Annotated in this window: 47 protein-coding genes (1 of these 47 running past the window's edge); 32 read left to right on the top strand and 15 right to left on the bottom strand. The window is 73.1% G+C overall.

Going from position 1 to position 57,671, the window contains the following annotated elements:
- The first annotated feature begins 248 nt into the window (after nt 1-248).
- From thiE to ACFYZY_RS09395, 3 genes are all read left to right on the top strand, one after another.
- On the top strand, nt 249-926 hold the full coding sequence (thiE, locus tag ACFYZY_RS09385) for a thiamine phosphate synthase (RefSeq protein WP_388691361.1): 678 nt from the start codon (nt 249-251) through the stop codon (nt 924-926).
- Between the two features lie 203 nt (nt 927-1,129).
- On the top strand, nt 1,130-2,047 hold the full coding sequence (gene metF / locus ACFYZY_RS09390) for a methylenetetrahydrofolate reductase [NAD(P)H] (protein ID WP_388691364.1): 918 nt from the start codon (nt 1,130-1,132) through the stop codon (nt 2,045-2,047).
- Nucleotides 2,048-2,101: 54 nt separating this feature from the next.
- Nucleotides 2,102-2,977 carry a hypothetical protein gene (locus ACFYZY_RS09395; RefSeq protein ID WP_388691367.1) on the top strand — a complete coding sequence of 292 codons (876 nt, stop codon included), beginning with the start codon at nt 2,102-2,104 and terminating at the stop codon, nt 2,975-2,977.
- Between the two features lie 22 nt (nt 2,978-2,999).
- Here ACFYZY_RS09395 and ACFYZY_RS09400 read toward each other — a convergent pair whose 3' ends face one another.
- The 4 genes from ACFYZY_RS09400 to ACFYZY_RS09415 all read right to left on the bottom strand — a co-directional run bounded on the left by ACFYZY_RS09400 (nt 3,000) and on the right by ACFYZY_RS09415 (nt 8,592).
- Nucleotides 3,000-4,436, bottom strand: coding sequence for a phytoene desaturase family protein (locus ACFYZY_RS09400; RefSeq protein WP_388691370.1), 1,437 nt, complete (start codon nt 4,434-4,436; stop codon nt 3,000-3,002).
- Nucleotides 4,437-4,846: 410 nt separating this feature from the next.
- Nucleotides 4,847-5,455 carry a TetR/AcrR family transcriptional regulator gene (locus ACFYZY_RS09405; RefSeq protein WP_388691373.1) on the bottom strand — a complete coding sequence of 203 codons (609 nt, stop codon included), beginning with the start codon at nt 5,453-5,455 and terminating at the stop codon, nt 4,847-4,849.
- Between the two features lie 43 nt (nt 5,456-5,498).
- Complete coding sequence (locus tag ACFYZY_RS09410) at nt 5,499-7,586, bottom strand: YhgE/Pip family protein (RefSeq protein ID WP_388691377.1); 2,088 nt, start codon at nt 7,584-7,586, stop codon at nt 5,499-5,501.
- Nucleotides 7,558-8,592: an ATP-binding cassette domain-containing protein gene (locus ACFYZY_RS09415; RefSeq protein ID WP_388691379.1), complete on the bottom strand. Its 1,035-nt coding sequence runs from the start codon at nt 8,590-8,592 to the stop codon at nt 7,558-7,560. Before ACFYZY_RS09415 ends, ACFYZY_RS09410 begins: the two co-directional genes overlap by 29 nt.
- Before the next feature lie 162 nt (nt 8,593-8,754).
- Here ACFYZY_RS09415 and ACFYZY_RS09420 point away from each other — a divergent pair, with 162 nt between their 5' ends.
- The 3 genes from ACFYZY_RS09420 (at nt 8,755) to ACFYZY_RS09430 (ending at nt 10,815) form a co-directional block, all read left to right on the top strand.
- The gene (locus ACFYZY_RS09420; RefSeq protein ID WP_388691382.1) at nt 8,755-9,273 is read left to right on the top strand and encodes an SAV_6107 family HEPN domain-containing protein; all 519 of its coding nucleotides are present in this window, start codon (nt 8,755-8,757) and stop codon (nt 9,271-9,273) included.
- A gap of 66 nt (nt 9,274-9,339) precedes the next feature.
- A complete protein-coding gene (locus ACFYZY_RS09425; RefSeq protein WP_388691384.1) occupies nt 9,340-10,128 on the top strand; it encodes a methyltransferase in 789 nt (262 codons plus the stop codon).
- Between the two features lie 282 nt (nt 10,129-10,410).
- Nucleotides 10,411-10,815, top strand: a complete 405-nt coding sequence (locus ACFYZY_RS09430; RefSeq protein WP_388691387.1) for a DUF3040 domain-containing protein — start codon at nt 10,411-10,413, stop codon at nt 10,813-10,815.
- A gap of 338 nt (nt 10,816-11,153) precedes the next feature.
- On the opposite strand, the gene ACFYZY_RS09435 is transcribed toward ACFYZY_RS09430, so the two are convergent.
- The 4 genes from ACFYZY_RS09435 to ACFYZY_RS09450 form a co-directional block, all read right to left on the bottom strand.
- On the bottom strand, nt 11,154-13,568 hold the full coding sequence (locus ACFYZY_RS09435; protein ID WP_388691390.1) for a transglutaminaseTgpA domain-containing protein: 2,415 nt from the start codon (nt 13,566-13,568) through the stop codon (nt 11,154-11,156).
- Entirely contained in the window at nt 13,565-14,917 is a 1,353-nt protein-coding gene (locus tag ACFYZY_RS09440; RefSeq protein WP_388691393.1) for a DUF58 domain-containing protein, read from the bottom strand. The genes ACFYZY_RS09435 and ACFYZY_RS09440 overlap by 4 nt, the downstream gene beginning before the upstream one ends.
- Nucleotides 14,917-15,936 carry an AAA family ATPase gene (locus ACFYZY_RS09445; protein ID WP_388691396.1) on the bottom strand — a complete coding sequence of 340 codons (1,020 nt, stop codon included), beginning with the start codon at nt 15,934-15,936 and terminating at the stop codon, nt 14,917-14,919. Before ACFYZY_RS09445 ends, ACFYZY_RS09440 begins: the two co-directional genes overlap by 1 nt.
- Before the next feature lie 147 nt (nt 15,937-16,083).
- Nucleotides 16,084-16,647 (bottom strand): beta-class carbonic anhydrase, encoded by a 564-nt coding sequence (locus ACFYZY_RS09450; protein ID WP_388691399.1) that lies wholly within the window; start codon nt 16,645-16,647, stop codon nt 16,084-16,086.
- Nucleotides 16,648-17,058: 411 nt separating this feature from the next.
- Between ACFYZY_RS09450 and rsmH the strand changes: the two genes are divergently transcribed.
- The 16 genes from rsmH to ACFYZY_RS09530 all read left to right on the top strand — a co-directional run bounded on the left by rsmH (nt 17,059) and on the right by ACFYZY_RS09530 (nt 34,720).
- Complete coding sequence (rsmH, locus tag ACFYZY_RS09455; protein ID WP_388691401.1) at nt 17,059-18,015, top strand: 16S rRNA (cytosine(1402)-N(4))-methyltransferase RsmH; 957 nt, start codon at nt 17,059-17,061, stop codon at nt 18,013-18,015.
- Nucleotides 18,012-18,476, top strand: a complete 465-nt coding sequence (locus tag ACFYZY_RS09460; RefSeq protein WP_388691404.1) for a septum formation initiator family protein — start codon at nt 18,012-18,014, stop codon at nt 18,474-18,476. The genes rsmH and ACFYZY_RS09460 overlap by 4 nt, the downstream gene beginning before the upstream one ends.
- 7 nt (nt 18,477-18,483) lie before the next feature.
- Nucleotides 18,484-20,472, top strand: coding sequence for a peptidoglycan D,D-transpeptidase FtsI family protein (locus tag ACFYZY_RS09465; RefSeq protein ID WP_388691407.1), 1,989 nt, complete (start codon nt 18,484-18,486; stop codon nt 20,470-20,472).
- 16 nt (nt 20,473-20,488) lie between these two features.
- Nucleotides 20,489-22,189, top strand: coding sequence for a UDP-N-acetylmuramoyl-L-alanyl-D-glutamate--2,6-diaminopimelate ligase (locus ACFYZY_RS09470; protein ID WP_388691410.1), 1,701 nt, complete (start codon nt 20,489-20,491; stop codon nt 22,187-22,189).
- 4 nt (nt 22,190-22,193) lie between these two features.
- Nucleotides 22,194-23,618, top strand: coding sequence for a UDP-N-acetylmuramoyl-tripeptide--D-alanyl-D-alanine ligase (gene murF, locus ACFYZY_RS09475; protein ID WP_388691412.1), 1,425 nt, complete (start codon nt 22,194-22,196; stop codon nt 23,616-23,618).
- On the top strand, nt 23,615-24,685 hold the full coding sequence (gene mraY, locus ACFYZY_RS09480; RefSeq protein ID WP_388691415.1) for a phospho-N-acetylmuramoyl-pentapeptide-transferase: 1,071 nt from the start codon (nt 23,615-23,617) through the stop codon (nt 24,683-24,685). The genes murF and mraY overlap by 4 nt, the downstream gene beginning before the upstream one ends.
- Nucleotides 24,667-26,106, top strand: coding sequence for a UDP-N-acetylmuramoyl-L-alanine--D-glutamate ligase (murD, locus tag ACFYZY_RS09485; RefSeq protein ID WP_388691417.1), 1,440 nt, complete (start codon nt 24,667-24,669; stop codon nt 26,104-26,106). The genes mraY and murD overlap by 19 nt, the downstream gene beginning before the upstream one ends.
- Before the next feature lie 55 nt (nt 26,107-26,161).
- The gene (gene ftsW, locus ACFYZY_RS09490) at nt 26,162-27,502 is read left to right on the top strand and encodes a putative lipid II flippase FtsW (RefSeq protein ID WP_388691420.1); all 1,341 of its coding nucleotides are present in this window, start codon (nt 26,162-26,164) and stop codon (nt 27,500-27,502) included.
- A 6-nt stretch (nt 27,503-27,508) separates the two neighbouring features.
- Complete coding sequence (gene murG / locus ACFYZY_RS09495; protein WP_388691422.1) at nt 27,509-28,603, top strand: undecaprenyldiphospho-muramoylpentapeptide beta-N-acetylglucosaminyltransferase; 1,095 nt, start codon at nt 27,509-27,511, stop codon at nt 28,601-28,603.
- A 40-nt stretch (nt 28,604-28,643) separates the two neighbouring features.
- Nucleotides 28,644-29,447 (top strand): cell division protein FtsQ/DivIB, encoded by an 804-nt coding sequence (locus tag ACFYZY_RS09500; protein WP_388691425.1) that lies wholly within the window; start codon nt 28,644-28,646, stop codon nt 29,445-29,447.
- A gap of 278 nt (nt 29,448-29,725) precedes the next feature.
- Nucleotides 29,726-30,943, top strand: a complete 1,218-nt coding sequence (ftsZ, locus tag ACFYZY_RS09505; RefSeq protein ID WP_388691427.1) for a cell division protein FtsZ — start codon at nt 29,726-29,728, stop codon at nt 30,941-30,943.
- Nucleotides 30,940-31,716, top strand: a complete 777-nt coding sequence (gene pgeF, locus ACFYZY_RS09510) for a peptidoglycan editing factor PgeF (RefSeq protein ID WP_388691430.1) — start codon at nt 30,940-30,942, stop codon at nt 31,714-31,716. Before ftsZ ends, pgeF begins: the two co-directional genes overlap by 4 nt.
- Nucleotides 31,716-32,435, top strand: coding sequence for a YggS family pyridoxal phosphate-dependent enzyme (locus ACFYZY_RS09515; RefSeq protein WP_388691433.1), 720 nt, complete (start codon nt 31,716-31,718; stop codon nt 32,433-32,435). Before pgeF ends, ACFYZY_RS09515 begins: the two co-directional genes overlap by 1 nt.
- A 122-nt stretch (nt 32,436-32,557) precedes the next feature.
- On the top strand, nt 32,558-33,178 hold the full coding sequence (locus ACFYZY_RS09520) for a cell division protein SepF (RefSeq protein ID WP_388691435.1): 621 nt from the start codon (nt 32,558-32,560) through the stop codon (nt 33,176-33,178).
- Between the two features lie 80 nt (nt 33,179-33,258).
- On the top strand, nt 33,259-33,549 hold the full coding sequence (locus tag ACFYZY_RS09525; protein ID WP_388691438.1) for a YggT family protein: 291 nt from the start codon (nt 33,259-33,261) through the stop codon (nt 33,547-33,549).
- A 55-nt stretch (nt 33,550-33,604) separates the two neighbouring features.
- A complete protein-coding gene (locus ACFYZY_RS09530; protein ID WP_388691440.1) occupies nt 33,605-34,720 on the top strand; it encodes a DivIVA domain-containing protein in 1,116 nt (371 codons plus the stop codon).
- Between the two features lie 216 nt (nt 34,721-34,936).
- Here the strand turns inward: ACFYZY_RS09530 and ileS are convergent, their stop codons facing one another.
- Nucleotides 34,937-38,080 (bottom strand): isoleucine--tRNA ligase, encoded by a 3,144-nt coding sequence (gene ileS, locus ACFYZY_RS09535; RefSeq protein WP_388691443.1) that lies wholly within the window; start codon nt 38,078-38,080, stop codon nt 34,937-34,939.
- Nucleotides 38,081-38,616: 536 nt separating this feature from the next.
- On the opposite strand from ileS, the gene ACFYZY_RS09540 reads away from it, so the two are divergent.
- The 6 genes from ACFYZY_RS09540 to ACFYZY_RS09565 all read left to right on the top strand — a co-directional run bounded on the left by ACFYZY_RS09540 (nt 38,617) and on the right by ACFYZY_RS09565 (nt 44,038).
- Nucleotides 38,617-39,516 (top strand): TraR/DksA family transcriptional regulator, encoded by a 900-nt coding sequence (locus tag ACFYZY_RS09540; RefSeq protein WP_388691446.1) that lies wholly within the window; start codon nt 38,617-38,619, stop codon nt 39,514-39,516.
- 113 nt (nt 39,517-39,629) lie between these two features.
- Entirely contained in the window at nt 39,630-40,259 is a 630-nt protein-coding gene (gene lspA, locus ACFYZY_RS09545) for a signal peptidase II (protein WP_388691449.1), read from the top strand.
- 40 nt (nt 40,260-40,299) lie between these two features.
- The gene (locus ACFYZY_RS09550) at nt 40,300-41,241 is read left to right on the top strand and encodes an RluA family pseudouridine synthase (protein ID WP_388691452.1); all 942 of its coding nucleotides are present in this window, start codon (nt 40,300-40,302) and stop codon (nt 41,239-41,241) included.
- Nucleotides 41,238-41,711 carry a GNAT family N-acetyltransferase gene (locus tag ACFYZY_RS09555; protein ID WP_388691455.1) on the top strand — a complete coding sequence of 158 codons (474 nt, stop codon included), beginning with the start codon at nt 41,238-41,240 and terminating at the stop codon, nt 41,709-41,711. The genes ACFYZY_RS09550 and ACFYZY_RS09555 overlap by 4 nt, the downstream gene beginning before the upstream one ends.
- 102 nt (nt 41,712-41,813) lie before the next feature.
- A complete protein-coding gene (locus ACFYZY_RS09560; RefSeq protein WP_388691459.1) occupies nt 41,814-43,400 on the top strand; it encodes a Na+/H+ antiporter in 1,587 nt (528 codons plus the stop codon).
- A 56-nt stretch (nt 43,401-43,456) separates the two neighbouring features.
- The gene (locus ACFYZY_RS09565; protein ID WP_388691462.1) at nt 43,457-44,038 is read left to right on the top strand and encodes a dienelactone hydrolase family protein; all 582 of its coding nucleotides are present in this window, start codon (nt 43,457-43,459) and stop codon (nt 44,036-44,038) included.
- Nucleotides 44,039-44,108: 70 nt separating this feature from the next.
- Here the strand turns inward: ACFYZY_RS09565 and ACFYZY_RS09570 are convergent, their stop codons facing one another.
- The 5 genes from ACFYZY_RS09570 to ACFYZY_RS09590 form a co-directional block, all read right to left on the bottom strand.
- Nucleotides 44,109-45,092, bottom strand: coding sequence for a zinc metalloprotease (locus ACFYZY_RS09570; protein WP_388691465.1), 984 nt, complete (start codon nt 45,090-45,092; stop codon nt 44,109-44,111).
- A 325-nt stretch (nt 45,093-45,417) separates the two neighbouring features.
- Complete coding sequence (locus tag ACFYZY_RS09575) at nt 45,418-47,067, bottom strand: alkaline phosphatase D family protein (protein WP_388691468.1); 1,650 nt, start codon at nt 47,065-47,067, stop codon at nt 45,418-45,420.
- 229 nt (nt 47,068-47,296) lie between these two features.
- Nucleotides 47,297-48,112 (bottom strand): DsbA family protein, encoded by an 816-nt coding sequence (locus ACFYZY_RS09580; protein ID WP_388691471.1) that lies wholly within the window; start codon nt 48,110-48,112, stop codon nt 47,297-47,299.
- A gap of 54 nt (nt 48,113-48,166) precedes the next feature.
- Nucleotides 48,167-48,853 carry a hypothetical protein gene (locus tag ACFYZY_RS09585; RefSeq protein WP_388691474.1) on the bottom strand — a complete coding sequence of 229 codons (687 nt, stop codon included), beginning with the start codon at nt 48,851-48,853 and terminating at the stop codon, nt 48,167-48,169.
- Nucleotides 48,854-48,890: 37 nt separating this feature from the next.
- A complete protein-coding gene (locus tag ACFYZY_RS09590; protein WP_388691477.1) occupies nt 48,891-50,249 on the bottom strand; it encodes a DUF2252 domain-containing protein in 1,359 nt (452 codons plus the stop codon).
- A gap of 239 nt (nt 50,250-50,488) precedes the next feature.
- On the opposite strand from ACFYZY_RS09590, the gene dnaE reads away from it, so the two are divergent.
- Nucleotides 50,489-54,028: a DNA polymerase III subunit alpha gene (gene dnaE, locus ACFYZY_RS09595; RefSeq protein WP_388691480.1), complete on the top strand. Its 3,540-nt coding sequence runs from the start codon at nt 50,489-50,491 to the stop codon at nt 54,026-54,028.
- A 93-nt stretch (nt 54,029-54,121) separates the two neighbouring features.
- Here the strand turns inward: dnaE and ACFYZY_RS09600 are convergent, their stop codons facing one another.
- Entirely contained in the window at nt 54,122-54,292 is a 171-nt protein-coding gene (locus tag ACFYZY_RS09600) for a hypothetical protein (RefSeq protein WP_388691483.1), read from the bottom strand.
- A gap of 226 nt (nt 54,293-54,518) precedes the next feature.
- Here ACFYZY_RS09600 and ACFYZY_RS09605 point away from each other — a divergent pair, with 226 nt between their 5' ends.
- From ACFYZY_RS09605 to ACFYZY_RS09615, 3 genes are all read left to right on the top strand, one after another.
- On the top strand, nt 54,519-55,838 hold the full coding sequence (locus ACFYZY_RS09605; RefSeq protein WP_388691486.1) for an NYN domain-containing protein: 1,320 nt from the start codon (nt 54,519-54,521) through the stop codon (nt 55,836-55,838).
- Nucleotides 55,839-55,858: 20 nt separating this feature from the next.
- On the top strand, nt 55,859-56,839 hold the full coding sequence (locus ACFYZY_RS09610) for an ABC transporter ATP-binding protein (protein ID WP_388691946.1): 981 nt from the start codon (nt 55,859-55,861) through the stop codon (nt 56,837-56,839).
- A 241-nt stretch (nt 56,840-57,080) separates the two neighbouring features.
- On the top strand, nt 57,081-57,671 hold the 5' portion of the coding sequence (locus ACFYZY_RS09615) for an ABC transporter permease (protein WP_388691489.1). Its footprint extends 234 nt past the window's final position; only the first 591 of its 825 coding nucleotides appear in the window; it begins with the start codon at nt 57,081-57,083; its stop codon lies off the right edge, out of view.

Genomic DNA, 57,671 nt, shown 5'->3' on the forward strand with positions numbered 1-57,671 from the left:
CGCTCCGACGACCTCCGGCAGGTGACCGAGCAGTGCCCCCCAAGGAGCCCCCGCGCCGCCGTGTCCCCGGCCCCCCCCCGCCCCCCCCGCCACCGCCCCCCCCGGCCGCCCGCGGGCCCCCGGCCCCCCCCCCCCCCCCCCGCCCCCCCCCCCCCCCCACCCCCCCCCCGGGGGGCCGGGGGCGCGCCCCCCCCCCCCCCCCCCCCCCCCCCCCCCCCCCCCCGGCGACAACGACGGGGGACCCCCGCATGACCGCGCCCGCGCCCGCGCCTACGCCCACGCTCCGTGAGCGGCTCGCCGACGCCCGGCTCTACCTGTGCACCGACGCCCGCAGACGCCAGGGCGACCTGCCGGACTTCCTCGACGCCGTGCTCTCCTCCGGCGTGGACGTCGTGCAGCTGCGCGACAAGGGCATGGAGGCCGCCGAGGAGCTGGACCACCTCGCCGTTTTCGCCGACGCCGCCCGCCGGCACGGCGTGCTCCTCGCCGTGAACGACCGGGCCGACGTCGCCCACGCCACCGGCTCCGACGTCCTCCACCTCGGCCAGGGCGACCTGCCCGTCCCCGCCGCCCGCGCCGTCCTCGGCGACGGGGTCCTGATCGGCCGTTCCTGCCACGCCGAGGCCGAGGTCGCCGCGGCGGCCGCCGAACCGGGCGTGGACTACTTCTGCACCGGGCCCTGCTGGCCCACCCCCACCAAGCCCGGACGGCACGCTCCGGGGCTCGGTCTCGTGCGGTACGCGGCCGGCCTGGCCCAGGACCGGCCCTGGTTCGCGATCGGCGGCATCGACGAGTCGAATCTGGACGAGGTCCTGGACGCCGGCGCCCGCCGGATCGTCGTCGTCCGGGCGATCACCGAGGCCGACGACCCGGCCGCCGCGACCGCCGCCCTCGCCGAGCGGGTCCGCGAGCGCGCGGACGCCTGAGACCGGCCGGGCACGGAAGGCCCGGGTCCGGCCGGAGGAGCGGGACACCCGGGACCGGTCGGAACCGGACGCGCCCGGACCGGGGGCCGGAGCGCCCCGGCGGTCTCCGGGAGCGGTCCCGGGCCTCCGCCACGTGTCCGAAAAGCTGTCCAGTACGCGGACGCCGGGTACGCGGCCCGTCGCCCCCCGTCTAACCTGCCCGTATGGCCCTTGGTACCGCTTCCGTCCGTTCGGACCGCGCGCGCACGGTCCGCGAGATCCTCGCCTCCGGCGGCACGTCGTACTCCTTCGAGTTCTACGCGCCCCGGACCGAGAAGGGCGAACGGGCCCTCTGGAACACCATGCGCCGCGTCGAGGCGGTCGGTCCCAGCTTCGTCTCCGTGACCTACGGCGCCGGCGGCTCCACCCGGGGCGGCACCGTCAAGGCCACCCAGAAGATCGCCTCCGACACCACCCTCACCCCCGTCGCGCACCTCACCGCCGTCGACCACTCCGTCGCCGAACTGCGCAACGTCCTCGGCCAGTACGCCGACGCCGGCATCCGCAACATGCTCGCCGTCCGCGGCGACCCGCCCGGCGACCCGCTGGGCGAGTGGGTCGAGCACCCGGAGGGGGTCCGGTACGCCGCCGACCTGGTCCGGCTGATCAAGGAGTCGGGAGACTTCTGCGTCGGCGTCGCCGCCTTCCCGGAGATGCACCCCCGCTCCACCGACTGGGACACCGACGTCCGGCACTTCGTGGACAAGTGCCGCGCGGGCGCCGACTACGCCATCACCCAGATGTTCTTCGACCCGGAGAACTACCTGCGGCTGCGCGACAGCGTGGCGAAGACGGGCTGCGAAACCCCGATCATCCCCGAGGTCATGCCCGTCGTGAACGTCAAGACCCTCGGCCGGCTGCCCCAGTTGAGCAACGCCGCCTTCCCGGCGCGCGTGAAAGACCGCATCCACGCCGTCAAGGACGATCCCGCCGCTGTACGCTCCATCGGTATCGAGTTCGCGACGGAGTTCTGCGCGCGTCTGTTGTCCGAGGGAGTCCCCGGACTGCACTTCATCACGCTCAACAACTCCACCGCGACGCTCGAGATCTACGAGAATCTCGGACTGCACCAGCAGTCGTGACCGGTCGTACCCGCCCCGACCCGCGGCGGTGACCGTGGAGAGGGGCGGCGGGGCATGGGGTGGACGGTCCTCTACATCGCGTTCGGCGTGGTCGCGCTGTGGTTGCTGGGGGAGGTGCTCCTCCAGTACAAGGCGCGGCTGCGCTGGCGCCTGCTCGCCTTCTGCGGCTTCCTCGGCGTGGTCCTCGGCGTCCTGGCCCCCTCGGTCCCGGTGATCATCGCCGGCGCGGTCGCCTTCGCCGTCGGCCAGACCTGTGTGACGCTCTCGTTCCGCCGCGGCTTCTCCACGGGCTGGGCGATCGGCGGCAACCCCGGGGCGAGCCGCCGTCGCCGGTCCGGCGCGCCGGACCGGTCCGGTCCCACCCTGGAGGTCACCGGGCTCGCGTACGGCGCCGAGGACCCCGAAGGCGCGAGGGCCTCCGAGGAGGCCGGGGACGCGGCAGGCGCCGGGCACGGAGGACCGGAGGCGTACCCGGAGACGGCCCTCGGGACCACGGCGGTCCACGAGCCCCTGCCGGCGCCCGGCGACACCGGCCGGTACGGGGTCCACGACGCCGGCCACCACGCCGCCGACACCGGATACGACCCGCTCCACGACCCCTACGGGCAGGGACACGCGCCGGAGCACGGGGCGGGGTACCAGCCCGGGTACGGGGCCGGGTACGAGCAGCCCGCCCCCCAGCAGGCGTACGACTACGGCGGCGCCGGACAGCAGCAGTACGCCGCCTACTCCGACCCGTACATCGGTCCGGGCACGGACGGCCAGCAGTACACCTCGTACTACGGCGACCCCTCCGCGCCCTCGTACGCCTACGACACCCCGCCCGGCGGGGTCTGGGTCCCGCAGCAGCGCGACACCGAGCCGGAGCCGCGGGTCCCCGGCCCGTACGGCCACGAGCCGCACCCGGACGACCGGCAGTACCGCCACTGAGGCGCACGGGACCTCCGGGGGCTCACCGCGAGCCGCGGAAGTCCGTGCCCTCCACGATCAGCCCCGCCACCAGCGCGCCCGACATGCCCGCGTGGGCGAGCCCGCCGCCCGGGTGCGACCAGCCGCCGGCGAAGTGGAGGCCGGGGAGCGGCGTGCGGTTGGCGGCCGGGAGCAGCCGGCCCCCGGCCCCGGCGAGCGCCGGGCCCGGCACCTCGGCCGATCCGGTGTCCCGCCGTACGTCCTCGGGGGTGCGGACGTGCCGCCACAGCAGCCGTTCGCGCAGGTCCGGCACCGCCCGCCCGGCCGCCTCCACCATCCGGCCGGCGAAGGACTCCCAGTCCTGGCCGGGCCCGGTCCGCACGGCCGCCGTGACCGTCACCGACTCGTGGTCCGCGTCCGGGCGCAGCGCCGGGTCGTCCGGCCGCAGCACGGTCACCGGGGGCCGGCCGCCCTCCGCGTGGACGACGGTCCGGTGGACCGCGTCCGCCTCCCGGGCCCCGCGCAGGGCCAGACAGACCGTCACCCGGCCGGTGCCGAGGGTCTGGAAGCGCGGCACGTCGCCGTCGATCCGCTCCCACGCGACGACGTGCTCGCGGTGGAGCGCGGGCACCGGCGCCCCGGAGACCACGTGGTCGGCCGCCACCTCCTCGCCCCCGGCCAGCCGCACGCCGGCCGCCCGGCCGTCCTCCTCCAGGACGTCCACCACCGGCGCGTCGAAGACGAACTCCACCCGCCGCTTCCGGCACCGCTCGTACACCGCGTCGGCGAGCGCGCGCAGGCCCCCGGCCACGTACCAGCTGCCGAAGGTCTGCTCCATGTACGGCAGGACGGCGGCCGAGGCCGGGACCGTCGCCGGGTCGAAGCCGTACGACCACGCGTACGCGTCGAGGAGGGCGGCGAGCCGGGGATCGCGCAGCTCCCGCGCCCCCACCTGCGCCAGCGTCGTCGTCGGGCGCCGCAGCAGGCCGGCCCTCGGGGCCGGGTAGGGCTCGCGGGCGAGCGGCGCCGGATCGGCCGGCTGCGGCTCCTCCAGGAGGGGCCGGCGGGTGCGGTCCCACGCCTCGCGGGCCCGCGTCAGGAAGTCGCCCCAGCGCTCGCCCGCGCCCGCGCCGAGCGCCGCGTCCAGGGCGGCGACCGTGCCGGCCCGGGAGGCGTTCGGCAGGTCCACGCGCGTGCCGTCGGCGAAGACGTGACGGCCCGCCGGATCGACCTGCGTCAGCGCGACGCACTCCTCCAGGGGCTCCTTGCCCGTCTTCACGAACAGGTCCCGGTACACGGCGGGCAGGTGCAGCAGTCCCGGACCCGTGTCGAAGGCGAAGCCGTCGCGCGCGAACCGGCCCACCGCGCCGCCGTACGTCGCCCCCCGCTCGTACACCGTCACCCGGTGGCCCGCCACCGCCAGCCGGGCCGCCGCCGCCATGGCGCCGAGTCCCGCGCCGATCACCACAATCCGTGCCATGCCGGCGAGCCTATCCGGCCCCCGCGGCGCCGCCGGCCGCGCGGGGAGGAGCCGGGAACGGCGCGGACACGCCCGCGATCGGCACCAGGACTGAGTACCCGTACCTAGACGCCGGGATGAGTAGGCGCACGGATGGGCCCGGCACGCTCCGGACGGGAGAGTGGAGTCCACGGAAAGGGGCGCGGCCCCGGACCGCCGGCACGGGGCGGCGGAACGGGACCGCGCGCCTCGCCGGTACGGGGGTGGGTGAAAGGCCGGTGCGGCGAGGCTCGGGGGGATCGAGCTTCTCCGCACCGGCTTCTCCGCGTCCTCACGCGCACGGCTGTCCCGAGGGCGGGCTCCGCGCGTGCGGGTGGCCTCCACCCGCGCGAGCGGGCCTCAGGCGGGCGGGCCCACGCGCGCGAGCCGCGTCAGCGGCCGCCCACCCGGCCGTGGAGGAGGCGGGAGAGCGCCGCGTGGACGTCGTCGAGCGAACGCTCGCTCTGGAACGCCTGCCAGTCGAGCGCCGCCACGAGGACCATGCCCACGAGCGCCGCCGCCGTCAGCTGGACGTCGATCTCCTCGTTCAGCTCCCCGGCCGCGATCCCCTCGCGCAGGACGCCCTCGACCACCGCGACCGCCTCCTGGCGGACCACCAGGAGCGTGGAGTTCCAGGCCCGGTTGGTGCGCCAGAGCTCGGCCACGTACAGCTGGGTGAAGGCCGGATAGCGGTCGATGAAGACCAGGCCCGCCCGGATCATCGCGTCCAGCGCGTCGACCCGGCTCCCGCCGCGCGCGGCGGTCTCCTCGGCCGCCGTGCGCAGGGAGGCGGCGAGCAGCGACACGCCATGCCGCAGCAGCTCCTCGAAGAGCTCGGTCTTGCTCTTGAAGTTGTAGTAGACCGTGCCCTTGGCCACGCCCGCCCGCTCGGCGATCTCGTCCACCGTCGTCGCGGAGAAGCCCTGTTCCGCGATGAGGGTGACGGCCGCCTCGTAGAGCTTCGCGCGCGTGGCCCGGCGTCGGGTGCTGCTGCTGTCCATGGGGTCGATTCTCACAGGTGTGACGGACGGCACCGGTCCCGCCTCACAGGGTCAGTTCGGGATGGAGCCGGTCCAGCGTCCAGACCTGGCGCTTGCGGGCCGAGAGGGCCGTCAGGGCCAGCGCGCCCGCGGTGAAGGCGACCAGGACCGCGCACGCCTGCCAGACGGGCTCGGTCCCGCCGCCCGTGATCAGCCGGCGCAGCGCCTCGACCACGTAGGTCATCGGCAGGAAGGAGTGGACGGCGTTGAAGAAGGCCGGACTGGTCTGTACGGGGTACGTGCCGCCCGCCGAGGTGAGCTGGAGCATCAGGAGCGCGAGCACCAGGATGCGTCCCGCCGCGCCGAAACGGGCGTTCAGCCACTGCACGATCGCGGTGAAGCAGCAGGTGACCAGGGTGAGGAAGCCGACCGTTCCGGCGGCCCGCGCCATCTGGAGGCCGAGCCCCCAGTGCAGCACCGACATCAGGGCCGCGACCTGGAGGACGCCGATCGCCGCCACCGGCAGCCAGCCCGCGAACGCGATCCGCCAGGCGGAGCCGCCCGCCGCGAGGGCGCGCCGGTTCAACGGCTGGATGATCATGTACGCGACCATCGCGCCGACCCAGAGGGAGAGCGGGATGAAGTACGGGGCGAAACCGGTGCCGTAGTTCGGCGCCTTGTGCATCGACTGGGAGGCGAGCCGCACCGGGTCGGCCATGACCTCCGTGCGCCGCTCGCGGTCCTGCTGGTCGTAGTCCGGTATCCGGCCGACGCCGTCGCGCAGCCCGCCGGCCAGCTCCCCGGAGCCGTCGGCCAGCTTGAACAGACCGCCGTCCAGGTCGCTCGCGCCCTTCCTGAGCTTGCCGATCCCGGTGTCGAGCTTCACCGAACCGCTCTTCGCCCCGGTGATGCCGGTGTGCAGCTTGTCCGCGCCCGCCGCGACCTTCTTGGCACCCGCGTTGAGCTCGTTGATCTTCCGGACGGCGCTCTCGACGTCCTCGTCCAGGTGCGGCGCGCGGGCGGCCAGCTCGTCGGCCTGCTTCTTGAGCGTGACGAGCCGCGCGTCCAGGGTCTTCAGGTCGCCCCCGCTGTCCTTGGTCAGCTCGTGCACGTCGTCCGCGACGGCGGCCACGTCGTCGGCGGTGACCGCGGCCCTCTTCAGGACCTCGCACGTCCGGGCGTCCGGCGCCGGGTTCTCCACGCACGCCTCGCGGTGCAGCGCGGTCATGTCGGTGTCGGCCTTGTGGGCGGCGGTGCGGACCAGCGGGGCCCGCTCGACCAGGACGTCGAGGTTGTGGCGGACGGCGGTGGCCGAGTCGGAGACCAGCCGCGCGGTGTCGCGGATCGACCTGCCGTTGTTCGCCAGGTAGGGGCGGACCTTGTCGGCGGTGCCGTTCACCTTGTCGGCGAGGGCCTGGGTGCCGTCGGCGACCTTGCGGGAGCCGCTCTCCAGGTCCTTGGCGCCCTTGTCGAGCTTCTTCAGGCCGGCGGCCAGGTCGCCGCTGCCGGTCTTCGCGTTCGTGAGGCCGTTCTCCAGGCTCTCGGAGCCCTTCTTCGCCTTGTCCACGCCCTGCTTCAGGTCGGCCGCGCCCTTGGCGGCCTTCTCGGTGGCGTCGTGGATGTCGGAGAAGGAGATGAAGATCTTGTCGAGGAAGGTGCGCGAGGACTTGGTCGAGGCCGCGCTGCGCACCTCGGCGAAGACGGTCCGGGAGATCTGGCCGACGATGTAGTTGTTGGCGTCGTTCGTCCGCACCCGCAGGGCCCCGGTCTCGGGGGAGTCGCCGGAGCTGGAGGCGATGCGGGAGCTGAAGTCGCGGGGCATCGTCAGGGACAGGTAGTACTTCCCGTCCTCGACGCCCCGGCGTGCCTCCGCGTCGCTCACCCGGTGCCACTCGAAGGTCCTGCTCTCCAGGAGGCCCTTGGTGAGTTCGTCGCCGGCGTTGACCGCCCGGCCGTCGGCGGTGGCCCCCCGGTCCTCGTTGACCAGGGCCACGGGGATCCTGTCGAGCCTGCTGTACGGGTCCCAGAACGAGTACAGGTAGAGGGCGCCGTAGAGCAGGGGCAGCAGCAGGATCGCGACGAGCGCGGCGCGCGGCAGCTTCCCCCTGCCGAAGCGCCTCAGCTCAAGCGCGGCCAGTTTCGGCGAGCGCATCGGCCGCCCCCTCCTCGGTCGTGGACGCGGTGGTGTCCGTCTCGGTGCGGTCGGTTCCGGTCTCCCCGTCCGCGGGGTTCCCGGCGGCGGCGCTTCCGGCCGCGGTGGTCTTCGGCCGGGCGCTTCCGGTGTCCCCGGACGCGGCGGCTCCGGGCTTCGCGTCCCCGGGCCCGGCGCCGGGGGAGGTGCCGGGGGAGGCCGCCGCCTCCACGGGCCCCTCCGGCTCCTCCGCCGTCGCCGCCGCGTCCTCCTCCTTCTCCTCCTTCTCCTCCTCCTTCTCCGGTGTCCCTTCCGGTACGGGGAGGGTGCGGACCCGCAGGGTGTCCGCGGGGGACTCGCTGCAGACGGCGAGGACGGTCGTCCCGGACGCGGCCAGGGAGCGCAGGAGCGCCCATGTCCCGGCCCGGTCGGCGTCCGAGAGCTTCAGGTCGATGTCGTCCACGGCGAGCAGCCGGGGGCGGCCGATCAGGGCGAGGGCGAGGGAGAGCCGCAGCGCCGCCGGCCGCTCCAGGTCCCGCACGGCGGTCCGCTCGCCCCTGGGCAGGGCGTCGAGGTCGAGCCCCGCGCCGGCGACGGCCTCCGCGATCCGGGTCCGGGCCTCCGCCGCCCGCGTGCCGGGGCGGCGCAGGAGCGACCGTACGGAACCGTCGAAGCGGCGCTGGAGCAGGGCCCGCTCGCGCAGGTGCTCGGCGACCGTGAGGGCGGGGTCCAGCTCGTTGACGCCGAACACCTGGCCCAGCGCGCTGATCCGGCGCACCGCGGCCATCTTCCGGGGCAGGGGGAGGCCGCCGACCTCGGCGCGCCCCTCCGTGGCCTTCATCCGGCCGGTGAGCGCGAGGAGCAGACAGGTGCGCCCCGAACCCGACGGTCCCTCGATCGCCACCAGCGCGCCCGGCTCCGCCCGGAAGGAGACCTCCCGGAAGGCCCAGCCCCGGGGCCCCTTCACTCCGAAGCCGTCCGCGACGACGGCGGCGCCGTGCGGCCGCCGTCCGGTTTCCGCGTCCACGGACCCACCCCCATTCCCCATTTTTGAACTGACCAGTCAGTGCAAAAGCTACCCCTGAGCCAGAGCCTTCGCAAAAGAGCAGGTCAGCGTGATTGTCAGTGGCAGTGGGCACGATGAACACATACGGCAGCAGTGCCGTCACGCGACGACAGGAGGCTCGTCATGGCACGTCCATCCGCAGCAGCCACGCCCCGGCGCCACCACGTCCCCGCGCACTCCGGACCCGCGTCCGACATCCACCCCGTCTCCCGCCGCACCGCCGCCCCGCCCGCCGCCCTCGACCTCCTCGCCAAGGCCCGCGCCGGGCTCGACGAGGCCGCCGCGCTCGACCGCCCCCACGAGCGGTACGCCACCGCCCACCTCGCCGCCCTGCGCACGGCCGCCGCCGTGCTCGCCGCCCGGGGCAGGCCGGAGAGCGGCTCCCCCCGGCGGGAGCGGATACGCAGCGCCTGGGAGCTCCTGGCCGAACTGGCGCCCGAGCTGGCCGAGTGGGGCGACCACTTCGCCGCCGGCGCACCGCGCAGGGCCCGCGCCGAGGCGGGCATCACGAGCGCCGTCACCCGGCGGGAGGCCGAGGACCTCCTCCGGGACGCCGCGCACTTCCTGCGGCTGGTCGAGCGCCTGCTCGCCCTCCGGCCGGTGCGGCCCCGCGACCCCGCGGACGGCGGCACGGACGGGTGATCCGAAAGGCGGGACCGAGGCCATAGGGTGGGGAGGTCCGTACCCGTCACCGAGGAGTCAACAGCCGTGCCGGACCCTTCCCCCGCCTTCGGACGAGAGGCGACCTCACGCCCGTCGCGCGCCTCCCTGCGCACCGCCGTCGTCTGGGACGTCCTCAAGGACGCCCTGGACCGCCGGGTCGAGGCCACCGGGAAGGACGTCCTCGACGTCCTCGACACGGGCGGCGGCTCCGGGAACTTCGCGGTGCCGGTGGCCGGCCTCGGCCACCGGGTCACCGTCGTGGACCCCAGCCCCAACGCCCTCTTCGCGCTGGAGCGCCGGGCCGCCGAGGCCGGCGTCGCCGACCTCGTCACCGGCGTCCAGGGGGACGCCCGCGGCCTCTTCGACGTGGTCGGGCGCGAAGAGCACGACGCCGTGCTCTGCCACGGCGTCCTGGAGTACGTGGACGACCCCGCCGAGGGCGTGCGGAACGCGGTCGCGGCGCTCCGCCCCGGCGGCAGCCTCAGCCTGCTCGCCGCCGGGGTCGGCGGCGCGGTCCTGGCCCGCGCCCTCGCCGGACACTTCACCGAGGCCCGGCACGCGCTCACCGACCCGGCGGGCCGCTGGGGCGCGGGCGACCCCGTGCCCCGGCGCTTCACCGCCGAGCAGCTCGCCGGACTGGCCACCGGGGCCGGTCTCGCCATCGGCGCCGTGCACGGCGTCCGGGTCTTCGCCGACCTCGTCCCCGGCGTCCTGGTGGACACCGAGCCGGACGCCGCCGAGGCCCTGCTCAGGCTGGAGGCCGCCGCCGCCGAGCTGCCCGCCTTCCACGCCGTCGCCACCCAGTTGCACGTTCTCGGCGAGAAGCGGGGCTGAGCCGGGGCCACCCGCCCGGCGGCCCGGACCGGCGTGCTCCACGGAGTACGCCACAGCCCGCCCGGCACGGCCCCGGGCCCCGTATGATCGAGGGACGCCATCCGGCATGACGGACGGGGGGCCGGGGAATCAACGTCTCGGCGACCGGTCCGCACGGCGGCCCGGATCGGTTGCACGATTGGCTACTCGGCATGGTGGGCGGGTTTCACGGGGGCGATTCCCTGCCTATTCTGAAAGGGCCGCATACCGGTCGCCCCCGCGACCGACGACTAGGAGGACTCCGTGCCGCTCTCGGAGCACGAGCAGCGCATGCTCGAGCAGATGGAGCGAGCGCTGTACGCCGAAGATCCCAAGTTCGCGACAGCGCTCGAGGGAAGCGGACTGCGTACGTACACCCGGCGACGGGTCTACCAGGCAGTCGCCGGCTTCCTGGTGGGTATCGCGCTCCTCATGGCCGGAATGGTCGCACAGCAGATCTGGATCAGCGTGGTGGGGTTCCTCGTCATGCTGGGCTGCGCGGTCCTGGCGGTCACCGGCTGGCGCAGGGCGCCGAAGCCGGGCGAGCAGCAGGCCGGGGCTGGAACGGCGGCCGTCGGCCGCCGGACCCGGCAGCGACGCTCCATGATGAACCGGATGGAAGAGCGGTGGCAGCGCCGCCGCGACGAACAGCAGGGCGGCGGCCACTGACGGCCTCCTGAGCGGCGCCCCCGCTCCTTCCGCACCCGAACCCCGCGAGGCCGCGCACCCCGAGCGCGTCGGCCTCGCGGGGTTCGAGGTTCTGCGGCCACGCTCCTCACGGCTCACGGTCTTCGGTCTCCGGTGCACGACCTTCTTCCCACGGTCTCCGGATCACGCCCCCTGCTCATGGCCCCGGCTCCTGGCCCACGCCCCGGGAACCCGCCGCCCGGGAGTCCCGGACCGGGCAGGACCGGACCGGACCGGGCAGGACTGGACCGGGCAGGACCGGACCGGACCGGGCAGGACCGGACGGGCGCGGGACCGGGCCCCGGTCCCGCGCCCGTCCCTCAGCCCGTCCCCTGCGGCGCCCGGCGCAGGCGGGACGTCAGCGCCCGGCGGCGGTCCGACCAGCCGGCCGCCGTCGACGACCAGCGGGCCGAGGCCGCCCAGCGGACCCGGGCCGCCGAGCGCGGGACGAGGAGGGCGCGCAGACGGGTGCGGCGGTTCGCACCCGCGTGGAAGCCCGCCCGGACCCGGCCCGCCTCCTCGGCCAGGCCCGCGACCGGCCGCGGCCGGGGCGCGTACAGCGCCTCCTCCACCGCCCCCGCCACCCGGTGCACCGCCTCCGCGGCCCCGTCCCGCAGCCCGCCCAGACGCACGATCCGCTCCGCCGTCCGCCGGGGCGTCCGCGAGCCGTCCGGCTCGATCCCGTAGTCCCAGGCGGTGTCGTTGATCTCCCGCCAGACCGCGAGCGTCCGCGCCGCGGTCTCCCCGGCACCGCGCGTCCCGGCGGAGCCGAGCCGCCGGGCACGGACCCGGGACCGCCAGAACAGCGGCAGGAGCGGCAGGACGAGGACCGCCACCACGGCCAGGGACAGCAGCACCACCGTCAGCGGGTCCGGCCCGGAGCCGCCCGCGGTCGCCTCGGCCGCCATCGCCTTCGGGTCGCAGTCGCCGAGCCGGCGCATCTGCGGCGTGCAGCTCTCCGACGCGCTCGGCGCGGCCGACGGCGCCTCGGACGCGCTCGGTCCCGGCTGCGCGGGCCCGGTGGCGGCGCCCGTCGGCGCGGCCTCCCGGGCGTACGACGGGGTGGAGCCCCGCGACGGGGTCGGTTCGAACCGCGTCCAGCCCGCTCCCTCGAAGTACAGCTCGGGCCACGCGTGCGCGTCCCGGATGCCGACCGACACCGATCCGTCGGTCTGCGTCGTGCCCGGCATGAAGCCCACGGCCACCCGGGCCGGGATGCCGAGCGACCGGGCCATCGCCGCCATCGAGAAGGAGAAGTGGACGCAGAAGCCCTCCTTGTCCTTCAGGAAGCGGGAGACCGCCTGCACCCCGGTGCCGGACTCCACGTCGACGTCGTAGCGGAAGCCGCCGTCCCGGGCGAACCAGTCCTGGAGCCGTACGGCCCGCTCGTAGTCGTTGCGCGCGCCCGCGGTGACGGCCAGGGCCGTCTTCCGCACGTCGGGCGGCAGCGACGCGGGCACCCTGGTGTACTCGTGGCGCAGCTTCTCCGGGGCGGCCGGTGCGGCGGCGAGCTGCTCCGCCGTCGGCTCCGTCTCCAGGCTGGTGACCTGGTAGCGGGCGCCCCGGGTGGTCTGCCCGTCGTCGCCGACCAGCATCCGGCCGGCCGGTTCGTAGCGCCAGCGTCCGTCGATGTCCACCCGGGCGGCCGGGTACGGCATCGGCAGCCACTTCTGCTCGTACGCGTCGGAGGCGACGAGGTTGGTGGTCACCTCGGTGACCCGGACGCCCTGCGCGAGCCCCTCCGGCCACGGCAGCCGCTCGGGCACGTCCCCGATCGGGCGGACCGAGGACTTCCACGAGACGCCGTCGAACCGGTCGAGCGCGACGAGCCGCAGGTACATGCCGCTGTTGTCGGGGGCGTTGGTCCGGTAGCGCAGGACCTCCCGGTCCTCCTGCTGGCGCAGGTCGTCCTGGAGGGAGACCAGCGGATTGACGGCGGAGATCGTGCCGCCCTTGCCGGTGCCCCCGGTCCCCTCGCCCCCACCGGTACCGCCGAGGAGGCCGCCGTCCAGGCCGGGCAGCACGAACGGCACCACCAGCGCGACGCCCATGGCCGCGGCCCCGATGCGGCGGCCGGTCCGGGTCGGGGCGAAGGACGGGCCGTCGCCGACGGGGGAGCCGGGCCGGCCGGAACGCCGGGCACCGCCGAAGACCCGCCCCCACCGGGAGAGCCGGTCGCGGCCCTCCGAGAGGAGGAGCAGCAGATAGCCGGTGGCCGCGAGGAGGAACCAGAGCCACCCCGCGCCGCCGCCGGAGAGGCCGGCCGCCACCGAGTACAGGGCGAGCAGCGGCAGACCGGCCGGCGCCGCCCTGCGGAAGGTGACGGCGAGGGCGTCCACCAGGAGCCCGATCACCACCACCCCGCCGACCAGCATCAGCCGGATGCCCTCGGTGTCCGGCGCGGGAACGGCGTACTGACCGACGTCCTCGGCGCCCGCCCGGAACAGGTCGGCGGCGTGTGCGAGCGCCGCCGGCCCGGGGAACAGCCCCAGCACCGCCCGCTCGCGCGCGAAGATCACGGTCAGCGCGAGCAGCGCGACGGCGGTCTGGACCGCCAGGACCGGCCACCGGGCCGACGGCATCCGCCGGGCCGGCGCGCCCGCTCCGCCCACCAGGGCGAGTACGAAGGCCGCCGTGAAGATCCAGGTCGCCGGTCTGACCAGCGGGAGCAGGGCCCCGGCCGCCATCAGGGTGGCGGCCCACGAGGCCAGCGCCAGCCGTGCGGGCCCGCTCATGACCATCCTCCGTAAGGGGTGTCGGCTGCGGTTTCCGCGCCGTCCCCGGCCGCCTGCTGCCACAGATCGGCGAGCCGTGCGCCGGGCGGCACGGCCAGCGCCGTCCAGCCCGCCTCGCGGAGCTGCCGCACCCGGTCCCCGACCGCCCCGGAGACGGAACCGCCGGTGAGCCAGGCGCCGGAGTCCAGGAGGAAGGCGACGGCCGCGCCGGTGCGCCCGCGCATCCGGCCGACCAGGGCGGCCTGCTCCTCGTCCAGGTCGCCGAGGAAGGCGACGAGCAGCCCGTCGCCACCCGCCCGCAGCACGTCGGAGGCGCGCGAGAGGCCGGCGCCCTCGGAGTGGCCGATCACGGCGAGGGTGTCCATCATCAGCCCGGCCGAGTCCGCCGGGTCCTGCATCGGGCCGCCGAAGCCCTCGGAGCCTTCCCCGGGGACCGCGCTGCCGGTGTCCGTGAGCAGCCGGACCGCGTAGCCGCGCTCCAGCATGTGGACGAGCGCGGAGGCGGCGCCGGAGACCGCCCATTCGAATGCGGAGTCGGGTCCCGCGCCCTGGTGGGCGACCTCGCGGGTGTCGAGGAGGACGGTGCAGCGGGCACGCTGCGGCTGCTCCTCGCGGCGGACCATCAGCTCGCCGTAGCGGGCGGTGGAGCGCCAGTGCACCCGGCGCAGGTCGTCGCCGTGCCGGTAGGCGCGGGGGATGATGTCGTCGTCGCCCGCGAGGGCGAGCGAGCGCTGCTGTCCGTCGCCGTACCCGCCGGCCGCGCCGAGGAGCCCGACCGGCGGCAGGGCCTCGGTCCTGGGCACGACGGTGAGGGTGTCGTACGAGCTGAAGGAGCGGGTCAGCTCGCACAGCCCGAACGGGTCGGCCAGCCGCATCTGGAGCGGCCCGAGCGGGAAGCGGCCGCGCAGGTCGGAGCGGACCCGGTAGGACACCTCGCGCCGCCCGCCGGCCTCGACCCGGTCGAGGACGAAGCGGGGACGGGAGCCCAGTGTGTAGGGCACGTGGTCCTGGAGCATGAGCAGACCGGTGGGGAGCCCGGAGACGTTCTCCATCAGCAGCCCGACCCGGGCCTCGGTGCCCGTCTCCACGCGCCGGGGCGTGAGCCGGCGCGAGGTCGCGACCCGGTACCGGGTCCGGTGCAGCACCAGGACGCAGAGCAGCGGCAGGACGGCGAGCAGCAGTCCGACGCGCAGCAGGTCGGCCTGGCCGAGGACGTACGCGCAGACGGCGGCGGCCACCCCGGCGGCGAGGAAGGAGCGGCCCCGGGTGGTGAGGCCGCCCAGGGTGGCCCGCAGCCCGCCCCGGTCGTCCTCGCCCCGCCGCCCGTCCGGCACGGCGGTGTCCGTCATCACGGCTGCCGGGCGCCGGGCCGCTGCCCGCCGTGGAGCGGGACGGCGGACGGGGCCGAGGCCGGGACGGGGGTGCTCTGGAGGATGTCGTGGACGACCTGCTCGGCGGTGCGGCGGTTCAGCCGGGCCTGCGCCGTCGGCAGCAGCCGGTGGGCGAGGACGGGCGCGGCGAGGGCCTGGAGGTCGTCCGGCAGGACGTACTCGCGTCCGTCGAGCGCGGCGGAGGCACGGGCGGCCCGCAGCAGGTGGAGGGTGGCCCGGGGGGAGGCGCCGAGCCGCAGGTCGGGATGGGCGCGGGTGGCGGCGACGAGATCGACCGCGTACCGGCGCACGGCGTCGGCGACGTGCACCGCGCGCACCGCCTCGATCAGCTTGAGCACGTCGTGGGCGTGGGCCACCGGCCGGAGCCCGTCCAGCGGGGAGACCGAACCGTGCGCGTCGAGCATCCGGAACTCGGCCTCGGCGCTCGGGTAGCCGATGGAGACCCGGGCCATGAAGCGGTCGCGCTGGGCTTCGGGCAGCGGGTAGGTGCCCTCCATCTCGACCGGGTTCTGGGTGGCGACGACCATGAACGGGCTGGGCAGCTCGTACGTCCGGCCGTCGATGGTGACCTGCCGCTCCTCCATGGACTCCAGGAGCGCGGACTGGGTCTTCGGCGAGGCGCGGTTGATCTCGTCGCCGATCACGATCTGGGCGAAGATCGCGCCGGGCTTGAACTCGAACTCCCGCCGCTGCTGGTCGAAGACCGACACGCCCGTGACGTCCGAGGGCAGCAGGTCGGGGGTGAACTGGATGCGGCGCACCGAGCAGTCGATGGACCGGGCCAGCGTCTTGGCCAGCATGGTCTTGCCGACGCCGGGGACATCCTCGATGAGGAGGTGCCCCTCGGCGAGCAGCACGGTCAGCGAAAGCCGTACGACCTCGGGCTTGCCCTCGATCACGCTCTCCACCGACCCGCGGATTCGCTCCACGGTGGTGGTCAGATCAGTGAGGCTCGCTCGATCGTCATAGGTCGTCACCCGGCCCTCCTCGGCCTTCCGGAACACACGGACACCTGCCCCCGGCGGGATCTTCGGGGGGTGTCCACCCGGGCATTCTCATGGGCCCGGCCGGGTCGTGTCACTCGGCTGCCGGCAAGTGCGGAGGATATGCCGGGGTTTCGACCGTTAAACCTGGTCGGAGGGGGAGCCGTCCGACGGGTCGATCTCGCGCAGCAGGCCCGTCGTCACGTCGAAGACGAAGCCCCGCACGTCGTCGGTGTGCAGCAGGAAGGGGGAGGTCCGCACCCGCTGCATCGACTGCCGGACGTCCTGGTCCACGTCGCGGAACGCCTCGACCGCCCAGGCCGGCCGCTGGCCGACCTCCATCTCCAGCTCGTGCCGGAACTCCTCGGTGAGGGACTCCAGACCGCAGTTGGTGTGGTGGATCAGGACCACGCTGCGCGTCTTCAGGGCGCGCTGGCTGATGGTGAGCGAGCGGATCACGTCGTCGGTGACCACGCCGCCCGCGTTGCGGATGGTGTGGCAGTCGCCGAGTTCGAGGCCGAGGGCCGCGTGCAGGTCGAGACGGGCGTCCATGCAGGCGACGACGGCGACGCCCAGCACGGGGCGCGCGTCCATTCCGGGATCGGTGAAGTCGGCGGCGTAGCGTTCGTTCGCCTCGACGAGACGGTCGGTGACCGTGGAGCCGGTCCGTACGGCGTCGGCGGAGTGGTGTGCGGAGGTCGACATGGTTCAGACGTTATCGGCCACGGGTCGCCGGGGCCCGTCGTGAGAAGGGACAAAGAACGTCAATGAACCTTGTTGTGAGGTAATCCACAAGGGTGAGGGGCACGTCCCGAACGGGTGACCCGTCCGGAATGTCCCTCCGGCGCACCGGAGCCGTGCGACGCGCCAGCCGGTTGATTGACCGGCGGGTCCGGTGGACTAAAGTGACGCGAAGTTCACGGAGAAGACGAGCGGTTTCCGCTGTTTCTCCCCCGTGTGTGCGGCGGTACCTACGGCTCGGCCTCCTCCCGCTCGCCGGTCGGCCGACGCGCCCTTCCGGCGCCGGGCGACCCTCCCCTTCAGCCGGGGCGCCCCGGCGGCGAGCGGGTGGGGACCCGGCGGTACGTGCCCCCGTGCCCGACCCGAGAAGGTGCGTTGAGCAACGACCGACACGTCCCGGTGATGCTCCAGCGGTGCCTGGACATGTTGGCCCCCGCCCTGGAGCGCCCCGGCGCGGTCGTCGTCGACTGCACCCTGGGGCTCGGCGGCCACAGCGAGGCCCTCCTGGAACGGTTCCCCGAGGTGCGGCTCGTCGCCCTCGACCGGGACAAGGAGGCCCTGCGGCTCTCCGGCGAACGGCTCGCCCCCCACGGGGACCGCGCCACCCTCGTCCACGCGGTGTACGACGAACTGCCCGAGGTCCTCGACCGGCTCGGCATCGCCGAGGCGGACGGCGTCCTGTTCGACCTGGGCGTCTCCTCCATGCAGCTCGACGAGGCCGACCGGGGCTTCGCCTACGCCCAGGACGCCCCGCTCGACATGCGCATGGACCAGTCGACCGGCATCGGCGCGGCCGAGGTCCTCAACACCTACCCGCCCGGCGAGCTGGTCCGCATCCTGCGCGCGTACGGCGAGGAGAAGCAGGCCAAGCGGATCGTCTCCGCGATCGTGCGCGAGCGCGAGCGGGAACCGTTCACCACCAGCGCCCGGCTGGTCGAACTCATCCGCGACGCCCTGCCCCAGGCCGCCAAGCGCACCGGCGGCAACCCGGCCAAGCGCACCTTCCAGGCCCTGCGCATCGAGGTCAACCACGAACTGGAGAGCGTCGAGCGGGCGATCCCGGCGGCCGTGAAGGCCCTCGCCCTCGGCGGCCGGATCGCCGTCCTCTCGTACCAGTCGCTGGAGGACCGCATCGTCAAGCAGGTCTTCGCGGCCGGTGCGGCGACCACCGCCCCGCCCGGCCTGCCGGTCGTCCCCGAGAAGTACCAGCCCCGCCTGAAGCTGCTCACCCGCGGCGCCGAACTGCCCACCGAGGAGGAGGTCGCCGAGAACCGGCGCGCCGCCCCGGCCCGGCTGCGGGGCGCCGAGCGCATCCGGAAAGACGTCCCGTGAGCCCGGCGAAGGGGCCGCTCAAGGGGCGGGCCGAACGGCTCGGACGGCTCATGCCGTCGGAGCCCGGCACGCCCGCCCGCACCCCCTTCGTCCTGCTCGTCGTGGTGCTGCTCGGCGGCGGCCTGATCAGCCTCCTCCTGCTGAACTCGGCGCTCAACCAGGGCTCCTTCCGGCTGAACGAGCTGAAGAACGAGACCACCGAACTGACCGACGAGGAACAGGCCCTCCAGCGGGCCGTGGACGACTACGCGGCCCCCGACGCCCTGGAACGGCGCGCCCGCGAACTCGGCATGGTCCCGGGCGGCAGCCCCGCCTTCCTCGGCCCGGACGGCAAGGTGCTCGGCAGGCCCTCCGCCGCCCCCGCGCCGACCTCCGCCCCGACGGTCCCGCCCACCGCGGGGTCCCCCGCCGCCCCGACGACGACCGCGACCGCAACCGCTCCGACGACCTCCGGCAGGTGACCGAGCAGTGCCCCCCAAGGAGCCCCCGCGCCGCCGTGTCCCCGGCCCCGCCCGGCCCGCCCGGCCACGGCCCGCCGCGGCCTCCGGCGGGCCCCGGGCCCCCCGCCCCGCGCCGCGCCCGGCCGCCGGCCGGACCGCGCCCCGCCCCCCGGCCCGGCGGCCCCGCACCATCCGGCTCGGCAACCCCCGGCCCCGGCTGCGCCTGGTCTCCCTGGGCCTGACCCTCGTCATGCTGGTCTTCGTCGTCCGGCTGCTCCAGGTCCAGGCCGTCGACGCCGGCGCGTACGCCGCCAAGGCCGACAAGTACCGCTTCCAGGAGTACACGCTCTCCGCCGAACGGGGCGAGATCACCGACCGCAACGGCATCGCCCTCGCCGCCAGCGTCGACGCGTACGACATCACCGCCGACCCCAAGCTCTTCACCCCCGAGGAGAGCGGAACCGCGGACGCCCCCGAGCGGGCGGCCGCCCTCCTCGCCCCGATCCTCGGCAAGCGGCCCGCCGAACTGGCGAAGAAGCTCCGCACCCCCAAGTCCCGCTACACCCTGCTCGCCCGCAAGCAGACCCCGCAGGTGTGGAACCAGATCAAGGACCTCAAGAGGTTCTACGGCCAGAAGGCCCAGACCTCCGCGGGCGGCAAGGGGGTCAACCTCCTCGGCGGCGTCCTCAGCGAGCCCAGCAGCAAGCGCGTCTACCCGAACGGCGGACTCGCCGCCGGGATACTGGGATACGTCAACGCCGAGGGCCGGGGCGCCGGCGGCGTGGAGTCCATGCTCGACCCGGAGCTGGCCGGCAAGGACGGCATCATCCGCTTCACCCAGTCCGGCGGTCGCCAGGTGCCCACCGCGGGCTCCCGGGGCACCCCCGCCGTCCCCGGCTCCGACATCGAGCTGACCATCGACCGGGACATCCAGTGGGCCGCCCAGCGGGCCATCACCGAACAGGTGGAGAAGTCCGCGGCCGACCGCGGCTACGTCGTCGTGCAGGACACCGCGACCGGCGAGATCCTCGCCATGGCCAACGCCCCCGGCTTCGACCCCAACGACCTCTCCGCCGCCAACTCCGCCGCCATGGGCAACGCCGCCCTCCAGGACGCCTACGAGCCCGGCTCCACCAGCAAGGTCATGTCCATGGCCGCCGTCCTGGAGGAGGGCAAGGCCGCCCCCGACACCCACGTCACCGTCCCCAACCGGCTCCACCGCGGCGACCGGCTCTTCAAGGACGACGTCGACCACGAGACCTGGTACCTGACCCTCAACGGCGTCCTCGCCAAGTCCAGCAACATCGGCACCATCCTCGCCACCGGCCGGCTCGGCCCCACCCAGGCCGAGTCCAACAAGGTCCTCCACTCCTACCTGCGCAGGTTCGGCATCGGCAGCCCCACCGGCCTCGGCTATCCGGGGGAGACCTCCGGCATCCTCGCCAAGCCCCAGGACTGGTCGACCTCGCAGCAGTACACGATCCCCTTCGGCCAGGGACTCTCCGTCAACGCCGTCCAGGCCGCCTCCGTGTACTCCACCATCGCCAACGGAGGGATGCGGATCGCCCCGACGCTCGTCCGCGGCACCAGGGGACCCGACGGACGCTTCGCCCGGGCGCCCGAGCCCGAGCGGTCACGGGTCGTCAGCGAGAAGACCGCCAGGACCCTCGCCACCATGCTGGAGTCCGTCGTCGAGGACCGGGAGGGCACCGGCACCAAGGCCGCCATCCCCGGATACCGCGTCGCGGGCAAGACCGGCACCGCCAACCGGGTCGATCCCGAACTCGGCCGGTACAAGGGCTACACCGCCTCCTTCGCCGGCTTCGCCCCCGCCGACAAACCGCGGATCACCGTCTACTGCGCCGTCCAGAACCCCACCCGGGGCAGCCACTTCGGCGGCCAGATCTGCGGACCCGTCTACAAGAAGGTCATGGAGTTCTCCCTCAAGACCCTCCACGTCGCCCCCACCGGCGACGCCCCCGCCCGACTGCCGGTCACCTTCGACCCCACCCCGTGACACTCCGGGAGCACCAGTGACAACGATCACCCCCCATTCCGGGAACCGGAAATCGAACTCCGGCGAGACCCCCGGCTCTTTTGGCCCCCCACAGGGTGCGCCCGGTACGCTCACCGCCGTGCCACACGCTGATCAGTACCGAACCACCCCGCCACGGCCGGAACGGGTCCGCCCGACGCCCCTGGGCGACCTGGCCGCGCAGCTCGGGACCGACGTCACCGGGACCGCCGAGGTCACGGGCATCACGCACGACTCCCGGGCGGTGCGCCCCGGGGACGTGTACGCGGCCCTGCCCGGCGCCCGCGCCCACGGCGCCGACTTCGTCGCCCAGGCCGCCGGACTCGGCGCCGCCGCGATCCTCACCGACCCGGCGGGCGCCGACCGCGCCGCCGCGACCGGCCTGCCGGTCCTGGTCGTCGAGGACCCGCGCGGCCGGATGGGCGAACTCGCCGCCGAGATCTACGGACGGCCCGGCGCCGGCCTCCTGAAGATCGGCATCACCGGCACCTCCGGCAAGACCACCACCGCCTACCTGGTGGAGGGGGGACTGCGCGGCGCCGGACGGCGGACCGGACTCGTCGGCACCGTCGAGATGCGGATCGGCGACGAGCGCGTCAAGTCCGAGCGCACCACCCCCGAGGCCACCGACCTCCAGGCCCTCTTCGCCGTCATGCGCGAGCGGGACGTGGAGGCCGTCGCCATGGAGGTCTCCAGCCACGCCCTCGTGCTCGGCCGGGTCGACGGCTGCGTCTTCGACGTCGCCGTCTTCAACAACCTCAGCCCGGAGCACATGGAGTTCCACTCCGACATGGAGGACTACTACCGGGCCAAGGCCGGGCTCTTCACGCCCGCCCGCAGCCGCCTGGCCGTGGTCAACCTGGACGACGCGTACGGCCGCAGGCTCGCCGGGGAGGCCGGCGTCCCGGTCGTCACCTTCTCCGCCGAGGGCCGCGCCGACGCCGACTGGCGCGCCGAGGGCCTCGTCCTGGGCTCCCACGACTCGACGTTCACCGCCGTCGGCCCCGGGGGCGAGCGGATTCCCGCCACCGCCCCGCTGCCCGGCCCGTTCAACGTCGCCAACACCCTCGCCGCGATCGCGACCCTCGCCGTCGCCGGCCTCGACCCGAAGGCCGCCGCCGAGGGCGTCGCCGCCGTCCCCGGCGTACCGGGCCGCCTGGAGCGCGTGGACGCCGGCCAGCCGTACCTCGCGGTCGTCGACTACGCGCACAAGACGGACGCCGTCGAATCGGTCCTGCGCTCCCTGCGCGAGGTCACCGAGGGCCGGCTGCACGTGGTCATCGGCTGCGGCGGCGACCGCGACACCACCAAGCGCGGCCCGATGGGCGCCGCCGCGGCCCGGCTCGCCGACACCGCCGTCCTCACCTCGGACAACCCCCGCTCCGAGGACCCCCTCGCCATCCTCACCGCCATGCTCGCGGGCGCCGCGGAGGTGCCCGCCGGCGAGCGCGGCGAGGTGCTCGTCCTCGCCGACCGCGCCGCCGCGATCGCTGCCGCCGTCGCCCGCGCCCGGCCGGGCGACACCGTCCTGGTCGCGGGCAAGGGCCACGAACAGGGCCAGGAGACCGCCGGAACCGTCCGCCCCTTCGACGACCGCGAGGTCCTGCGCGCCGCGATCCTCGAACGGAACGCCCCGACCGCTCCGGCCGTCCCGTCGGACAACAGCGCCGAAGCCACTCACCAGAACAGTCAGGGATGAAGCAGTGATCGCCCTCTCCCTCGCCGAGATCGCCGGAATCGTCGGCGGGCAGACGCACGACATACCGGACGCTGACGCCCGGATCACCGGGCCCGTCGTCATCGACTCCCGCGAGGTGCGGGCCGGCAGCCTCTTCGCGGCCTTCGCCGGTGAGCGCGTCGACGGCCACGACTACGCGGAACGCGCCGTCGAGGCGGGTGCGACGGCCGTACTCGCCACCCGCCCCGTCGGCGTGCCCGCGATCGTCGTGGACGACGTCCAGACCGCCCTCGGGGCCCTCGCCCGAGCCGTCGTCGAACGGCTCGGCACCGATGTCGTCGCCCTCACCGGCTCGGCGGGCAAGACCTCCACCAAGGACCTGATCGCCCAGGTCCTCGGCCGGCACGCCCCCACCGTGTGGACGCCCGGCTCGCTCAACAACGAGATCGGCCTGCCGCTCACGGCGCTCCGCGCGACCGACGAGACCCGGCACCTGGTCCTGGAGATGGGCGCCCGCGGCATCGGCCACATCCGCTACCTCACCGGCCTCACCCCGCCCCGCATCGGCCTCGTCCTCAACGTGGGCTCCGCCCACATCGGAGAGTTCGGCGGCCGGGAGCAGATCGCCGTGGCCAAGGGCGAACTGGTCGAGGCGCTGCCCACCGAGGCCGAGGGGGGAGTGGCGGTCCTCAACGCCGACGACCCCCTCGTCCGCGCCATGGCGGACCGCACCAAGGCCCGGGTGGTCCTCTTCGGCGAAGCGGACGAAGCGGCCGTACGTGCCGAGAACGTCCACCTCACGGAGGCCGGGACGCCCTCTTTCCGGCTTCACACACCCACCGGGTGCAGCGACGTGACCTTGCGCCTGTACGGTGAGCACCACGTGTCGAACGCGCTCGCCGCAGCCGCCGTCGCGCACGAGCTGGGCATGCCTGTCGAGGAGATCGCCACCGCGCTCTCCGAGGCCGGCTCCCTGTCGCGCTGGCGCATGGAGGTCACCGAGCGTCCGGACGGCGTGACGATCGTCAACGACGCCTACAACGCGAATCCCGAGTCCATGCGAGCCGCCCTGCGCGCGCTCGCGGCCATGGGCAGGGCCGCACAGGCCCGCGGGGGCCGCACGTGGGCGGTGCTCGGCAAGATGGCCGAACTCGGTGACGCGTCGCTCGCCGAGCACGACGCGGTCGGACGGCTCGCCGTCCGGCTCAACGTCAGCAAGCTCGTGGCGGTCGGGGACAGGGAAGCGTCCTGGCTGCAACTGGGCGCATATAACGAGGGTTCGTGGGGTGAGGAGTCGGTGCACGTGTCCGACGCGCAGGCGGCGGTCGACCTGTTGCGCAGTGAGCTGCGCCCGGGAGACGTCGTCCTTGTGAAGGCGTCCAGGTCGGTCGGTCTCGAACAGGTCGCCACGGCCCTCCTCGACACCGAGGGCGAGGTCACCGGCCGATGAGGCAGATCCTCTTCGCGGGGGCCATCGGGCTCTTCCTGACCCTGATCGGCACCCCGCTGCTCATCAAGCTCCTCGCGCGCAAGGGGTACGGGCAGTTCATCCGCGACGACGGCCCCCGCGGCCACGCCGGGAAGAAGGGCACGCCCACCATGGGCGGCATCTCCTTCATCCTGGCCACGCTCATCGCGTACGCCCTGGCCAAGGTCATCACCGGCGAACCGCTCTCCTACTCCGGCGTGCTGGTCCTCTTCCTGATGACCGGCATGGGCCTGGTCGGCTTCCTCGACGACTACATCAAGATCGTCAAGCAGCGGTCGCTCGGCCTGCGGGCCAAGGCGAAGATGGCCGGCCAGCTGATCGTGGGCATCGCCTTCGCGGTGCTCGCGCTCCAGTTCTCCGACTCGCGCGGCCTCACCCCGGCCTCCGAGAAGCTCTCCTTCATCACGGACTTCGGCTGGACCATCGGCCCGGTGCTCTTCGTGGTCTGGGCGCTCTTCATGATCCTGGCCATGTCCAACGGCGTGAACCTGACGGATGGTCTGGACGGCCTGGCCACCGGCGCCTCGGTGATGGTCTTCGGCGCGTACACCTTCATCGGCCTCTGGCAGTTCCAGGAGTCCTGCGCCAACGCGCTGACCCTCACCAACCCGAACGCCTGCTTCGAGGTCCGTGACCCGCTCGACCTCGCGGTCGTGGCCTCCGCCCTCATGGGAGCCTGTTTCGGCTTCCTCTGGTGGAACACCTCGCCCGCCAAGATCTTCATGGGCGACACCGGCTCGCTCGCCCTCGGCGGCGCCCTCGCCGGTCTCGCCATCTGCTCCCGTACGGAGCTCCTGCTGGCGCTGCTCGGCGGCCTGTTCGTGCTGATCACGATGTCCGTGGTCATCCAGGTCGGCTCGTTCAAGATGACCGGCAAGCGCGTCTTCCGGATGGCCCCCCTCCAGCACCACTTCGAACTCAAGGGGTGGTCCGAGGTCCTGGTCGTCGTCCGGTTCTGGATCATCCAGGGCATGTGCGTGATCGTGGGCCTGGGCCTCTTCTACGCGGGATGGGCGTCGGCGAAGTGACGGAACGGCTCGACTGGAACGGCAAGAACGTCACCGTCGCGGGACTCGGCGTCTCCGGCGTCCCGGCCGCCCGCGCCCTGCGCGGACTCGGCGCGCGGGTGACCGTGGTCAACGACGGCGACGACGAGCGCTCCCGGGCCCAGGCCGCCGCCCTGGAGGCGGAGGGGATCGCCGTCCGGCTCGGCGACGGCGACTCCCTGCCGTCCGGCACCGAGCTGATCGTCACCGCTCCCGGCTGGCGCCCCGACAAGCCGCTCTTCACGGCCGCCGCCGAGGCGGGCGTCGAGATCTGGGGCGACGTCGAACTGGCCTGGCGGCTCCGGGGCCCCGGAGCCGCCCCCTGGCTCGCGGTCACCGGCACCAACGGCAAGACCACGACCGTGCGGATGCTCGCCTCCATCCTGGAGGCGGCCGGCCTGCGGACCGCCGCCGTCGGCAACATCGGCGTCTCGCTCCTCGACGCCGTCCTCGGCGCGGAGGAGTACGACGTGCTCGCCGTCGAACTCTCCAGCTACCAGCTCCACTGGGCGCCCTCGGTCCGCGCCCACTCGGCCGCCGTGCTCAACCTGGCGCCCGACCACCTCGACTGGCACGGCTCCATGGAGGCGTACGCCGCCGACAAGGGCCGGATCTACGAGGGCAACCGGGTCGCCTGCGTCTACAACACGGCCGACGCGGCGACCGAGGACCTGGTCCGCGAGGCCGACGTCGAGGAGGGCTGCCGGGCGATCGGCTTCACCCTCGGCACCCCCGGCCCCTCCGAACTCGGCGTGGTCGAGGGCATCCTCGTCGACCGGGCCTTCGTGGAGAACCGGCAGAAGAACGCCCAGGAGCTGGCCGAGGTCGCGGACGTGCGGCCCGCGGCCCCGCACAACGTCGCCAACGCCCTCGCCGCGGCCGCCCTGGCCCGCGCCTTCGGCGTCGACGCCAGGGCCGTACGGGAGGGCCTCAGGGCCTTCCGGCCCGATCCCCACCGCATCGAGCCGGTCGAGGAGGTCGGGGGGGTCGTGTACGTGGACGACTCCAAGGCCACCAACACCCACGCCGCGGAAGCCTCGTTGGCGGCCTACGACCCGGTCGTCTGGATCGCCGGCGGCCTCGCCAAGGGCGCCACCTTCGACGAGCTGGTGCGGAAGGCGGCGAAGCGCCTGCGCGGAGCCGTCCTGATCGGCGCCGACCGGGCCCTGATCCGCGAAGCCCTGGCGCGACACGCCCCGGAGGTCCCGGTGGTGGACCTCGACCGGACCGACACTGGGGCGATGTCCGAGGCGGTCCGCGAGGCGGCCCGGCTCGCCCGCCCGGGAGACACGGTCCTGCTCGCCCCGGCCTGCGCCTCGATGGACATGTTCACCAACTACAACGAGCGCGGCGATGCGTTCGCGGACGCGGTCCGCGCCCTCGCCGCCACCGGGGACGCCTGACCCGACCAGTGGGAGGGTCCGGCAGCACCGGACACGACCGGAGGGGACAGCGACCATGCCGAGCAAGATCGCCGGGACGCGCCGGCCCTCCGCCGCACGCGGCGGAGGGCGGACTCCCGCGACCCCGCGGCGGACGCGGGGCGGAGGGGCGCGGGGTCTGTACGAGCGGGCCAGGAAGGCGTGGGACCGCCCTCTCACGGCGTACTACGTGATCATCGGCGCGGGGATGCTCATCACCGCCCTCGGGCTCGTGATGGTCTACTCCGCCTCGATGATCACGGCGCTCACCTACGAGCTGGTGCCCTCGTACTTCTTCCGGAAGCAGTTCTTCGCCGCCCTCCTCGGCACCGGACTGCTGTTCGTCGCCTCCCGGATGCCGGTGAAGCTGCACCGGGCGCTGGCCTATCCGCTCCTGGTCGGCGCGGTCTTCCTGATGATCCTGGTCCAGATCCCCGGGATAGGGCACGCGGTCAACGGCAACCAGAACTGGATCTCCCTCGGCGGCCCCTTCCAGCTCCAGCCCAGCGAGTTCGGCAAGCTGGCGCTGATCCTGTGGGGGGCCGACCTGCTCGCCCGCAAACAGGACATGCGGCTCCTGACCCAGTGGAAGCACATGCTGGTGCCGCTGGTCCCGGGCGCCTTCATGCTGCTCGGCCTGATCATGCTCGGCGGCGACATGGGCACCTCGATCATCCTCGCCGCGATCCTCTTCGGCCTGCTCTGGACGGCCGGAGCGCCCACCCGGCTCTTCGTCGGCGTGCTCGGGACCGCCGGCGCGATCGGCGTGCTGCTCATCAAGACGAGCGACAACCGGATGAAGCGCTTCGACTGCATCGGGGCGACCGATCCGGGCGGCGAGGGAGCCCCCTGCCTGCAGGCCGCGCACGGAATCTATGCTCTGGCGTCGGGCGGCTGGTTCGGTTCCGGGCTCGGTGCGAGCGTGGAGAAATGGGGCCAACTGCCGGAGGCGCACACCGACTTCATCTTCGCGGTCACCGGTGAGGAACTGGGCCTCGCGGGGACGCTGTCGGTACTCGCCCTGTTCGCGGCTCTAGGCTATGCGGGTATCCGCGTGGCCGGAGGCACGGAGGACCCCTTCGTGAGGTTCGCCGCGGGAGGTGTGACCACCTGGATCACGGCGCAGGCCGTGATCAACATCGGTGCGGTGCTCGGCCTGCTGCCGATCGCCGGTGTCCCCCTCCCGCTGTTCTCCTACGGAGGGTCGGCCCTGCTGCCGACCATGTTCGCCGTCGGGCTCCTCATCGCCTTCGCGCGACAGGAACCCGCCGCGAAAGCGGCCCTGGCCATGCGCCGCCCCGGCTGGGGCAAGCGGGTCGGGAAGAGATGGAAGTCGATGCGACGGCGCGTGAAGAAGCGCCCGTCCGGAGAGCGGTGAATTTCGGTGCATGTCGTACTCGCCGGTGGGGGGACCGCCGGCCACATCGAGCCCGCGCTCGCCCTCGCGGACGCCCTGCGGAGGCAGGACCCCAGCGTGGGCATCACGGCGCTCGGCACGGAGAAGGGTCTGGAGACCCGGCTCGTGCCCGAGCGGGGCTACGAGCTGGCGCTCATCCCCGCCGTGCCGCTGCCCCGCAAGCCCACCCCCGAGCTGATCACCGTCCCCGGACGGCTGCGCGGCACGATCAAGGCGGCCGAGCAGATCCTGGAGCGCACCCGGGCGGACTGCGTGGTCGGCTTCGGCGGCTACGTGGCGCTGCCCGGCTACCTGGCGGCCAAGCGGCTCGGCGTGCCGATCGTGGTCCACGAGGCCAACGCCCGGCCGGGCCTGGCCAACAAGATCGGTTCGCGGTACGCGGCCGGGGTCGCCGTCGCCACCCCGGACAGCAAGCTCCGCAACGCCCGTTACATCGGCATCCCGCTGCGGCACACCATCGCGACCCTCGACCGGGCGCGGGTGCGGCCCGAGGCGCGCGCCGCCTTCGGCCTCGACCCGAACCTGCCGACGCTGCTGGTCTCCGGCGGTTCGCAGGGCGCCCGGCGGCTCAACGAGGTGATCCAGCAGGTCGCCCCGGTGCTCCAGCGCTCCGGCATCCAGATCCTGCACGCGGTCGGCCCGAAGAACGAAATGCCGCGCGTCGACAACATGCCCGGTATGCCGCCGTACGTGCCGGTACCGTACGTGGACCGGATGGATCTCGCGTACGCCGCGGCCGACATGATGCTCTGCCGCGCGGGCGCGATGACCGTCGCCGAGCTCTCCGCCGTCGGGCTGCCCGCCGCGTACGTCCCGCTGCCCATCGGCAACGGCGAACAGCGGCTCAACGCCCAGCCGGTGGTCAAGGCCGGCGGCGGGCTCCTCGTCGACGACGCGGAGCTGACGCCGCAGTGGGTGCAGGGCAACGTCCTGCCCGTACTGGCCGATCCGCACCGGTTGTACGAGATGTCCCGCGCCGCCGCCGAGTTCGGGCGCCGGGACGCCGACGACCTGCTCGTCGGCATGGTGTACGAGGCGATCGCCGCCCGCCGCCAGGCGTAGCGCGGCGCGTTCCCCAGGGACGGAAGGCAGGAGGCGCCAGGTGGCAACCGCACCGACGACCGCCGGGAAGCGCGGCGCGAACGGGTCGAAGGGGGCGCCGGACGGGCCCGCGCGGCCGGAAGCCCGGAACCGGCGGTTCCGGGCGCTCCGGCCCCGGGTGGTCCTCGCCGCCGCCGGCCTCGTGGCGGTCGCCACCGGCACGCTCTGGGCGCTCTACGGGTCGTCCTGGTTCCGTGTGGAGCGTGTGGAGACCTCGGGTACGCGGGTCCTGACCCCGGCCCGGGTCGAGGCGGTCGCCGCCGTCCCGGCGGGCGCCCCGCTCGTCTCCGTCGACACCGACGCGATCGAGGCCCGGATCCGGCGGGGACTGCCGCGGATCGGGGCGGTCGAGGTCGAACGGGACTGGCCGCACGGAATCGTGCTGAAAGTGACGGAACGGCAGCCGGTCCTCCTCATTGAAAAGGGGGGAAAGTTCACCGAAGTGGACTCGTCCGGCCTGCGGTTCGCCACCGTCGCGACCGCTCCCCGGGGCGTCCCCCGGCTCGTCCTCGACGCCTCCGCCTCCCCGAGCCTCCGCCGCTTCGGCGCGGACCGGCTGCTCCGGGAGGCGGTCCGCGTCCGGGGTGAACTCCCGGAGGAAATCGCCGGGGACACCCGTGTCGTGCGCGTCACCTCGTACGATTCCGTCACTCTGGAACTCTCCGGGGGCCGTACCGTCTTCTGGGGAAGCGGCGAGCACGGCCCGGTCAAGGCCCGGGTGCTCGCCGCTCTCCTGAAAGCGGCTCCCAAAGCGGGGCGCTTCGACGTAAGTGCTCCCACGGCGCCCGCCGTGTCGGGGAGTTGACGTGCGTCACCACTGGCCAGCACCCTGGTTGGCCAGCGCTACGGGTGATCACATAGGGTGAAAAGAAAAACGGGAGGTTCGGCGTGTTCGTTGAACGTGCGCCACTTGTCGACTTAGTGTCCTGTCCGGAAGAGTCCAGCGAACAGAGACACTGGTAACCCTAAACTTCAACGTTAGGGTTTGGGTCGGCGTTTCGGACCGTCCCAATCGGCATCCGTCGTCGCAGCGCGGCCAACCGCGCGGTGGCGACACGTAACTCGAGGCGAGAGGCCTTCGACGTGGCAGCACCGCAGAACTACCTCGCAGTCATCAAGGTCATCGGTGTCGGCGGCGGTGGTGTCAATGCCATCAACCGAATGATCGAGGTCGGTCTCAAGGGCGTCGAGTTCATCGCGATCAACACCGACGCGCAAGCGCTGTTGATGAGCGACGCCGACGTCAAGCTCGACGTCGGCCGTGAACTCACCCGTGGCCTCGGGGCCGGGGCGAACCCGGCCGTCGGTCGCAAGGCGGCAGAGGACCACCGTGAGGAGATCGAGGAGGTCCTCAAGGGGGCCGACATGGTCTTCGTCACCGCCGGCGAAGGCGGTGGCACCGGTACCGGTGGCGCCCCCGTCGTCGCCAACATCGCACGTTCGCTCGGCGCCCTCACGATCGGCGTGGTCACCCGGCCGTTCACCTTCGAGGGACGCCGGCGCGCCAACCAGGCGGAGGACGGCATCGCCGAACTCCGCGAAGAGGTCGACACCCTCATCGTCATCCCCAACGACCGGCTGCTCTCGATCTCGGACCGCCAGGTCTCCGTGCTCGACGCCTTCAAGTCGGCCGACCAGGTCCTCCTGAGCGGTGTCCAGGGCATCACCGACCTCATCACCACCCCGGGTCTGATCAACCTCGACTTCGCCGACGTCAAGTCGGTCATGTCCGAGGCCGGTTCCGCCCTGATGGGCATCGGCTCCGCCCGCGGCGACGACCGCGCGGTGGCCGCCGCGGAGATGGCGATCTCCTCGCCGCTCCTGGAGGCGTCCATCGACGGCGCCCGCGGCGTGCTGCTCTCCATCTCCGGCGGCAGCGACCTCGGCCTCTTCGAGATCAACGAGGCCGCGCAGCTGGTCAGCGAGGCGGCCCACCCCGAGGCCAACATCATCTTCGGCGCCGTCATCGACGACGCTCTCGGTGACGAGGTCCGGGTCACCGTCATCGCGGCCGGCTTCGACGGCGGCCAGCCGCCGGCCCGCCGGGACAACATCATCGGCTCGGTCTCCGCCAAGCGCGAGGAGCCCGCCCCGGCGCCCCGCGCCACCGAGACCTCCCGCCCCCTGGGCGGCCTCGGCACGGTGGCCCCGCGCGAGGACCCGGCCCCCGCCCCGGCGGAGCCGACCCCCCCGCCGGTCAACGAGACCCCGCTGTCGTCCGTCCCGCCGGTGGTGCCGCCGGCCCGTCCGTACGCGGACAGCCAGGCCGAGGAACTGGACGTCCCGGACTTCCTGAAGTGATAGGACGTCGCTTCGACGCGAACGGCGCGCACTTCGCCTTCACCGACCGGTGGGGCGGGGTGAGCGCCGTTCCGTACGAGGAGTTCAACCTCGGCGGCGCGGTGGGCGACGACCCCGGGGCCGTACGCGCCAACCGGACGCTCGCCGCCGGGGCCCTCGGGCTCGACCCGGCCCGGGTGGTCTGGATGAACCAGGTGCACGGCGCGGACGTCGTGGAGGTCACCGGCCCCTGGGGGGACGGCGAGATCCCTTCCGTGGACGCGCTGGTCACCGCCCGGCCCGGACTCGCCCTCGCCGTCCTCACCGCGGACTGCGTCCCGGTCCTGCTCGCCGACCCGGTGGCCGGGGTGGTGTCCGCGGTCCACGCCGGAAGGCCCGGGATGGTCGCGGGGGTCGTCCCCGCCGCCGTGCGGGCCATGACCGGTCTCGGCGCCGATCCCGCCCGCGTCGTCGCCCTCACCGGCCCGTCCGTCTGCGGACGGTGCTACGAGGTGCCGGAGGCGATGCGCGACGAGGTCGCGGGCGTCGAGCCGGCCGCCGCGGCGGAGACCTCCTGGGGGACCCCCGCCGTCGACGTCGCCGCCGGGGTGCGCGCGCAGCTCGCCCGGCTCGGGGTCCGCGACGTCGAGGACGCCGGGGTCTGCACCCTGGAGTCCCGCGACCACTACTCGTACCGCCGCGACCGCACCACGGGGCGACTCGCGGGATATGTCTGGTGGGACGCCGGGTCCTCCCCGGGCACGGCCCCCGGATTCCCGGCAGGAAAGAGCTGATGACGGACCGCACGGCGGAACTCGCCGAGAACCTGGCCCGGGTGGAGGCGCGCATCGTCGCGGCCTGCGCCGCCGCGGGACGCGCGCGGGAGGAGGTCACCCTGATCGTGGTGACCAAGACCTACCCCGCGAGCGACGTGAGAATCCTCCACGGCCTGGGCGTCCGGCACGTGGCCGAGAACCGGGACCAGGACGCCGCCCCCAAGGCGGCCGCCTGCGCCGATCTCGACCTGAACTGGCACTTCGTGGGCCAGTTGCAGACGAACAAGGTCAAGTCCGTGCTCGGTTATGCCGACATGGTGCAGTCCGTCGATCGTCCGAAGCTCGTTTCCGCCCTCTCCGCCGCGGCGGAGAAGCGGGGGCGCGCGCTCGGCTGCCTGATCCAGGTCGCGCTCGACGCCGGGTCCGGCGAGCGGGGCGACCGGGGCGGCGTCGCGCCGGACGGCGTCGAGGAGTTGGCGGCGGCCGTGGACGCCGCCCCCGGCCTGCGGCTCGACGGCCTGATGACCGTCGCCCCGCTCGCCGGGCCGTACGCGGGCCGGCAACGCGCCGCCTTCGAACGGCTGATGGATGTGTCGACTGCCCTGCGCGCGACCCGTCCGGCTGCGAACATGGTGTCGGCGGGCATGAGCGGAGACCTGGAAGAGGCCGTCGCGGCCGGGGCGACACACGTACGCGTCGGTACTGCGGTACTCGGTGTCCGCCCGAAGCTCGGGTAACGTCGCGAAGCAAGTCGGACCACAGCAGAAAATATGGTCATTCCGTAGAACGGCGGGACGACCCGTGGATCGCCGGCACTTGGTGACGAGGCCGATCCACCACAGAGCGGAGGAATCGGAGAATGGCCGGCGCGATGCGCAAGATGGCGGTCTACCTCGGCCTCGTGGAGGACGATGGGTACGACGGCCGGGGCTTCGACCCCGACGACGACTTCGAGCCCGAGCTGGAGCCGGAGCCCGAGCGCGACCGGCGCCACGCGCCCCCGCGCCAGGTGGAGCACGAGGAACCGGTGCGCGCGGTGAAGCCCCCCGCCCCCCGGGAACCCGTCGCCCATTCCGTCCCGGTACTCGCCGAAAGCGGACGTCCGGCCCGAATTGCCCCCGTGGCATCCATCACACCCGAACGTCCGAACCTGGAGAAGAACGCACCGGTGATCATGCCCAAGGTCGTGTCCGAGCGGGAGCCCTACCGCATCACCACATTGCACCCCCGGACCTACAACGAGGCCCGTACCATCGGGGAACACTTCCGTGAGGGCACCCCGGTGATCATGAATCTCACGGAGATGGACGACACGGACGCGAAGCGACTTGTCGACTTTGCCGCCGGACTCGTCTTCGGGCTCCATGGCAGCATTGAGCGCGTGACGCAGAAGGTGTTCCTGTTGTCGCCTGCTAACGTCGATGTCACGGCGGAGGACAAGGCCCGGATCGCAGAGGGCGGATTCTTCAACCAGAGCTGAGAACACGAGAACCGGACGGGCCGGCCGCGAAGCGGCCGGACGAGCGAGAGCACAGAAGCCAGGGGAGAGGGAAACGCGGGATGGGCGTCGCACTACAGGTGGTCTACATCGTGCTGATGTGCTTCCTCGTCCTCCTGATCGTCCGGCTTGTCATGGACTACGTCTTCCAGTTCGCCCGTTCATGGCAACCCGGCAAGGCGATGGTGGTCGTTCTGGAGGCCACCTACACTGTCACCGATCCACCGCTCAAGCTCCTGCGGCGGATGATCCCGCCGTTGCGTCTCGGGGGCGTGGCACTCGACCTGTCCTTCTTCGTTCTGATGATCATCGTCTACATCCTGATCTCCGTGGTGAGCAGCTTCGCGAGGTGAGTGTGGACGATACGGTCTTGCCGACTGCCGACGACTACGTAGAGGTGAAGAAGAGATGCCGCTGACTCCCGAGGACGTGCGGAACAAGCAGTTCACGACCGTCCGCCTGCGAGAAGGCTATGACGAGGACGAGGTCGATGCCTTCCTCGACGAGGTCGAGGCCGAGCTGACCCGCCTGCTCCGCGAGAACGAGGACCTGCGCGCCAAGCTGGCCGCCGCGACGCGTGCCGCCGCGCAGAACCAGCAGCAGGGCATGCGCAAGCCCCCGGAGCAGCAGGATCGTCCCGTCGGTCCCGGGGCTCCGGTACCCGCCGCCATATCGGGACCGCCGGTCCAGCCGCAGCAGCCCCAGATGGGTCCGCCGCAGCTGCCCTCCGGTGCTCCTCAGCTTCCCGCCGGTCCGATGCAGGGCGGCCCCATGCAGGGTGGTCCCATGCAGGGCGGGCCCATGGGCCCCGGTCCGATGCAGGGCGGCCCCATGCAGGGCGGTCCGATGGGTCCCGGCTCGATGCAGGGCGGTCCGATGGGTCACCCGCAGCAGCAGCAGATGCAGCAGCAGCCCGCGCAGGGTCCCGGCGGCGACAGTGCCGCGCGTGTCCTCTCGCTGGCCCAGCAGACCGCCGACCAGGCGATCGCGGAGGCCCGTTCCGAGGCCAACAAGATCGTCGGCGAGGCGCGTTCGCGCGCCGAGGGCCTGGAGCGGGACGCCCGCGCCAAGGCCGACGCCCTGGAGCGGGACGCCCAGGAGAAGCACCGCGTCGCGATGGGCTCCCTGGAGTCCGCGCGTGCCACGCTCGAGCGCAAGGTCGAGGACCTGCGCGGCTTCGAGCGCGAGTACCGCACGCGTCTGAAGTCGTACCTGGAGTCGCAGCTGCGTCAGCTGGAGACCCAGTCGGACGACTCGCTGGCTCCGCCGCGCACCCCGGCCGCGGCCTCCCTGCCGCCGGCCCCGTCGATGGCCTCGGCCGGCGCGGGCGCGCCGTCCTACGGCAGCGGCGGGATGGGCGGCGGTCCGTCCATGGGCGGTGGCCCGTCCTACGGCGGCGGCCAGCAGCAGATGTCCCCGGCGATGACCCAGCCGATGGCTCCGGTCCGGCCGCAGGCTCCGCAGCCGATGCAGCAGGCTCCGGCGCCGATGCGCGGCTTCCTGATCGACGAGGACGACAACTGACGGCGGGCGTTCGCGCGTCGAGCGCGTAGCCGTCGGCAGGCTGAGAGGGCCGGATCCCGGGAGACCGGGGTCCGGCCCTCTGCCGTGTCCGGACACGGGGACGGCGCGGACCGGGTGCCGGGCGCGGGCGGACCGTCCCGGCGGCGCGGCGGAAAGGGAGCGGAAACGGAACGGCCCGGCTCCCCGTCGAGGGGGAGCCGGGCCGTCCGCCGGACCCTACGCCTTGCGGAGGCGGAAGGTCAGGGCCAGGGACTCGTCCGTGAACGGGGCGCCGTACGTGTCGTCGGCCTCGCCGTTCGCGTGGTCCGTCGCCAGCACCTCGTCCGCGATGAGGGCCGCGTGGGCCGTCAGGGCCTCCGTGGTCTCCGGGGAAGTGGAGGTCCAGCGCAGGGCGATGCGGTCGGCGACGTCCAGGCCGCTGTTCTTGCGGGCCTCCTGGATCAGCCGGATCGCGTCACGGGCCAGGCCCGCCCGCCGCAGCTCCGGGGTGATCTCCAGGTCGAGGGCGACCGTCGCGCCCGCGTCCGAGGCGACCGACCAGCCCTCGCGCGGGGTCTCCGTGACGATGATCTCCTCGGGGGTCACGACGATGTCCTCGCCGTTCACCGTCAGGACCGCCTCGCCGGAGCGCAGCGCCAGGGAGAGGGCCGCCGCGTCCGCCGCCGCCACCGCCTTCGCCACGTCCTGGACGCCCTTGCCGAACCGCTTGCCCAGGGCACGGAAGTTGGCCTTGGCCGTGGTGTCGACCAGGCTGCCGCCGACCTCCGAGAGGGACGCCAGGGAGGAGACGTTCAGCTCCTCCGTGATCTGGGCCCGCAGCTCCGGGGAGAGGGCCGTGAAGCCCGTGGCCGCCACCAGGGCGCGGGAGAGCGGCTGACGGGTCTTCACGCCCGACTCCGCGCGCGTCGCACGCCCCAGCTCCACCAGGCGCCGGACGAGCAGCATCTGCTCGGAGAGGGCGCCGTCGATCAGGGCGGCGTCCGCCTCCGGCCAGGTGGCCAGGTGGACCGACTCCGGGGCGTCCGGGGTCACCGGGACCACCAGGTCCTGCCAGACCCGCTCGGTGATGAACGGGGTCAGCGGGGCCATCAGGCGCGTGACCGTCTCGACCACCTCGTGCAGGGTCCGCAGGGCCGCCCTGTCGCCCTGCCAGAAGCGGCGGCGGGAACGGCGCACGTACCAGTTGGAGAGGTCGTCGACGAACGCCGACAGGAGCTTGCCGGTGCGCTGGGTGTCGTACGACTCCATCGCCTCGGTGGTCTCGGCCACCAGCGTGTTCAGCTCGGAGAGCAGCCACCGGTCGAGGACCGTGCGGTCGGCCGGGGCCGGGTCCGCCGCGCTCGGCGCCCAGCCGGACGTGCGGGCGTACAGGGCCTGGAAGGCGACCGTGTTCCAGTACGTCAGGAGGGTCTTGCGGACGACCTCCTGGATCGTGCCGTGGCCCACCCGGCGGGCCGCCCACGGCGAGCCGCCGGCCGCCATGAACCAGCGGACGGCGTCGGCGCCGTGCTCGTCCATCAGCGGGACCGGCTGGAGGATGTTCCCCAGGTGCTTGGACATCTTGCGGCCGTCCTCGGCGAGGATGTGGCCCAGGCAGACCACGTTCTCGTACGACGACTTGTCGAACACCAGCGTGCCGACGGCCATCAGGGTGTAGAACCAGCCGCGGGTCTGGTCGATCGCCTCGGAGATGAACTGCGCCGGGTAGCGGCTCTCGAACAGCTCCTTGTTCTCGTACGGGTAGCCGTACTGGGCGAACGGCATGGAGCCCGAGTCGTACCAGGCGTCGATGACCTCCGGGACGCGCGTGGCCTCCAGGGAGCAGCCCTCCGCCGGGCAGCCGAACGTCACCGCGTCGATGTACGGGCGGTGCGGGTCCAGGCCCGACTGGTCGGTGCCGGTCAGTTCGGTCAGCTCCGCGCGCGAGCCCACGCAGGTGAGGTGCCCCTCCTCGCAGCGCCAGATCGGCAGCGGGGTGCCCCAGTAGCGGTTGCGGGAGAGGGCCCAGTCCACGTTGTTGGTCAGCCAGTCGCCGAAGCGCCCGTGCTTGACCGACTCCGGGAACCAGTTGGTCCTCTCGTTCTCCGCGAGCATGCGGTCCTTGACCGCGGTCGTACGGATGTACCAGGACGGCTGCGCGTAGTAGAGCAGCGCCGTGTGGCAGCGCCAGCAGTGCGGGTAGCTGTGCTCGTACGGGATGTGCCGGAAGAGCAGGCCGCGCGCGTCCAGGTCGGCGGTCAGCGCCTCGTCGGCCTTCTTGAAGAAGACGCCGCCGACCAGCGGCACGTCCTCCTCGAAGGTGCCGTCGGGGCGGACCGGGTTCACGACCGGCAGGCCGTACGCCTTGCAGACCTTGAGGTCGTCCTCGCCGAAGGCGGGGGACTGGTGGACCAGACCGGTGCCGTCCTCGGTCGTCACGTACTCGGCGTTCACGACGTAGTGCGCGGGCTCCGGGAACTCGACCAGCTCGAACGGGCGCCGGTACGTCCAGCGCTCCATGTCCTTGCCGGTGAAGGTCTCGCCGGTGGTGACCCAGCCCTCGCCGAGGGCCTTCTCGACCAGCGGTTCGGCGACGACGACCTGCTCGTCGCCGTCGCTGGCGACCACGTAGGTGACCTCGGGGTGGGCGGCGACGGCCGTGTTGGACACCAGGGTCCACGGGGTCGTCGTCCAGACCAGGAGCGCCGCCCGGCCGGCCAGCGGGCCAGAGGTCAGCGGGAAGCGGACGTAGACCGAGGGGTCCACGACCGTCTCGTACCCCTGCGCCAGCTCGTGGTCGGAGAGGCCGGTGCCGCAGCGGGGGCACCAGGGGGCCACCCGGTGGTCCTGGACGAGGAGGTCCTTCTCGAAGATCTGCTTCAGGGACCACCAGACCGACTCGATGTACGAGGGGTCCATGGTCCGGTAGGCGTCGTCGAGGTCGACCCAGTAGCCCATCCGGGTCGTCAGCTCGGCGAAGGCGTCGGTGTGCCGGGTCACCGACTCGCGGCACTTGTCGTTGAACTCGGCGATGCCGTACGCCTCGATGTCCTTCTTGCCGGAGAAGCCCAGCTCCTTCTCGACGGCCAGCTCGACCGGGAGGCCGTGGCAGTCCCAGCCGGCCTTGCGGGCCACGTGGTAGCCGCGCATGGTCCGGAAGCGGGGGAAGACGTCCTTGAAGACGCGGGCCTCGATGTGGTGGGCGCCCGGCATGCCGTTGGCGGTGGGCGGGCCCTCGTAGAAGACCCACTCGGGGCGGCCCTCGGACTGCTCCAGGGTCTTCGCGAAGACCTTGTTCTCCTGCCAGAAGTCGAGCACGGCGTGTTCGAGGGCGGGCAGGTCGACCTGGGCGGGCACCTGGCGGTACTGCGGCGGTGTCATGCGGCGGACTCTCCTCCGGACGGACGGTTCTGCTTCCGTCGGAGGGACGAGAGCGCTGCTCCCGCGGTACCACCCTCCTTGGTTCCGGGCGTGACCGTCCGGAACCCCCTCATTGGGGTCGCGACGCCGGGTCTAGTCACCGTGCCTCGGCGCGGCTTTCTTCCGGCGGCTCCGGGGTGATGCTTCACATCGGGCTCGCCCCCGGGCTCTCACCGTCCCCGGGTCGCTCATGACTGCGTACGACGCTACTCGTCCCCATCCAAGCCTTTCGCTGGGCCCAGTGTACGGGGCCCGGGAGAAGACGGGGGACCGGTTTTGCCGTGACCCGAATGGCCATACGAGGGGAGCCGGGTCCGGAGTGCGCCCGTGTGGGGGAGGGGCGGGCGGACGACCGGGCCGGAGCCGGGCACGACGGAGCGCGGACCGCTCCGGCGGGGGCGGACGCGGCGGCGTGGCCCGTTGCCGCGGGCCCCGGGTCGATTTATCGTCCCAGCACGATGCGCGAGCAAGATCACAAAATGTGAAGGGGCCGCGACATGGTGGCGAAGAAGACCACCGCGAAGAAGTCCCCGGCCGCCGGTCCGGACGCGACGGGCGGTACGGGCGGTACGGGCGCGCCCGGCGGGACCGGGAGCGCGGTCGCCGGCCGGCCGCCGGTCGCGGAGGAGCCGGTGGCCGGGGAGCGGTCCGTGGTCACGCGGAAGACGGCCGCCAAGAAGGCCGTCGCGAAGAAGGCGGCGGCCGTGCGGAAGACGGTCGCCGAGAAGACGGCGGCCGCGAAGAAGGCCGTCGTGGAGAAGGCCGGGGCGGCGGCCCCCGCCGGGGAGGCCGCCGCCCCGGACGCGCCCGCCGGAAGGACCGCGGCGGAGAAGAGCACGACGGGGAAGACCGCGGCGAAGAAGACCGCGGCGAGGAAGGCGGTCGCCGGGAAGGCGTCCGCGGAGAAGAAGCAGACAGGAGCCAGGACGGTGGCAGTGAAGAAGACCGCGGGTGGCGTCACGACCGCCGACGGGAAGGCCGCGGTGCCCCCGGCCCGCGGCGGTGAGCTGGCGGTCCGGCCCGGGGAGGACCCCTGGACGCCGGACGAGGTGGCCGAGGCGCGTGACGGGCTCCTGGCGGAGGCGCTGCGGCTGCGCGGCGAGCTGGCCCACTCCCAGCAGGAGCTGACCGGCCTCATGCGGGACTCCGGCGACGGCGCCGGGGACGACCAGGCCGACACCGGCACCAAGAACATCACCCGCGAACACGAGCTGGCCCTCGCCGCCAACGCCCGGGAGATGCTGGAGCAGACCGAGCACGCCCTGGAGCGCCTGGACGCCGGCACGTACGGCCTGTGCGAGGCGTGCGGCAGGCCGATCGGCAAGGCCCGGATGCAGGCGTTCCCCCGGGCCACCCTCTGCGTCGAGGACAAGCAGCGGCAGGAGCGGCGCGGCTGACGGCGCGAGCGGTACGACCGGCCGCCGGGCCCGCCGTCTCGGCTGCCGGTCCCGTACCCCCGTGCCGTACCCTCGGTGCACGGTCAGGCATCGAGGTCGAGGGACTCACTCACGTGGCAGAGGCGGAGCGCATCATCGGTACGCCGGATTCAGCAGGGGCCGACGAGCCGGCCGCCTCCGACGGGGCGCGGGCCGCCTCCGACGGGGCGCCGGACCCGGACGACGGCGCGGTCGCCGTTCCGGAGGAGCGGCCCCGGGGCAGGCGCAGGATCGTCGCCCTGTTCGTGGTGGCCGTCCTCGCCTACCTGCTCGACCTCGGCAGCAAGCTGCTCGTGGTCGAGAAGCTGGAGGGCCGCGCCCCGATCCCGGTGATCGGCGACCTGCTCCGCCTCGACGCCATCCGCAACCCGGGCGCCGCCTTCGGCATGGGCGAGGCGTTCACGATCATCTTCACCTGCATCGCCGTCGCCGTGATCGTCGTGATCGTCCGGCTCGCGCGGAAGCTCTACAGCCTGCCGTGGGCGATCGCGCTCGGTCTGCTGCTCGGCGGCGCGCTCGGCAACCTCACGGACCGGATCTTCCGCTCGCCGGGCGTCTTCGAGGGCGCGGTCGTCGACTTCATCGCCCCCGCGCGCTTCGCCGTCTTCAACCTCGCGGACTCGGCGATCGTCTGCGGCGGCATCCTCATCGTGATCCTGTCGTTCCGGGGCCTGGACCCGGACGGCACCGTCCACAAGGACTGACCCCGGACGGAGCACGTCCCGCACAAGGCATACTCGACGGGTGAGTACGAGTCCCGAGATCCGCACCCTGCCCGTTCCCGATGGCCTGGAGGGCGAGCGCGTCGACGCCGCCATCGCCCGTATGTTCGGCTTCTCCCGTACGAAGGCGGCCGAGCTGGCCGCCGCCGGGAAGGTCCAGGTCGACGGTTCCGTCGTCGGCAAGTCCGAGCGGGTCAGCGGCGGCGCGTGGCTGGAGGTCGAGATGCCGGGCGCGGCCGCGCCCGTGCAGGTCGTCGCGGAGCCCGTCGAGGGCATGGAGATCGTCCACGACGACGACGACATCGTGGTGATCATGAAGCCGGTGGGCGTCGCCGCCCACCCCAGCCCCGGCTGGACCGGCACCACCGTCATCGGCGGCCTCGCCGCCGCCGGGTACCGCATCTCCACGTCCGGCGCCGCCGAGCGCCAGGGCATCGTGCACCGCCTCGACGTCGGCACCTCCGGCCTGATGGTGGTCGCCAAGTCGGAGTACGCGTACACCTCGCTCAAGCGCCAGTTCAAGGAGCGCACGGTCGACAAGCGCTACCACGCGCTCGTCCAGGGCCACCCCGACCCGATGAGCGGCACCATCGACGCCCCGATCGGCCGCCACCCGAACCACGACTACAAGTGGGCGGTCACCGCCGACGGCAAGCCCTCCGTCACGCACTACGACCTCATCGAGGCGTACCGCTCGGCCTCGCTGCTCGACATCAAGCTGGAGACGGGCCGCACCCACCAGATCCGGGTGCACATGTCCGCCCACCGCCACCCCTGCGTCGGCGACCTCACCTACGGCGCCGACCCGACCCTCGCCAAGCGCCTCGGCCTGACCCGGCAGTGGCTGCACGCCGTCCGCCTCGGCTTCGAGCACCCGGGCGACGGGTCGTGGGTCGAGTTCGCCAGCACGTACCCCGACGACCTCCGCACGGCCCTGGACCGGATCGCGTCGGAGAGCCGGTGAGCACCGCGTACACCGTCACCGTCCGCGAGGCACGGGACGACGAGGACCGCGAGGCGTGCTTCGCGGTCCGCCGCGAGGTCTTCGTCGAGGAGCAGGGCGTTCCCCGGGAGCTGGAGTACGACACGTACGACGCGACCGCCGTGCACGTCCTCGCGGTGCGCGGGGACGGACTGCCGCTGGGCACCGGGCGCCTGCTGCACGGCGCCGACGCGCTCGGGAAGACCGGCGGCGACGCCTCGGTGGGCTCGCTCGGCCGGCTCGCGGTCGCCAGGGCGGCGCGCGGCCTCGGGGTCGGCGCGGCCCTCGTCCGGAGCATCGAGGACGTGGCGCGGGAGCGCGGCCTGACCGCCGTCGACCTGCACGCGCAGACCCACGCGCTCGGCTTCTACGAGCGGCTGGGGTACGAGGCGTACGGCCCCGAGTTCCCGGACGCGGGCATTCCGCACCGGTCCATGCGCAAGGCCCTGTAGGCGCGGGCCCCGCCGGGCGCCCGGGGGCCGCCGCCACGCCGTCCCCGATCCCGATCAGGGATAACGGGTGTGAAAACGGACGTACGTGGCAGGCTCAGAGCCGTGGATCAATTGGCCCTGCTGTTCCTGCTGCTCCTCGGTGCCGTGCTCACCGTGCCCCTCGGCGAGCGGCTCGGGCTGCCCGCACCCGTCCTGATGACCCTCATCGGGATCGTGCTGGCCTTCCTGCCGTTCGTGCCGAACGTCGAGATCCCGCCGGAGTACATCCTCCCGCTGGTGCTGCCGCCCCTGCTGTACGCCGCCGTGCAGCGGACCTCCTGGCGTCAGTTCGCCGCCAACAAACGGCCGATCTTCCTGCTCGCGGTCGCCCTGGTCTTCGTCACCACGGCCGCCGTCGGCGCCGTCGCGAACGCGCTGGTTCCCGGCATCCCGCTGGCCGCCGCCATCGCCCTCGGCGCCCTCGTCGCGCCGCCGGACCCGGTCGCCGCGACCGCCGTCGCGGGCTCGCTCGGACTTCCCCGCCGGCTGGTGTCGATCCTGGAGGGCGAGGGGCTCTTCAACGACGTCACCGCGATCGTGCTCTACCACGTGGCGATCGCCGCCGTCGTCAGCGGCTCCTTCTCCTGGTACGAGGCGGCCGGACAGCTGGTGCTCTCGGCCGTCGTCGCCGTCGCCGTCGGTCTGGGACTCGGCTGGCTCTCCAACAAGCTCATCGGGGTCCTGGGCGACCCCACCCTCCAGACCGGCCTCACCCTCCTCGTTCCCTTCGTGAGCTACGTCCTCGCCGAGGAGCTGCACGGCTCCGGGGTCCTCGCCGTCCTGGTCACCGCGCTCTTCCTGGCCGAGCACGCGGCCGACGCCGACGACGTCATGGGCCGGCTCGCCGGGCAGACCTTCTGGGAGATCGTGGACACCCTGGTGACCGGCATCGCCTTCGGCCTCATCGGCCTGGAGGTCGTCCACGTCTTCGGGTACGCGGACGGGCACGTCCTGGAGATGCTCGGCTGGGGCGCCGCCGTGGCCGGGACGGTCGTCGTCGTCCGGCTCCTGTGGCTGCTGCCCGCGACCTGGCTGGCGAAGAGGCTGCACACGCTCCGGGACGTGGACGAGGAGATCCCGGTGAGCTGGCGGGAGACCGTCGTCATGTGGTGGGCGGGGATGCGCGGAGTGGCCTCGGTGGCGCTCGCGCTCGCCGTCCCGCTCACCACCGCCGACGGTTCGCCCTTCCCCGGCCGCGCGGAGATCGTCTTCATCGCCTTCTGCGTGATCCTCACCACCCTCGTCCTCCAGGGGCTCACCCTGCCCGCCCTGGTCCGGAAGCTCGGGGTGAAGGCGGACACCGAGACCGAGCGGGCCCTGGAACGCGACCTCGCGGTCCGGGCCGCGAACGCGGCCAAGCGGAGGCTCAAGGAGATCGAGGAGGTCGAGGACCTGCCCGAGGAGGTGCAGGAACGGCTCCACCGCGGCGCCTTCGACATCGGGGCGCGGATCAGTCCCGACATGGTGGAGGACGAGCGGCGGGCGGCCACCGCCGAGCGGGCCAACCGGTTCAGGGCGGTGCAGCGCATCCAGCGGGAGCTGCTGTCGGCCGCCCGGCACGAGATCCTCGCGGCGCGCAGCGAGCCGGGCGCCGACCCCGAGGTGGTGGACCGGGTGCTGCGCCAGCTGGACGTGCGCAGCATGCGCTGACGGGCCCGGGGACCGGCTTCCGGGGCGGGCCCGCGGCGAGTGGCAGGATGGCGCGCATGGACATCATGCTTTTCCACTCGGTGTACGGCCCGCGCCCGGCCGTGGAGGCCGCGGCCGACCGGCTGCGGGCCGCCGGGCACCGGGTGTGGACGCCGGACCTCTTCGACGGCTGGACCACCGACTCGGTGGAGGAGGGCAGGGCGAAGCGGGACGAGATCGGCAAGGACGAGCTGCTGAGGCGGGCGATCCTGGCCGCCGCCCCGTACTCGGAGCGCGGTCTGGTCTACGCCGGCTTCTCGCTCGGCGCGTCGGTCGCGCAGACCCTGGCCCTCGGTGACGAGAAGGCGCGCGGCCTCCTGCTGCTGCACGGCACCTCGGACCTCGCGCCGAACGCGTCGGCGGACGGGCTGCCCGTACAGCTGCACGTGGCCGAGCCCGACCCCTTCGAGACGGACGACTGGCTGTCCGCCTGGTACCTCCAGATGGGCCGGGCCGGGGCGGACGTGGAGATCCACCGCTACCGGGGGGCCGGGCACCTCTACACGGACCCGGAGCTGCCGGACTGGGACGCGGAGGCGGCCGCGCGGACCTGGTCGGTGGCGCTGTCGTTCCTGGAGGAGCTGGAGGCGGCGGCGTAGGCGCCCGCGTACGCCCGGGGGCGCGGAGGGAGGGGTCTCCCGCCGCGCCCCCGGTGCGTTCCGGAACGGGTCAGCCCGCGCGGTACGCGGTCCAGCTCTCGTTCATGCGGGTCGCCTGGCCCGCGGTGAACTGGTACATGCAGGAGTCGTACGTGTAGTCCATGAAGTTGTGGATCGGGTCCGCGCCGGCCTTGCTGGTGCAGGAGTCGCGGCCGGCCGGGCACTCGTAGGCCGGGCTCTTCTCGGCCGGGGTGTCGGTGACGTAGTCGCCGTTGCCGGTGCAGCCGCCCTGGAAGGTGTGGTAGAGGCCCATCCAGTGGCCGACCTCGTGCGTGCCGGTGTCGCCCTGGTTGTAGTTGGCCGCCGAGCCGCCCGGGAGCGAGGCGTCGAGGACGACGACGCCGTCCATGGACGGGTTGGACTTGTACGAGGAGGGGAAGGTCGCCCAGCCGAGGAGGCCGCCGCCCAGGTTGGCGGTGTAGAAGTTCAGCGCGTTCGCCCCGCCCTTGCGGAGGGTCTGCTTCATCTGCTTCTCGGCGGTGGAGCCGGAGGTCAGGTTGTACCAGGTGGCGTTGTCCGTGTAGTCGGTACCGGCCAGGGTGAACTGGAAGTTGGTGTTCACGTTGCCGGTGCCCTGGCCGGCGTAGGCCGCGTTCAGGACGTTCATCTGGTCGTTGATGGCGGTGGCGGAGAGCTTGCCCGTCGTGCCGGAGTGGATGACGTGGAAGTAGACGGGGATGGTGACCGCGGTGGCGGCGGCCTCCCCGGCGGAGGCGCCGAGGCGCCCGGCCGAACGGGCCGAGGCCAGCTTCTTCCTGAGGTCCTCGTCCATCGCCTTGGCCTGGGCGGCCGTGACCTCGTTCGGCTCGGCGGCGTGGTTGTCGGCGCCGCGCGCCTTGCGGGCGCCGGAGAGGGCGGCGGTGCCGTCCGCGCACTCCTCGGCGGAGGCGCCGGCCAGGGCGGGGGTGGAGGCGCCGGTGGCGACGGGGGCGGAGAGGGGGGCAAGGGCCAGGGTTCCGGCCATGACGGCGGTGCCGACGATACGACGTGACATACGCGGGGATATACGGGCAAGAGCACGCATGGTGTCTCCTCGTGGGGGGCGGGCGGAGGAACTTCCTCCGCCACGCCGGGGAGATTACGCGTCCATGTCAGGCGTCGTTGAGGAGTGATCAAGCCCAATCATCCGTGGGGCAATTCGGTGCATCGGGAAGAAAAACTTGTGCCGCTTCCGGAGTTTGGGAGGAGTACGTCACATCCCGGGGGCGGAGGCGGGTGGTGTGTCCGGATTCGATCGCCGAAAAACAGCCACCCGCCCCCGCCGTGTGATCTCCCCGAAACAGAGGGGATCATGGCTGAAAATAGACCCCTTGGGGGCCTCAGAGGACCGGCTGGTACACCCGCTCGACACGCTGCGTTCCGCTCGGCGTCCGGTACGAGCGCGCCCAGGCGGTCGTCGCGTCCGGGTCCGCCTTGTCGGAGACCGTGTAGTAGTCCATCTGCGAGCGGGCGGCGGTCACGTCGAGCACGCCGTAGCCGTGGTGGTCCATGTCCACCCACTTCACGTGGCGGTTGGCCGCCTTCACGGCGGTCGCCGCCACCGCGGAGAGCGTCCCCGGCGCCACGCGCAGCAGGTCGTCCAGGTTGTCCGAGGTCACCGAGGTCACGACGAACTCGGTCGCCGCCGACGCCGAGAGGGGGTACGTCGCGGCCTTCACCGGCACGTCGTTGGCCCAGGCCATGTGGATGTCGCCGGTCAGGAAGACCGTGTTCCGGACGCCCCGCGCGATCAGGTGGTCGAGCAGCTCCCTGCGGTCGTCGGTGTAGCCGTCCCACTGGTCGACGTTGACCGCGAGCCCCTCCTTCGGCAGGCCCATCAGTTCCGCCAGCGGCTCCAGGAGGTGGGCGGGCAGGGCGCCGAAGGCGACCGGCGAGATCATCACCGAGGTCCCGACCAGCTGCCAGGCCGCGTCCGAACCCGCGAGCCCGGCCTTCAGCCAGTCCAGCTGGGCGCGGCCGGTGATGCTCCGCTCCGGGTCGTCGACCGCGCCGCTGCCCGCCCGCGCCTGGGCCGACCGGAACGAACGCAGGTCGAGCAGGTGCAGATCGGCCAGTCTCCCGAAGCGCAGGCGCCGGAAGACCGTGCCCTCGGTGGAGGTCCGGACCGGCATCCACTCGAAGTACGCCTGCTTGGCGGCCGCCACCCGGGCCTCCCACGCGCCCTCGGCGCCCGGGGTGTGGTTCTCGGCCCCGCCCGACCAGGCGTCGTTGGCGAACTCGTGGTCGTCCCAGATGGCGATCACCGGGTGCGCCGCGTGCAGTGCCCGGAGGCCGGGGTCCGTCTTGTACTTCCCGTGCCGGGCGCGGTAGTCGGCGAGGGTGACGATCTCGTGGCGCGGCTCGTGGGGCCGCACGGTGTACTTCGCCTCCGGGTAGACGCCGCTCGCGTACTCGTAGAGGTAGTCGCCCAGGTGCAGGACCGCGTCCAGGTCGGCGCGGGCGGCGAGGTGGCGGTAGGCCGAGAAGTGGCCCGCCTCCCAGTTCGCGCAGGAGACGACGCCGAAGCGGACGCCGTCCGGGGCCGCGTCGGCGGCCGGCGCGGTGCGGGTGCGGCCGGCCGGCGAGACGACGCCGTCCGCGGTGAAGCGGAACCAGTACGAGGTGGCCGGGCGCAGGCCCCGGACGTCCGCCTTCACCGTGTGGTCGGTGGCGGCGCCCGCCGTGACCGTGCCGGAGGCGACGACCCGGGCGAAGGCGCGGTCCTCCGCGAGCTCCCAGTCGACCCGGACGTCCGGGCCGAATCCGGAACCGGGCACGGCGCCGGGGACCGGGGTGACGCGGGTCCAGAGCAGGACGCCGTCGGGCAGCGGGTCGCCCGAGGCGACCCCGTGCGGGAAGGCGGCCTGCCCGGTCTCCGCGAGGGCGGGGGAGGCCGCGCCCAGGAGGGCGGGGGCGGTGGCGGCGGTGGCGGCGGCGGCCTTCACGACCGTGCGGCGGGTGGGGGCGAGGGGTATGCGTCGACTGGTCACGGCCAGTCAGATTACTGAGGAGTACGCCCAAGGGGCGGGCGAGAACGGGAAATTCGCCCACTCGTCGTTCCGGGGACGCCTTGCTCCGGGGCGCCCCGGCCCCGGAGCGTCCCGCTCCGGCGGCGCCCGGCTTCCGCGCGCACCCGCCCCCGGCACGCCCCGGCCCCGGACCGGCGGGTCCGGGGCCGGGTGCCGCCGGGGGCCGGGCGCCCGGGAGCGGGGCCGGGCGTCAGGACGCGAGGGCCGCCGTGATCGCCTTGCCGAACTCCTCCGTCGTCATCGGCGGGTTGTCGGTGCCCTGGACCGTCACGGGCTTGCCGTCCATCCTCAGGGACGGCGTGCCCGTGACCCCGCTGTCGTCGAAGGTCTTGGACATCTTCATGGCCCAGGCGTCGAAGGTGCCGTCCTCGACGTGCTTCTTGAACGCGGCGTTGTTCTTGAGCGCCGGCACCGAGTCCGCGACCTCCAGGAGGTAGGAGTCCTCGGCGAACTTGTCCTCGTTCTCCTCCGGGTGGAACTTCGCGGAGTAGAGCGCCGCCTTGTACTTCAGGAACGCCTCCGGGCTCACGTCCAGGGCCGCGCCGAGCGCCGAGAGGGCGTTCTTCGAGCCCTCGCCCGGGGCCGCGTTGTCGATGAAGGTGGCGCCGACGTACCGGATCTTGTACTTGCCCGCCTGGACGTCCTTCTCGATCGTGGAGCCCACGGACTGCTCGAAGGTCGCGCAGACCGGGCAGCGCGAGTCCTCGTACAGCTCCAGGGTCTTCGCGGCGGACGGACTGCCGATGACGACGGTCGTGCCGTTCGCGCCCGAGGTGTTCTTCGGGGCGGTGACGTTCTTCGCCTCCGCCGCCGTCTCCCAGTGGGAGGGCTTGTTGGCCTGCACCACCGCGTAGCCGATGCCGCCGGCGACGGCCAGGACGGCCACGGCCGAGCAGGCGACGACGAGCTGCCGGCGCATCCGGTCCTTCTTCGCCTGGCGCTCGCGCTCCTCGCGCAGTCGCTCGCGGGCGGCCGCCTTCTTGGCCTGGCTGTTGCGTGCACTCATGATCGTGATCTCCGTGGAGGGAAAGGGGAGGGCAGGGGGGACCGCGGGGTCCGCTCAGACGAGGGCGGGACCCGGACGCGGCGGCCCCCGCCGCCCCACGGAGTGCACGAGGAGCCGGACGCGGGAGGGCCGGGGCCGCCCCCCGGGGCGTCCGGCGCGCCGGGGCGCGGGGACGGCGGCGCGGACGAGGGCCACCACGAGCAGCAGCGGCCGGAAGGCGAGGGTCTCCACCGCGCGGACCAGCCGGGCGAGCGCCCGCTCCCCGCCGCGCAGCCAGCAGGCCGCCGAGAACCCGACGCCCACGTGGGTCAGGAGCAGCAGCCACGGCAGCGCCGGGTCGGGGGAGTCGAGCAGGGCGGACGCGCCCCCGCCCTCCGGGGTCACCACCCCGGGCAGCGGCGAGCCCACGGCACCGCCGCAGAAGACCTCCACGCCCACCGACCGCAGCGAGCCGGTGACCGGTCCGCCGGCGAGGCCGTAACAGACCGTCTGGCCGCTGGTGAAGAGGGTGTCGGCCGCCAGCTCCAGGGGGACGAGGAGTCCGGCGATCGGGCCGAGGCCCCGCTCGCGGCCGGCCAGCGCGTACGCCACGGCGAAGACGCCGGCCGCCACCGGCACGACCGTCCCCGCCGGCAGCGGCGCGCCCGAGAGCAGCACGTGGGACGCCACGGACAGCGTCACGACCAGTGCCGTGAAGAACGCCGCCCGCAGCGCCCTCAGCTGCGTCCCTGCCATGTCCATCGTCCAGGAGTGTGCCACGAGGGCCCGTAAGGGGTCTCTAAAGGAAGGCTGTGGAGGGTCCCGCCTGCCCCTGGAGTCCCGGGATCCGGCCGTTGCGGAAGAGGTCCACGAAGATCTGGTGATCGGCCCGCGCCCGGGCCCCGTAGGCGTGCGCGAAGTCCACCAGGAGCTCGGCGAAGCCCTCCTCGTCGGCGGCGATCGCCGCGTCGATGGCCCGCTCCGTCGAGAACGGCACCAGCGAGTGGCCGCTGGAGTCGTCCGCCGCCGCGTGCATGGTCGCCGTGGCCCGGCCCAGGTCCGCCACGGTCGCGGCGATCTCGGCCGGGTCGTCGATGTCCGACCAGTCCAGGTCCACCGCGTACGGCGAGACCTCCGCCACCAGCTGGCCCGCGCCACCCAGCTCCGTCCACCCCAGCCAGGGGTCGGCGTGCGCCTGGAGCGCCCGCTGCGAGATCACCGTGCGGTGGCCCTCGTGCCGGAAGTACTCCCGCACCGCCCCGTCCGTCACGTGGCGGGAGACCGCCGGGGTCTGCGCCTGCTTGAGGTAGATCACGACGTCGTTCTCCAGGGCGTCGCTGTTCCCCTCCAACAGGATGTTGTACGAGGGGAGGCCGGCCGAGCCGATGCCGATCCCGCGCCGTCCCACCACGTCCTTCACCCGGTACGAGTCGGGGCGGGCCCGGCTGGACTCCGGCAGGGTCTCCAGGTAGCCCTCGAAGGCGGCCAGGACCTTGTGGCGGGTGGCCGTGTCCAGCTCGATCGCGCCGCCGCCGCCCGAGAAGCGCCGCTCGAAGTCCCGGATCTCCGTCATCGAGTCGAGGAGGCCGAAGCGGGTCAGCGACCGGGCCCGGCGCAGGGCGTCGAGCAGCGGCCCGCCGGCGGTCTCCAGGGTGAAGCCGGGCACCTCGTCCGCCCCGGCGCCGGCCGCCAGGGCGCGGATCCGCTCCCGGTAGGCGGCGGCGCAGATCCGTACGAGTTCGGTGATCTGTCCGTCACTGAGCGCCTTGGCGTACCCGATCAGGGCGAGCGAGGCCGCCAGCCGCTTCAGGTCCCAGACGAAGGGCCCCACGTACGCCTCGTCGAAGTCGTTGACGTTGAAGATCAGCCGGCCGTGGGAGTTCATGTACGTGCCGAAGTTCTCCGCGTGCAGGTCGCCGTGGATCCAGACCCGGCCGGTCCGCTCGTCCAGGTACGGCCCGCCGTGCGCCTCCTCCTCCAGGTCGGCGTAGAACAGGCACGCGGTGCCCCGGTAGAAGGCGAAGGCGGAGCCGGCCATCTTCCGGAACTTGACGCGGAAGGCCGCCGGGTCGGCGGCGAGGAGCTCGCCGAAGGCGGTGTCGAAGACGGCGAGGATGTGCTCGCCGCGTTCGGCGTCGGTGGGCTGGGGGACCGGCATCGGGGTGCCTCCTGGTACGGGGACGTGCGCGCAGGGTGTTCACGACAAAAGGGACAGGTGTTCTCCGTCTCCCACCGCGCGACCCTAGCCCCCGGGCGCCCCGCCCGGCCCACCCGCCCGACTAGACTCCGACACCGTCCCCCCGGGCTGCCCGCAGCCCGCACCCCGCCCGCCCGTCGCCCGACCGCCACCCCGTACGAGGCGTTCCGGGCCACGCATTCTCCCGGAGGCCCCCCGCCGTGACCAAGCCGCCCTTCACGCACCTCCACGTCCACACCCAGTACTCGCTGCTGGACGGTGCCGCGCGGCTGAAGGACATGTTCGACGCGTGCAACGAGATGGGCATGACGCACATCGCCATGTCCGACCACGGCAACCTGCACGGGGCGTACGACTTCTTCCACTCGGCCAAGAAGGCCGGCGTCACGCCGATCATCGGCATCGAGGCGTACGTCGCCCCCGAGTCCCGGCGGAACAAGCGGAAGATCCAGTGGGGCCAGCCGCACCAGAAGCGGGACGACGTCTCCGGTTCCGGCGGCTACACCCACAAGACGATCTGGGCGGCGAACGCCACCGGACTCCACAACCTCTTCAAGCTCTCCTCCGACGCCTACGCCGAGGGCTGGCTCCAGAAGTGGCCCCGGATGGACAAGGAGACCATCTCCCAGTGGTCCGAGGGCCTGATCGCCTCCACCGGCTGCCCCTCCGGCGAGCTGCAGACCCGGCTGCGCCTCGGCCAGTTCGACGAGGCCCTGAAGGCCGCCTCCGAGTACCAGGACATCTTCGGCAAGGACCGCTACTTCCTGGAACTGATGGACCACGGCATCGAGATCGAGCACCGGGTCCGCGAGGACCTCCTGCGGATCGGCAAGAAGCTCGGCATCCCGCCGCTGGTCACCAACGACTCGCACTACACGTACGCGCACGAGGCCACCGCCCACGACGCCCTGCTGTGCATCCAGACCGGCAAGAACCTCTCCGACCCGGACCGCTTCAAGTTCGACGGCACCGGCTACTACCTGAAGTCCACGGAGGAGATGTACGCCGTCGACTCCTCGGACGCCTGGCAGGAGGGCTGCGCCAACACGCGGCTGGTCGCGGACCAGATCGACACCACCGGCATGTTCGAGGCCAAGAACCTCATGCCGAAGTTCGACATCCCCGAGGGCTACACCGAGGTCACCTGGTTCCGCGAGGAGACCATGCGCGGCATGCACCGGCGGTTCCCGAACGGGATTCCCGAGGACCGCATGAGGCAGGTCGAGTACGAGATGGACACGATCATCTCGATGGGCTTCCCCGGCTACTTCCTCGTCGTCGCCGACTTCATCATGTGGGCGAAGAAGCAGGGCATCGCCGTGGGCCCCGGCCGGGGCTCCGCGGCCGGCTCGATCGTCGCGTACGCCATGGGCATCACCGACCTCGACCCGATCCCGCACGGCCTGATCTTCGAGCGCTTCCTCAACCCCGAGCGCATCTCGATGCCCGACGTCGACATCGACTTCGACGAGCGCAGGCGCGTCGAGGTGATCCGGTACGTGACGGAGAAGTACGGCTCCGACAAGGTCGCCATGATCGGCACGTACGGCAAGATCAAGGCCAAGAACGCCATCAAGGACTCCGCGCGCGTCCTCGGCTACCCGTACGCCATGGGCGACCGGCTCACCAAGGCCATGCCCGCCGACGTCCTCGGCAAGGGCATCGACCTCGACGGCATCACCAACCCCTCCCACCCGCGCTACAGCGAGGCGGGCGAGATCCGGGCGATGTACGAGAACGAGCCCGACGTGAAGAAGGTCATCGACACCGCCAAGGGCGTCGAGGGCCTGGTCCGGCAGATGGGCGTGCACGCCGCCGGCGTGATCATGTCCAGCGAGCCGATCGTCGACCACGCCCCGATCTGGGTGCGGCACACCGACGGCGTCACCATCACGCAGTGGGACTACCCGCAGTGCGAGTCGCTCGGCCTCCTGAAGATGGACTTCCTGGGCCTGCGCAACCTCACCATCATGGACGACGCCGTCAAGATGGTGAAGGCGAACAAGGGCATCGACCTCGACCTGCTCGCCCTGCCGCTCGACGACCCGAAGACCTTCGAACTGCTCCAGCGCGGCGACACCCTCGGCGTCTTCCAGTTCGACGGCGGCCCCATGCGGTCGCTGCTGCGGCTGATGAAGCCCGACAACTTCGAAGACATCTCCGCCGTGTCCGCCCTGTACCGGCCGGGCCCGATGGGCATGAACTCGCACACGAACTACGCCCTGCGCAAGAACAAGCAGCAGGAGATCACCCCGATCCACCCCGAGCTGGAGAAGCCGCTCGAGGAGGTGCTCGCGGTCACCTACGGCCTCATCGTGTACCAGGAGCAGGTGCAGAAGGCCGCCCAGATCATCGCCGGGTACTCGCTCGGCGAGGCCGACATCCTCCGCCGCGTGATGGGCAAGAAGAAGCCCGAGGAGCTGGCGAAGAACTTCACCATCTTCCAGGCCGGCGCCCGGAAGAACGGCTACAGCGACGAGGCCATCCAGGCCCTCTGGGACGTCCTGGTCCCCTTCGCCGGCTACGCCTTCAACAAGGCGCACTCCGCCGCGTACGGCCTGGTCTCCTACTGGACCGCCTACCTCAAGGCCAACCACCCGGCCGAGTACATGGCGGGACTGCTGACCTCGGTCAAGGACGACAAGGACAAGTCCGCGGTCTACCTCAACGAGTGCCGCCGCATGGGCATCAAGGTCCTGCCGCCCAACGTCAACGAGTCCCAGTCGAACTTCGCCGCCCAGGGCGACGACGTGATCCTCTTCGGCCTCTCCGCCATCCGCAACGTCGGCACCAACGTCGTCGAGTCGATCATCAGGACCCGCAAGTCCAAGGGGAAGTACTCCTCCTTCCCCGACTTCCTCGACAAGGTCGAGGCCGTCGTCTGCAACAAGCGGACCGTCGAGTCGCTGATCAAGGCCGGCGCCTTCGACGAGATGGGCCACACCCGCAAGGGCCTGGTCGCCCACCACGAACCCATGATCGACAACGTGGTGGCGGTCAAGCGCAAGGAGGCCGAGGGACAGTTCGACCTCTTCGGCGGCATGGGCGAGGAGACCAGCGACGAACCCGGCTTCGGCCTGGACGTCGAGTTCTCCGACGTCGAGTGGGAGAAGTCGTACCTGCTCGCCCAGGAGCGCGAGATGCTCGGCCTCTACGTCTCCGACCACCCGCTCTTCGGCATCGAGCACGTCCTGTCCGACAAGACGGACGCGGCGATCTCCCAGCTCACCGGCGGCGAGCACGGCGACGGCGCGGTCGTCACCATCGGCGGCATCATCTCCGGCCTCCAGCGCAAGATGACCAAGCAGGGCAACGCCTGGGCGATCGCCACCGTCGAGGACCTGGCCGGCTCCATCGAGTGCATGTTCTTCCCGGCCACGTACCAGTTGGTCTCCACCCAGCTCGTCGAGGACACGGTCGTCTTCGTCAAGGGACGGCTCGACAAGCGCGAGGACGTGCCCCGGCTCGTCGCCATGGAGCTGATGGTCCCGGACCTGTCGAACGCCGGGACCAACGCGCCGGTGGTCCTCACCATCCCGACGGTGAAGGTGACCCCGCCGATGGTCAGCAGGCTCGGCGAGATCCTCCGGCACCACAAGGGCAACACCGAGGTGCGGATCAAGCTCCAGGGCCCGCGCAAGACCACCGTCCTCCGGCTCGACCGGCACCGGGTGACGGCCGACCCGGCGCTCTTCGGCGACCTGAAGGTGCTGCTCGGCCCGTCCTGCCTGGCGGGCTGACCCCCTCCGGCCCGCGCACGCGCAAGGGGCGCGCCCGTCGTCACGGGCGCGCCCCTTTGCCGTACGCGGAGTACGCGAAGGACGGTTGTGGCGTCAGTTGTGGCCGAAGCGCTTCTGACGGCCCTTGCGGGCGACGTCGCTCGGCAGGACCTGGGACGCGCGCTGCGCGGCCTCGGACTCCATCGCCGTCTGCTGGGCCTGCTGGGCGCCGCGCTCGGCCGGGGACTGCTTCTGACCACGGTTCTGGTTGCGGTTCTTGGCCATGGTGATGCCTCCTCAAGGGGATCTAGGGGCCAGGGCCGTTGTCAGACTCACATACGGCATGAAACGCCGCATGTTGGATCATTACGGAACGTAAAAGCCCTGCGGACGGGGCATCCGCCACGCCGATGATCCAGTTCCGGCCGTCAAGCTCCCGGCGGTCGGGCAGACTCGAAGGAAACCCGGAGCAACTTCCGATCCCGAGTCCGACCCCCAGGGCCGAAAGAGGGTGGAACACGTGGACCGCTGCGTCGTCCTGGTGGACGCCGGCTACCTGCTGGGCGCCGCCGCCAGCCTCCTCGCCGGGGAACCGGCCCGTTCCCGGATCACCGTCGACCACGCCGCGCTCATCCAGCAGCTGCGCCAGCGGGCCGAGGCCGAGACCGCGCTGCCCCTGCTGCGCGTCTACTGGTTCGACGGCGCGCCCGACCGGGTGCCCCAGCCCGAACACCGCAGGCTGCGCGTGATGCCCCGGGTCACCGTCCGGCTCGGCGCCCTGACCAGGAGCGAGGGGCGCTGGGCGCAGAAGGGCGTCGACGCGGCCATGCACACCGAGCTGACCGAGCTGGCCAGGAACAGGGCCTGCTCCGACATCGTGCTCGTCACCGGCGACGGCGATCTGCTGCCCGGCCTCATGTCCGCCAAGGAACACGGCGTCGCCGTCCACCTCTGGGCCGTCCAGGCCGCCGACGGCGACTACAACCAGTCCGAGGACCTGGTCGCCGAGGCCGACGAACGACGGGTCCTCGACCGGGTCTGGATCACCCGCGCCGTCCGCGCCAAGGACCTCACCGGGGTCTGCGCGCCCCCGCCCGCCCCGCGCCCCGAGATCGCCGCCATCCTCTCCGCGCCGCTGCCCGAGGCCGCCCTCGCCGCCTCCGCCGAGCGGGCGGCGGAGGCGGCCGCCTCCGGGGGCGCGCGCGACGGGGAACCGGCCCCCTCCGACGCCTCCGGCGACGGCGGCCACCGGCACGCCCGGGGGAACGGGCGCGCCCGCGACGCCGACCAGGCCCCGGCCCCGGGGAAGGGCGTCGTCCCCACCCCCAAGGACCTCGCGGGGCTGCGCGCCCCCCACGCCCACGGCATCGCCACCACCGTGCCGCAGAGCACGAGCGCGCTCCGCTGGTCCTCCGACCGGGGCTGGGTCGAGCGCCCGGCCCCGCTCGGCGAACCGGCCGAGACCGCCTCCCTGCCCACGCTCGCCGCCCTCACCAGCGCCGAGCAGCGCTGGGCCGACCGCGAGGAGGACATCACCACCGTCGGCGGTGACCCGTTCGAGGTCGGACAGGTATTCGCCCGCCGGTGGATGGAACGCCTCCCGGAACAGAGCCACGTCCAGAAGCTCTCCGTCCTCTACCCCCGCATCCCGCACCGCATCGACGGCGAACTCCTCCGCTACGCCGCCCGTTTCGGCCTCCTCGCCCACAAGGACGACCAGATCGACGAGCACGACCGGTACGCGATCAGGGCCGGATTCTGGCGCGAGATCGACGTGCGCGCCGCCGCCGAACACGCCCCCGCGCCCGGAGCGGGCCCGGCGACCCCGTAGGCTCTTCCTCCGTGAGTACGGTGTGCGCGGTGCGGGATCTGGTCAAGACGTACCCCGCCACGCGCGGCAGACGCGGCGCGCCCGCGACCTCCGCCGTGCGGGCCACCGACGGGATCAGCCTCGATGTGCGCGGCGGCGAGATCTTCGGCCTGCTCGGCCCCAACGGCGCCGGCAAGTCCACCCTCGTCCGCCAGGTCACCGGGCTCATGCGGCCCGATTCCGGCTCCGTCGAGCTGCTCGGCCACGACCTGGTGCGCCACCCCGAGCGTGCGTCCCGCCTCCTCGCCCACCTCGGCCAGGAGTCCACCGCCCTGGACGAGCTGACCGTCGCCCTGGCCGCCGAGACCACCGGACGGCTGCGCGGCCTCACCGCCCACGACGCGCGTGCCGAGCGCGACGCCGTCCTGGAGGAACTGGGCCTCACCGCGCTCGCCTCCCGGCCCCTCAAGAAGCTCTCCGGCGGACAGCGGCGGCTCGCCTGCGTCGCCGCCGCCCTCGTCGGACGGCGGCCCGTCCTCGTCCTGGACGAGCCCACCACCGGCATGGACCCCGTCGCCCGGCGCGCCGTCTGGGCCGCCGTGGACCGGCGACGCGCCGAACAGGGCACCACCGTGCTGCTCGTCACCCACAACGTCATCGAGGCCGAGACGGTCCTGGACCGGGTCGCGGTCCTCGACCACGGCCGGGTCATCGCCTGCGACACGCCGGCCGGGCTCAAGGAGCGCGTGGCGGACGAGGTCCGCGTCGAACTGGTGTGGCGCGAGTCGGCCCCCCTCCACCTGCCCGAGGTCGCCGCGCTGCGGGAACGCTCCCAGGAGACCGGGCGGCGCTGGGTCCTGCGGCTCGCCCCCGACGCGGCCCGCGCGGCCGTCGCCACCGTCACCGGGGGCGCCGCCTTCGCCGCCCTCGACGACTTCACCCTGGCCACGCCCAGCCTGGAGGACGTCTACCTGGCGCTGGGCGGGGCGACCGAGGGGGCCGAGGGGCTGGTGAAGGCATGACGACCGCGCTTCCCGCCCCGGCCGCTTCCGCCGGTCCGAACGCCCCCGCCGCTTCCGCCGGTCCGTCCGCCGGTACGGGTCCCTCCGCCGGTACGGGACCCTTCGGTCGTACGGGTCCCTCCGGTCCCTCCGGGGCGGTCCGCCGTCCCGGTTCCCGGGACCCCTCCCGCGCCCCCGGCGCCGGCCGCGTCCCGCACGCGGCCCCCCGCGTTCCGTACGTGACCGTCAGGAGCTGTCCGCAGTGAGCACCGTGCCCGCCGAGGTCCTGCCGGCACCCGCGCCGGCCCGCCGGCCGTACGGCGAGGGGACCGCCGCGCCCCTCGCCCCCCGCGCCCGGCTGCTGCCGTCCATGGCCGCCGTCTACCGCGCCCAGCTCTCCCGGGCCCGCGTCGCCCGCATCCCGCTGCTCTTCGTGGCCACCTTCCAGTCGATCGGGATCATGGTCCTGATGCGCGGGGTCGTCGACGGCGGCTCCGAGGCGCGGGCCGTCGTGGCCGGCTCCACCGTCCTCGTCGTCGCCTTCGTCGCGCTCAACCTGCTCGCCCAGTACTTCGGGCAGCTGCGGGCCACCGGCGGCCTCGACCACTACGCCACCCTGCCCGTGCCGCCCGCCGCCGTCGTGCTCGGCGCGGCCGGGGCGTACGCCTCCTTCACCGTGCCCGGGACCGCCGTCACCGCCGTCGTCGGCTCCGTCCTCTTCGGCCTCCCGCTCGGCCACCTGTGGGTCCTCGCCGCCGTCGTCCCGCTCTCCGGCGCCGCCCTCGCGGGGCTCGGCGCGGCCCTCGGCCTCCTCGCGCCCCGGCAGGAGCTGGCCACCCTGCTCGGCCAGCTC

It is taken from the genome of Streptomyces sp. NPDC001744 (assembly GCF_042892575.1).
Lineage (GTDB): Bacteria > Actinomycetota > Actinomycetes > Streptomycetales > Streptomycetaceae > Streptomyces.

Coding starts and splice junctions, on each gene's coding strand:
- thiE (WP_388691361.1), top strand. CDS start 249: ATGACCGCGCCCGCGCCCGCGCCTACGCCCACGCTCCGTGAGCGGCTC.
- metF (WP_388691364.1), top strand. CDS start 1,130: ATGGCCCTTGGTACCGCTTCCGTCCGTTCGGACCGCGCGCGCACGGTC.
- ACFYZY_RS09395 (WP_388691367.1), top strand. CDS start 2,102: ATGGGGTGGACGGTCCTCTACATCGCGTTCGGCGTGGTCGCGCTGTGG.
- ACFYZY_RS09400 (WP_388691370.1), bottom strand. CDS start 4,436: ATGGCACGGATTGTGGTGATCGGCGCGGGACTCGGCGCCATGGCGGCG.
- ACFYZY_RS09405 (WP_388691373.1), bottom strand. CDS start 5,455: ATGGACAGCAGCAGCACCCGACGCCGGGCCACGCGCGCGAAGCTCTAC.
- ACFYZY_RS09410 (WP_388691377.1), bottom strand. CDS start 7,586: ATGCGCTCGCCGAAACTGGCCGCGCTTGAGCTGAGGCGCTTCGGCAGG.
- ACFYZY_RS09420 (WP_388691382.1), top strand. CDS start 8,755: ATGGCACGTCCATCCGCAGCAGCCACGCCCCGGCGCCACCACGTCCCC.
- ACFYZY_RS09435 (WP_388691390.1), bottom strand. CDS start 13,568: ATGAGCGGGCCCGCACGGCTGGCGCTGGCCTCGTGGGCCGCCACCCTG.
- ACFYZY_RS09440 (WP_388691393.1), bottom strand. CDS start 14,917: ATGACGGACACCGCCGTGCCGGACGGGCGGCGGGGCGAGGACGACCGG.
- ACFYZY_RS09450 (WP_388691399.1), bottom strand. CDS start 16,647: ATGTCGACCTCCGCACACCACTCCGCCGACGCCGTACGGACCGGCTCC.
- mraY (WP_388691415.1), top strand. CDS start 23,615: ATGAGGCAGATCCTCTTCGCGGGGGCCATCGGGCTCTTCCTGACCCTG.
- murD (WP_388691417.1), top strand. CDS start 24,667: ATGGGCGTCGGCGAAGTGACGGAACGGCTCGACTGGAACGGCAAGAAC.
- ftsW (WP_388691420.1), top strand. CDS start 26,162: ATGCCGAGCAAGATCGCCGGGACGCGCCGGCCCTCCGCCGCACGCGGC.
- ACFYZY_RS09515 (WP_388691433.1), top strand. CDS start 31,716: ATGACGGACCGCACGGCGGAACTCGCCGAGAACCTGGCCCGGGTGGAG.
- ACFYZY_RS09520 (WP_388691435.1), top strand. CDS start 32,558: ATGGCCGGCGCGATGCGCAAGATGGCGGTCTACCTCGGCCTCGTGGAG.
- ACFYZY_RS09525 (WP_388691438.1), top strand. CDS start 33,259: ATGGGCGTCGCACTACAGGTGGTCTACATCGTGCTGATGTGCTTCCTC.
- ACFYZY_RS09530 (WP_388691440.1), top strand. CDS start 33,605: ATGCCGCTGACTCCCGAGGACGTGCGGAACAAGCAGTTCACGACCGTC.
- ileS (WP_388691443.1), bottom strand. CDS start 38,080: ATGACACCGCCGCAGTACCGCCAGGTGCCCGCCCAGGTCGACCTGCCC.
- ACFYZY_RS09540 (WP_388691446.1), top strand. CDS start 38,617: ATGGTGGCGAAGAAGACCACCGCGAAGAAGTCCCCGGCCGCCGGTCCG.
- ACFYZY_RS09565 (WP_388691462.1), top strand. CDS start 43,457: ATGGACATCATGCTTTTCCACTCGGTGTACGGCCCGCGCCCGGCCGTG.
- ACFYZY_RS09570 (WP_388691465.1), bottom strand. CDS start 45,092: ATGTCACGTCGTATCGTCGGCACCGCCGTCATGGCCGGAACCCTGGCC.
- ACFYZY_RS09580 (WP_388691471.1), bottom strand. CDS start 48,112: ATGAGTGCACGCAACAGCCAGGCCAAGAAGGCGGCCGCCCGCGAGCGA.
- ACFYZY_RS09585 (WP_388691474.1), bottom strand. CDS start 48,853: ATGGACATGGCAGGGACGCAGCTGAGGGCGCTGCGGGCGGCGTTCTTC.
- ACFYZY_RS09590 (WP_388691477.1), bottom strand. CDS start 50,249: ATGCCGGTCCCCCAGCCCACCGACGCCGAACGCGGCGAGCACATCCTC.
- ACFYZY_RS09600 (WP_388691483.1), bottom strand. CDS start 54,292: ATGGCCAAGAACCGCAACCAGAACCGTGGTCAGAAGCAGTCCCCGGCC.